Genomic DNA, 57,671 nt, shown 5'->3' on the forward strand with positions numbered 1-57,671 from the left:
TCTCAAGGAGTTTTCCGTTTCGACTGCGCCGGAAGTGGGGCGAATTATAGACTTCCAGAATCTGCCGTCAACCCCTAATTTGCGTTTTCTATTGAAAGACTCAAAAAGCTGCTTCTATCTAGACGTAAGCGCCGCCAGTGCGCAGTATATTGCCCAATATTAAAACAATGCCCGCTCTCACCCAGGACGACGCCACACAAATGAATGACCAACCCCGCTCCCTTGCCTCTATCCTTTTCCCGGTTGGCCTGCTCCTGATAGCCATGGCGTCCATTCAATCAGGGGCGTCTTTGGCCAAAAGCATGTTCCCGGTGGTAGGCGCACAAGGGACCACCACCTTGCGACTGATCTTTGCCAGCGTGATCATGCTGCTCTTGCTTCGGCCATGGCGGGTCAAGCTGACGGCCAAATCCTTGCGCACCGTGATCGTTTACGGAATGGCGCTGGGCGGCATGAACTTCCTCTTCTATATGTCGTTGCGCACGGTGCCCCTGGGCATCGCCGTCGCACTCGAATTTACCGGCCCACTGGCCGTTGCTATATATGCCTCTCGCCGAGCCATCGATTTTTTGTGGATAGGCCTGGCCGCGGTCGGCCTGTTCCTGCTGATACCGACAGGCGCCACGACCGCGAGCATTGATTTGATTGGCGCAGGCTATGCCCTCGGTGCCGGCGTCTGCTGGGCGTTGTACATACTCTTCGGGCAAAAAGCCGGTGCCGACAATGGCGTCACCACGGCGGCGCTAGGCGTCATGATCGCCGCGCTGTTTGTCGCACCGATCGGCATCGTTCATGCCGGCGCTGCGCTGCTGACGCCTTCGTTGATTCCGATCGCCATCGGCGTGGCGATTCTGTCCACTGCCCTGCCCTACACCCTGGAAATGGTTGCCTTGACCCGCATGCCTGCCCGCACGTTCGGCACACTGATGAGCATCGAACCCGCGTTCGGCGCGCTGTCAGGCCTGCTGTTTCTTCAGGAGTACCTCTCGTTGTCACAATGGATGGCCATTCTATGCATTATTCTGGCATCCGTTGGCGCGACCCTGACCATGGGCAGCGCCGCAAAGCCCGCAATCGCAGCCGATTGAAAGAGGATTAAACGCGGGCCTAGCAATTGGCGTTCATTTAGGCCATGTTTAGGCTCGTAACCTATCGCCAGACATGGATTTTTTCGCCAAGGGACATGACGCTGCAAATGCGAGCGAACACCGGCAGACCCGAGCACCAGACTCGAGGCCGCTATTAAGGACGGTAATGAAACGAATTTTGATACTGATCGCCATACTGGCGGTGGCGGGTTGCGCAGCAACCTCGCAAACCCAAGTCAAACGCGGCAAAAAGGGTTTGCATATCAACTGTTCAGGACTCTCGTCCTCGTGGGACAAGTGCTACGCCAGCGCCGCCAATTCGTGCGCACCGAAGGGCTATAAAGTGATCGCCAAGTCCGGCGATACCGTCGAAGAGCCTGGCGACTACCCATTCGGCCTGAACCCTGCCGGCTACACCAGCCGCAGCATGATCGTCATCTGCAAATAGCCTTCAGGTTATTCGGCTCGCGGCACAGCGAGCTGGCGGGCGATCTCTTCCTGGCTGGCGTTCAGCACCGTGCGCTGAACGTCCTCGGTAGCCAGCATCCTCGCCACCACCAGCGCACCGACACATTGCGACAGAATGGCCCAGGCCAGACTGTCGCTCTCCAGAATCTGCGCCCAGCTTTGCTGCAGACGGCAAATACACTTTTGCGCCTGTTCACGCACAAGCACATCCGAACGGGCGATCTCGGCCCCTAATGTCGGCAGCGCGCACCCCGCTTCAGGCTGCTCCACATGCGCCATGCTCAGGTATTGCTTGAGGCAGCGTTGCAGCCGCTCGCGATCCGCACCCTCCTGACCGCCGAGTCGCTCAAGGCTCTGGCTCAACTCGCGCTCGACAATTGCTGCGAACAGCGCGTCCTTGGAGGAAAAGTGGCTGTAAAACGCCGCACCACTCAAGCCGATAGCTTTCATCAAGCCGTCCACCCCGACCGTGGAGAATCCGGATTTTTTCGCCGACAGCGAGCTGCTGTGCAACAAACGCTCGCGGGTTTCCAGTTTGTGACCGGCAGAATAACGCACGTGTTTTTCCTCGTACTGCAGTGCCTTGACGTTAATCGAATCCTAGCATAACGTTCGTTAACTAAACGATCGTTAACCAAAGGCAATCCCAATGAATAACAAGAAGGTCGTACTGGTAGTCGGCGCCGGAGATGCCACCGGCGGCGCTATTGCCAAGCGCTTTGCCAAAGAGGGCTTCATTGCCTGTGTAACGCGCCGCAGCGCTGACAAGCTTCAGCCTTTGGTGGATGCGATAAACGATGAGGGGGGTGAAGCTCATGGTTTCGCCTGCGATGCGCGCAAAGAAGAGGACGTCATTGCGCTGATTGAGGATATCGAAACCCGCCTTGGCCCGATTGAGGCGTTTGTCTTCAACATCGGCGCTAACGTGCCCTGCAGCATCCTGGAAGAAACCGCGCGCAAGTACTTCAAGATTTGGGAGATGGCCTGTTTCTCAGGCTTCCTCAATGCGCGTGAAGTCGCCAAACGTATGGTGACCCGCCAGCGCGGCACGATCCTGTTCACCGGCGCCACGGCCGGGTTGCGCGGTGCTTCCGGGTTCGCGGCATTCGCCGGGGCCAAACATGGCATTCGTGCCTTGGCGCAAAGCATGGCGCGAGAACTGGGCCCGCTGAACATTCATGTCGCGCACGTGGTGGTCGACGGAGCAATCGATACCGACTTTATCCGTTCCCAATTTCCCGAGAAATATGCGACCAAGGAGGACGATGGCATTCTCGACCCCGAGCATATCGCTGAAAACTATTGGTACTTGCATAGCCAGCCACGGGACGCCTGGACATTCGAGCTGGATTTGCGGCCGTGGAACGAACGCTGGTAAAGCCCTCCCCTACAACAATAACGAGAGCACCGTAATAATGACTAAAACCGTGGAGTTCTATTTCGACCTCGGCAGTCCCGCGACCTACCTGGCCTACACCCAATTACCGAAGATCTGCGCCGCTACCGGAAGCGAACTGCGCTATATCCCGATGCTTCTGGGTGGTGTGTTCAAAGCCACCGGTAACGCATCGCCAGCGATGATCCCGGCCAAAGGTCGCTATATGTTTCAAGACCTGGACCGCTACGCGAAACGTTACGCGGTGCCGCTGCGATTCAATCCGCATTTTCCGATTAACACACTATTGTTGATGCGGGCCGTCACGGGCATCCAGTTGCATCAACCGCAACGCTTCGCGGCGTTTATCGATTGCCTGTTCAACGCACTGTGGGTTGACGGCCGAAGCCTGAATGAACCGGAAACCGTCGCCGCCGTACTCAGTGAGCACGGTTTCGATCCGCAAGAGGTTCTCGCGCTGAGCAATGACGAGTCGGTCAAAGCGGCGCTCAAGGACAATACCGAGACCGCGGTTAAACGAGGTGTGTTTGGAGCCCCGAGCATGTTTGTCGGGAATCAGCTGTTTTTCGGTCAGGATCGGCTGGACTTCGTCGAGGAGGCGTTGCGCCAGGCCTAGAACGAGGTCGGCACTCAGACGCTGGTCGCAGCGCCTGAGTGGTTACCGATCAGATGGCTTCTGTACGGGTTTTCAGCCATTGCAGTGCCGCACCGTCAAGCAACGGGCTCAAGCGCTCACGCACCTCGGCGTGATAGGCGTTTAACCACTGCTGTTCTTCCTGCGTCAGCAAGGAAGGAATCAGGCAGCGAGTATCGATCGGGCACAAGGTCAGCGTTTCGAACTTGAGGAACTCGCCGAACTCGCTGCGACCGGCCTCGCGATTCATCGCCAGGTTTTCGATTCGCACGCCCCAGCGACCCGGACGATAAGTGCCCGGTTCGATCGATGTGATCATTCCCGGCAGCATCGCCGTCTGCGGCGTCGCGGCGGCCTGATACGCGATGACCTGCGGCCCCTCGTGGACGTTGAGGAAGTAGCCGACGCCGTGACCGGTGCCATGCCCGTAATCCACGCTTTCGGCCCAGATCGGCGCACGGGCGATGGCATCGAGCAGCGGCGAGAGAATGCCTTTGGGAAATTGTGCCCGCGACAAGGCAATCACACCTTTGAGTACCCGGGTGCAGTCCTGTTTCTGCTCTTGCGTCGGCGTCCCGACCGGCACCATCCGCGTGATGTCGGTCGTACCGCCGAGGTATTGGCCCCCGGAGTCGATCAGCAACAAACCGTCGCCCTCGATCACGGCGTGCGCTTCTTCGGTGGCGTGGTAGTGCGGCATTGCGCCATTGGCGTTGAACGCAGCAATCGTGTTGAAACTCAGCGAGACGTAATCGGGCCGACGCTCACGGGCTGCGGTGAGCTTCTCGTCGATGGTCAACTCGGTAATACGCTCGCTCCCCCAAGCCGACTCCAGCCAGGCGAAGAATTCGCACAACGCCGCGCCGTCCTGCTCCATCGCCTGGCGGATGTGCTGGGCATCGGCTTCACTTTTTTGCGACTTGGCCAGTGTGGTCGGGTTCAGGCCCTCGACCAGTTTGACGCCACTGTCGAGGTGCTCCAGCAGACCCCAGGTCACGCGCGCCGGATCGACCAGCAGACTTGCGCCACTCGGCACCGCACGCAGCGCATCGGCGACTTCGCGGTAATCACGCAGGGTCACGCCATCCTGTTCCAGCACCGCGCGCAATGTGTCATCGACTTTGCTCAGCGCCACGAACAACGTGGCCTGCTGTTGATTGACTAACGCAAACGACACAAACACCGGGTTGAACGACACATCGCCGCCGCGCAGGTTGAACAGCCAGGCGATGTCGTCGAGGGTCGCGATGAAATGCCAATCGGCGTCCCGCTCCCGCAGGGTTTCGCGCAGGTTGGCGAGTTTCTCGCTGCGGCTGACGGTCGCTTGCGGTGGCAGATGTTGATAGATCGGCGCATCCGGCAGACCTGGACGGTCACTCCAGACGTGCTGCAACACATCAATGTCGGTGCGCAGACGAGCGCCTCGGGCTTCAAGTTTGCTGCCAAGCGTGCGCGCCGAAGCCACGGCCATCACCGCACCGTCGACCGCGACCACACCGCCTTCAGGCGTTTGCTCGGCCAGCCAGTCCAGCGGGCTCGGCTGTCCCGGTTGCAGCTTGACCAGTTCGATGCCGCTGCCCTCGAGTTCCTGGGTCGCCTGTTCCCAGTATCGGCTGTCGGCCCATACGCCGGCGAAATCAGCGGTGACAATCAAAGTGCCCACCGAGCCGTGAAAGCCTGACAGCCATTGCCGGCCTTGCCAGTAGCCCGGCAGGTATTCCGACAAATGCGGATCGGCAGACGGCACCAACAACGCATGGATGCCCTCACGGCGCATCAACTCTCGGGTGCGCGCCAGGCGCTGGGGCACCGATCCTTCGGTCGAGGTCTGGGTACTCATCATGTCTCCTGCTAATCACTTCATCGTTATTGTTCGTCGCCGTCAGGACGGCGGTTCAAATTCCTGTCGTCCAGAATGCCGGAGCACTGGCGCAGGCGGTCTTGATCAGTTCGGCAGCCTTGTCGACGTCCTCGACGCTGGTGAAGCGGCCGAGGCTCAGGCGAATCGTGCGGCTGGCAAGTCGAGCATCGTGCCCCAGCGCCAGCAATACGTGCGAAGGCGTGTTGCTCGCCGAATTACAGGCCGATGTCGCGGAAAATGCGATCGAATGACTCAACGCGGCGCTGTTGAACTCGCCTTCGCTGAACGTCAGGCTCAAGGTATGCGGGATGCGCTGCGCAGCGCTGCCATTAAGGCGTACGCCCGGCAGGCTCGACAACTGTTCGAGCAGACGCTCGCGCAAGGCCACGATGGTTTTTTTCTCTTCATCAAACGCCGCGGCCGCCAAAGCGAATGCCGCGCCCATCCCGGCAATCTGATGGGTCGCCAGGGTCCCGGAGCGCAAGCCGCCCTCGTGACCGCCGCCGTGGATCTGCGCCTGCAAACGCGGCTTCGCGCGCGGGCCGACGTATAAAGCGCCGATGCCCTTGGGGCCGTAGAGCTTGTGCGCCGAGAACGACATCATATCGACCGGCCATCGGGCCAGGTCGGTCGCGACCTTGCCGGCGCCTTGCGCGGCATCGACATGAAACAGCGCGTCGCGACTGCGCACGACTTCGCCGATGGCCTGAACGTCATTGACCGTGCCGAGCTCATTGTTGACCAGCATCAGCGACACCAGAAAGGTGTCCTCGCGCATGGCTTCGCTGACCGCTTGCGGCGTGATCAGGCCGTCGGCGTCCGGCACCAGATAGGTCACGGCGATGCCGCTGTCCTGCAACTGCCGGGCAGTATCGAGGATGGCTTTGTGTTCGATCTGACTGGTAATGAAGTGGCCGCCGCTGACGCCACGCGCCTGGGCGCTGCCCTTCAGGGCGAGGTTATTGGACTCCGTGGCGCCGGAGGTCCAGACGATCTGTTCGGCTTGCGCGCCGACCAGTTCGGCGACTTGCCGACGGGCCTGCTCGACCGTTTGCCGGGCCTGCTGGCCGAATGCGTGGGAGCTGGAGGCAGGGTTGCCGAAGTTACCGTGCAACCCCAGACATTCGATCATCACCTGGATGACCCGCTCGTCCACCGGGGTGGTGGCGGCGTAATCGAAATACAACGGACGTGTGTTCATAAAAGACTCGCAGAGCGTGTTCCGGGATCAGGAGGCTCGTTGTCTGCAAACGACAAACACAGCCTCGTGAGCTGTGCCTGGATTCGAGAGCGTCATCAATACCTGATCGGATGCCGTTAAAGAAGTAGGGCTTCATTTAAAAGTGCGTAGGAACGCTCCTGAAGCCGAGCTTAACAGTCATCGGGCCGGTGGTTGAAGCAATGCGTCAGCTAAAGCTTTCGAGAAGTAACGGGTACAGCGAGATGACCAGCAGTGCCGCCATGCCCCAGTTGAATACGCGTAACCAGCGCGGCTCCTTCAACACATTGCGCAACAATGTACCGCAGGCAGCCCAGACGCCGACGCTTGGCAGGTTGATGACGGCGAACACGGCAGCGATCACCACGACATTGGTGAAATAACCCTGCATCGGCGTGTACGTGCTGATCGCACCGATGGCCATGATCCACGCCTTCGGATTGACCCACTGAAACGCGGCCGCGCCCAGGTAGCTGATCGGCCTGGCTTCGCCTTGGGCGTTGTCACCGACAGGTCCCGAGTGGGCGATTTTCCACGCCAGGTACAACAGATACGCCGCGCCGGCATAGCGCAGAACCGTATAAAGCAGCGGATACGACTGAAATACCGCGCCCAGGCCGAAGCCTACCGCCACCACCAGGACAAAGAAGCCGCAGCTAATCCCCAGCATGTGCGGGATGGTGCGGTTAAAACCGAAATTCACCCCCGAAGCCAGCAGCATGGTGTTGTTCGGTCCCGGTGTGATCGAGGTAACAAGGGCAAACAGGGCAAAGCCCAACATCAGGTCAAGCGAGAGGGTCATGGTGCGGCTTTCCGTCAAGGTCATTCAGAGATTGACCCTATCCCAGCCGGCCCGACAAACCCACGCACAGTTGGCTAAAAGTTCAGGCAGTACAGTTTTCTGTCAGCTTGGACGTCCGTGCAGCTGTACCGCACGCTCAGCGCTCATTTCACCTTGTTTGTCGAAACCGAAGGTTTTCTGTGGCTGGCCGAGCAACTGCGCTTTTTTCGCGTGATATTCCTCAAAGGACAAGCCGCTACGGTTCAATGCCTCCATCGCCAGCTCACGGGATTCTTCGGCGGTGTAAGGGCGCAACTCGGGGGAAACATGGCTGGCGCAACCCGCCAGCACAGATACAGCGAAGATCAGCGAAACAGTCAGTAAACGATTCATGGGAGCGTCCTGGCGAGCAATGTGGGTCGATGGACAAAGGCTACGCCCGGGCACGCTCGCGCAGAAATCAACGCTCTCAATAGTGGCTATCAGAAATAGGCTACAGACGGATATGCCGCACCCGCCATGCCTAACCCACCAGATTGCAATGCAGCGCATCGTCGTGACTGCGGGCAATGCTGCTCAGCACCTGAAACGAATTGAACGTCACGGTTTTCGCTCGATGGCTGCGGATCAACTGCCAGAAATTCTCTTCGCCGCTTTCGAAACGGCGAAACGCCGCCTCCCCCGCCTCGCGCGTCTGCCATTGCAACAGGCTCAAGACGCGCCGGCCGTCGTCGCTGGCCTGCACGCTGGCGCTGAGAAAACCTGCGTAGCGCTGCGCCAGATGCTCGGTCTGCGTCGCTAACGCCGACACCAGCGCCGGTTGCTGGCGAGGCTCGATTTCGAATTCGATCAGTTGGGTAAAGCTGTGGTTTTTCATGAACGCCCCCAGTCATCTTGAAACGAGCCTTGCGACCCGAAGAGCAGCAGGGTAAAACCTCTAGTTAAGTCAAGGTCAAGGGCTATTTTCAGCATGATCAGCAAAGACAACGTGCACAAACCGCTCACCGTCGGCGAGGTCGCCGCGCGCAGTGGCGTGGCGGTCACGGCCCTGCATTTCTATGAGTCCAAGGGGCTGATCAAGAGTCAGCGCAACGCCGGCAATCAGCGGCGTTACCCGCGTGCCGTACTGCGCCGCGTGGCGTTGATCAAAGTGGCCCAGCGGCTGGGAATACCGCTGGCCGCGATCGGCGAGGCGATGAAAAATCTCCCGCAGGATCGCGCGCCGACAGCGGCAGACTGGAAAATTCTCTCCGAACAATGGCGACAGGAACTCGATGAGCGGATCCATCAACTGACGTTGTTGCGTGATCGGCTCAATGGCTGCATCGGCTGTGGCTGCCTGTCGATGGAGGCCTGTCCGTTGCGCAACCGGGGTGATGTGCTGGGCGAGCAAGGACCCGGGCCGCATTTCCCGGTTGAATAAGGGCGCTGCTCGTCGGGGCAAAATCGCCATGGCCGGGACAGTTCTATAGTGATCCTTCCGGGTCGATCCGGTGCAGCCACCTCCTATACAACAACATCAGGGAGAACGTCATGAGCGTAAAACCCATTCCCGAGGGGTATCACAGCATTACCCCGTACCTCGGCATCCAGAAGGCCGCCGAGGCCATCGACTTCTACAAGAAAGCCTTCGGTGCCACCGAGGTGATGCGTCTGGCCATGCCCGACGGCGGTATCGGCCACGCCGAACTGCGCATCGGCGACAGTGCCATCATGCTCGGCACGCCCTGTGATCAGGGACCGCTGAGCAATCCCGACCAGGCCGTCTCGGTCGGTTTGCATTTGTACGTCACCGATGTCGACAAATCCTTCCAGCAGGCGCTGGATGCCGGTGCGACAACGGTGTCCGAGGTCAAGGATCAGTTTTACGGCGATCGCAGCGGAACGCTGAAAGATCCGTATGGGCATCTGTGGTTCCTGGCCACGCACAAAGAAGATCTGAGCGAAGAGCAGATCCGCCAGCGGGCGATGGAAATGTTCAGCCAAGGCTGAAACCCGCCGTCCCGGTATCAGGGCTGTGCATACCCTGCTCCTTGTGGAGCGAGCCCGCTTCACAAGGACAGCTGAGAACGCGTATCGAACTGCGAAACATTTACTTTCATATGATTTAGCGGGATTTGCCTCGCTCATCCGTCTTATAGGAATGCAGGCCGTTCGCGTAGGCAAAAGCCACGATCGGCCTTCCGGGGATTCCCGTGCTGCGAAGCCCGTAGCCCGGCACCCTTCCAACGAAATCAAGACGCGTAATCATGTCGAAGAAATCCCGCTCGAAATTGTGGTTCCTGGTGCATAGCTGGCTGGCATTACCGATCTGGTTCTTTGTGTTGATCGTCTGTGTCACCGGCACGCTGGCGGTGGTCAGTCAGGAAATCGTCTGGCTGGCCAACCCGCAGATGCGTGCCAGTCAACCGTCGGACGATGCGCCGCGCCTCAGTTATGACCAGATCCTCGCGGCCATCAAAAAAGCCGAACCGCAGACTCTGGTCGAAAGCATCAGCCGCCCGGACGAGTCGCACTTTGCCCTCGATGTCGAAGTCAGCTACCCGGACGGCCGCTCGCTGACGGTGTACGTCAACCCTTACACCGGCGCAATTCAGGGCACCGCGCCCGACTTCAATTTCAAGGCGTTTACCCGCGCCCTGCATGGCTGGTGGCTGGTGCCGTTTACCAGCGGTTTCAGTTGGGGCTGGTATCTGGTGTCCTTTCTGGGGCTGCCTTTGCTGGCCTCGTTGATTACCGGACTGGTGGTCTATAAACGCTTCTGGAAAGGGTTCTTCACCCCGACCTTGCGCATTCGCCATGGCGCACGGATTTTCTGGGGCGACTTTCATCGCCTCAGTGGCATCTGGTCGATCTGGTTCATCGCGGTGATTTCAATCACCGGCACCTGGTTCCTGATTCAGGCGCTGCTGGCGGACAACCATATTTCGATTTCCAGCGAGCCGGTCATTCCCGCGATGTCCCGTGAAGCGGTACCGCGCTCGGCCGATGGCTCCCCGCCTGAACGCATCAGCCTGGACCGTGCCATTGACATTGCCCGGCAAACGATTCCGGGCCTGGAAGTCAGTTTCATCAGCCTGCCCGGCAACGCCTATAGCCATATGAGTGTGGGCGGCCGTGGCTGGTATCCGTTGATGTTCCAGTCTGCGACGCTCAACCCCTACAACGGTGATCTGGCCGCGTCGCGAATGCTGTCGGACCGCACGTCGCTGGAGTTCGTCACCGAGTCCATGCGTCCCTTGCACACCGGCGATTTTGGCGGGCTGTGGATCAAGCTGATCTGGTTCTTCTTCGGCTTGTTGCTGAGCATGATGGTGCTCAGCGGCTTGTTGATCTGGACCAAACGCACCGCCCTGGCCACGGCCAATGCCTTCAAGCGCGAATCGAAGAAAAACCGTCTGCAGGCCCAACCGGCCATGCAGCGTGAAACGTCGGAGGCCAACCTGTGAGCAAGTCCATTACCGCCCCGCCACCCTCGCGTCTGAACCTGCTCTGGCGTAAATGGCGCTTCCACATCAACGTGCTGTTGCTCCTGATTCCGCTGGGCTTCATGCCCAAGTATTTCGCCGATGTCGCCCTGTTTCGTGGTGACAGTGGTCTGGGCGAACGAGAAATCGGCGAAATTCAGGTCGGCCCCTGGAGCCTGCGACTCGCCGAGTTGCGCAATGAAGCGCCGCGCTCCGACGGCCCGGCCGGGTATCTGAAAGGCTTCAACGCAGCGCTCTGCCAGGCCTGTATCGAACCGGTGAAAGCGACCTACCTGCGCATCGGCAAACCCCGCAGCCTGCGCGCCGCCGGGGTGATTTTCTTCGGCACGCCCTATCGCATGGGCACGCAATTGCCGATTCCGGAAAAGACCAAACCCGACGCCGAACTGTGGATCACCATGGAAGGCTGGGACGGCAGCATGCACCAGGCCTCGATTCCCCTGAGCCAGGCCTCTCCCGCCACCGTGGCCTGGCTGAACACACAAGGAGCCAAACCATGACTCGCCCACAACACCCTTCGCGTTTGCTGCTGAGCGCCGCGCTGCTGATTCTGAGCGCCGGTTTCAGTGCAGGCGCCCTCGCACACAATCCGATGTGCGAATGCAAAGCCATCGATGCCGAACAAATCAAATGCACCGGCGGCTTCTCCGACGGCAGCGGCGCACCCGGTGTGACGCTGGACGTGATCGGCTATGACGAAACGATTCTGGTGCCAGGCAAGCTCGGCACCGATTCGACCCTGACGTTCAAGAAACCCGACTCCGAGTTCTATGTGCTGTTCGACGCCGGTCCCGGCCACGTCGTGGAAATCGACCAGGCGGATATCGAAACCCCATGAGCACACCGACCCGTCAAATCGTGCGCCCGGCGGGCGCCGGTCATGAAACCCTCAACGTTCTGCTGTTGTGCCTGCTGATCCTCGCTGTCGCCGGTTCTGTGGTGGCGTGGCGCGGGGTTTCCCATGAACCGGAACCTGTCGCCAGCCACCAGTACGATGCCCGTCGCGACCTCAGCGCCGCCGAGCAGGGCATTTATGCCGACCTGCGGGTGACCCTCGACGAAATCCGCTTGCTGCGTGAAGAACAGCAAACCCTGCCGACGCCGCAGCATTTGGCGCAGGAAGGTTTTGCGCCCTTTGCCCAGGACGCCAGCTCGGTCAGCCGGGGTGGTCACGCCTGGCAAATGCTCGGCGACAGCGCTTATTTCGGTCGCAGCGCAACGCCTGCGGTCGCCGGTTCATTCCTGATGCGCGTCAGCGCCGACCCGGACGCCGCGCCGGATATCTGGTTGAACCGTGGCGCAGAACTCACGCCCGCTCAGGATCTGTCCGACACGGCGCTGTCCGCCGCTGGCTGGAAACAGATCGTCGCGCAATACGACGCCGGGGTGACCCGCGAACATCGTCATTGACTCCTCGCCCTCATTCGAGAGAAGACCGCTTGCCCATGTCCATTTCAGCTCCTCGCCGTCCGTTGTTACGCCTGTTTCTGCTTGGCCTTTGCGCCTGCCTGCTAAGCCCGCTGGCCAGCGCCGATCAAGCCAAGCGCCTGCGCATCGGCATCACCCTGCATCCTTATTACAGCTACGTGGCGAACATCGTCGGCGACAAGGCCGAGGTGGTGCCGCTGATTCCCGCCGGCTTCAACCCGCATGCCTATGAGCCACGGGCCGAGGACATCAAACGCATCAGCGGGCTTGATGTGATTGTGCTCAACGGCGTCGGCCACGATGATTTTGCCGACCGCATGATCGCGGCCAGCGAAACACCCAACGTCAAGACCATCGAAGCCAATGAAAACGTTCCGTTGCTGGCAGCCACGGGCGTCGCGGCACGGGGTGCCGGCAAGGTGGTCAATCCGCATACGTTCCTGTCGATCAGTGCGTCCATCGCTCAGGTCAACAACATCGCCCGGGAGTTGGGCAAGCTTGATCCGGACAACGCCAAGACCTACACGCAGAACGCCCGCGCCTATGGCAAACGCCTGCGGCAGATGCGCGCCGATGCCCTGGCCAAGCTGACGCAGGCACCGAACGCCGAACTGCGCGTCGCCACGGTACACGCGGCCTACGATTACCTGCTGCGTGAATTCGGCCTGGAAGTCACCGCCGTGGTCGAGCCGGCCCACGGCATCGAACCGAGCCCCAGCCAGTTGAAAAAAACCATCGATCAATTGCGCGAACTCGACGTCAAGGTGATCTTCTCGGAGATGGATTTTCCCTCCAGCTACGTCGACACCATCCAGCGTGAATCGGGCGTGAAGCTGTACCCGCTGTCGCACATTTCCTACGGCGAATACACCGCCGACAAATACGAAAAGGAAATGACCGGCAACCTCAACACCGTGGTCCGGGCGATTCAGGAGTCGGGGGCATGACATCGAAAGAAACCCTCTCCCCGGAAAACACCGATTCCCCTGTAGGAGTGAGCCTGCTCGCGATGGCGCCGGGTCAGCCGACATCATTGCTGAATGACACACCGCTATCGCGAGCAGGCTCACTCCTACAGGTTACGGGACCGGCGCTGGATTTTGCGCAGGTGAGTCTGACGCTGGGGCGCACCACTATTCTCGACAACGTGACTTTTCAGGTACAGCCCGGCAGCATCCATGCGCTGGTCGGCCCCAATGGTGGCGGCAAGAGCTCGCTGATCAAGACCTTGCTCGGACAGATGCCGCATCAGGGCCAGCTCAGCCTGCACTGGCCCGGCGCGCCCGGCACCATTGGCTATGTGCCGCAAGCGCTGGAATTCGATCGCGGCCTGCCGATGACCGTCGACGATTTCATGGCCGCGATGTGCCAGCGTCGCCCGGCGTTCCTCGGCCTGAGCAAGCGTTATGCCGCGGCCATCGGTGAAGCGCTGGAGCGGGTCGGCATGCAGGACAAACGCAAACGCCGCATGGGCGCGCTGTCCGGCGGTGAACGCCAGCGCGTCCTGCTCGCCCAGGGGCTGATCCCGACACCGCAGTTGCTGGTGCTCGACGAGCCGATGTCAGCCCTCGACGAAGCCGGCATTCAGGTGTTCGAGCGCCTGCTCGGCGACTGGCGTGCAGCCGGGGTTACGGTGCTGTGGATCGAGCATGACCTGGAAGCAGTCGGGCGTCTGGCCGAGCGTGTCACCGGTCTCAACCGCCGCGTACTGTTCGATGCGACGCCGCAACAGGCACTGACCCCGGAGCGTCTGCTGAGCTTGTTTTCGACCCATCCACGGAGCGCTGCCTGATGAGTTACGAAGCCTTTCGATTGATGGTCCAGGGCTGGGCATCTTCCGGATATCTGCCGGAAGCATTGGCTTACGGCTTTGTGGTCAATGCCCTGCTCGCCGGCCTGTTGATCGGCCCGGTGCTGGGCGGTCTGGGCACGCTGGTGGTGGTCAAGCGCTTTGCGTTTTTCTCTGAAGCAGTGGGCCATGCGGCGCTGACCGGTGTGGCCGTCGGCATTCTGCTCGGCGAGCCCTACACCGGGCCGTACGGCAGCCTGTTCGGTTACTGCCTGCTGTTCGGCATCCTGCTCAACTATCTGCGCAACCGCACCGGCCTGGCGCCGGATACGCTGATCGGTGTGTTTCTTTCCGTGTCGCTGGCACTGGGCGCGAGCCTGCTGTTGATTCTCGCCGGCAAGATCAACGTGCACATTCTCGAAAACGTGTTGTTCGGCTCGGTACTGACGGTCAACGGCAATGACCTGGCGGTGCTGGCCATCGTCGGTTCGCTGGTCATGGCGCTGGCGTTGCCGTTGTATAACCGCATCATGCTGGCCAGTTTCAACCCGCAACTGGCAGCAGTACGCGGCGTGGCGGTGAAAACCCTGGATTACCTGTTCGTGATTCTGGTGACACTGATCACCGTGGCCGCCGTGAAAGTCATCGGCGCGATTCTGGTCGGCGCACTGCTGGTGATTCCGGCTGCCGCGGCACGCTTGCTCAGCCAGTCGCTGAAAGGCTTTTTCTGGTGTTCGGTGCTGATCGCCACCGTCAGCACGTTGTGCGGAATTCTCGCGCCGATCGTGTTCGACCTGCCGATTCCGTCCGGCGCCGCGATCATTCTGGTTGCCGGCATTGCCTTCGCCCTCGCCGCCGTCGCGCGCGGCGTGGTCCCCAGCCTGAAAGGGAATCTTGGATAAATGGCTTTTTCATTGAAAGAACTGACGCTGGCCATCGTGCTGTGCGGCGCAATCTGCACCCCGCTGATGGCCGCTGACAGTGCTAAACCACTGCGAGTACTGGCCTCGTTGCCGATCACCTACGGCTTGGGTGAAGCGCTGCTCAAGGGCACCGAGGTCCAGCTCGAACGCGCGGCGCCGGCCAATCTGCCGGGCAGCCGCCAGACCGCCTATTTCACCGGACGCGGCGCACCGGCGCTGAGCAAACTGGCGACCGACGCCGACGCCGTGATCGGTGTGCGCTCGCTGTGGACCGATGATCCGCTGTACCCGATTGCCCGGCGCAGCAATATTCGTATCGTCGAGGTCGATGCCGCCCGCCCGGTCGACGGCGCCCTGCCGGGGATTGCCGTGCAGCCGGGCCTTCAGGTTGATGGCCTGAACAGCCAGCCATGGCTGGCGAGCAACAACATGGGGCGCATGGCGGACGTTGTGGCCGCCGATCTGGTGCGTCTGGCGCCGACTGCCAAGCCGAAAATCGAAGCCAATCTGGCGGCGCTGAAACAGCGTTTGCTGAAACTCAGCGCCGCCACCGAAGCGCGTCTGGCCGAGGCCGATAATCTGAGCGTGATGAGCCTGAGCGATCATTTTGGCTATCTGATCGGCAGCCTCAATCTCGAACTGACCGCACAGGACGCGCGCCCTGATGCCGAGTGGACAGCGCAAGATCTGAAAAAACTGACGGCGACGCTCAAGGACAATGACGTGGCGGTGGTGCTGCACCATCGCCAGCCAGCGGAGCCGGTGAAAGCGGCGATTGCCGAGTCCGGTAGTCGACTGGTGGTATTGAGCACGGATGCGGCGGATCCGCTGGCGGAACTGGAGGGGAATGTGGACCTGCTGCTCAAGGGGCTGAGCGGGGCGTAGTTTCCGTCATAGACCGCGTTATCGTTTATCGCGAGCAGGCTCACTCCTACAGGGGGAACGCATTTCAACTGTAGGAGTGAGCCTGCTCGCGATGAGGCCCGACATACCAACGAAAAATTACAGACAAAAAGAAACCCGCTGACCATTACGGGTCCAGCGGGTTCTTTTTGCCCGGTCGCTTATTGTGCCGCGACTTGCGCTTCCATTTTCTGACGCAGGCTCAGCGGGCGCATATCGGTCCAGACTTCCTCGATGTAGGCCAGGCATTCCTTTTTCAGGCCACTCTTGCCCACGGTGCGCCAGCCCTCTGGTACCGCTTTGTAATCCGGCCAGATCGAGTATTGCTCTTCGTGGTTGACCACGACCTGAAAGAGGATGTCCTCACGGTCGAATACTGACGTCATGCTGGTTCTCCATCGTTGTATGGGGTGGCCGCACAACGGGTGCAGCCGGGTATGTAGAAAGAACGTTCGGCGCGGCGAAAAATTTACAGCGCCGCAGTGGCCGCCGCCAACGCACGCCCGAAGATCTGCGCGACGCGGTCGATTTCAGTGGCGGTGATGACCAACGGCGGCAGGAAACGCACCACCGCGCCATGGCGGCCGCCCAGTTCCAGAATCAGGCCGCGCTTGAGGCATTCGCGCTGAACCAATGGCGCCAGTCGGGCGAACGCCGGCGGATGGCCGAGCGCGTCCGGAGTGCCGGTCGGGTCCACCAGTTCGATGCCCAGCATCAGGCCGCGACCGCGGATATCGCCCAACTGCGGGAAGTCGCGTTGCAGGATGTGCAAATGCTCGCTCAATCGCTCGCCCATGGCCGCGGCGTGTTCGCAGACCTTGTGTTCGACCAGATAGCGCATCACCGCGGAGCCAGCGGCCATCGCCATCTGATTGCCACGGAAGGTGCCCGCGTGAGCACCCGGTTGCCAGGTGTCGAGCCAGTCGCGATAGACCACCACCGCCAAGGGCAGGCTGCCGCCAATGGCTTTGGACAACACCACCACATCCGGAATGATGCCGGCATGCTCAAAGGCAAACATCTTGCCGGTGCGGGCAAAACCACTCTGAATCTCGTCGACGATCAGCGCAACGCCGGCCTTCTCGGTGATGCGGCGCAGACCACGCAACCACTCGATGTCAGCGGGAATCACGCCGCCCTCGCCCTGCACCGCCTCGACGATCACGGCGGCCGGCAGTTGCACGCCCGCTTCGGGATCGTTGAGCAGATTGTCCAGATAGCTCAGATTGGCTTTCACGCCCGCCGCGCCGCCGAGGCCGAACGGACAACGGTAGTCATACGGAAACGGCATGAACTGCACGCCATTGCTGAGCAAGGCACCCAACGGCTTTTTCGGCCCGAGACTGCCCATCAGGCTCAATGCGCCTTGGCTCATGCCGTGATAACCGCCGGAAAACGACAGCACCGTACTGCGCCCGGTGGCGGTGCGTACCAGTTTCAAGGCCGCTTCCACAGCATCGGTGCCGGTCGGGCCACAAAACTGAATCTTTGCCTGCGCCGCCAGTTCCGCCGGAAGCAGCCCGAACAGGTCCTGGACAAACTGGTCCTTGACCGGCGTGGTCAGGTCGAGGGTGTGCAGCGGCAGCTCATCGGCCAACACTTGCTGGATGGCCGCGATGACTACCGGATGGTTGTGGCCCAGCGCGAGTGTGCCGGCTCCGGCGAGGCAGTCGATGAACGTGCGACCTTCGACATCCTCGACATACAAGCCCTTGGCCCGTTTGAGCGCCAGGGGAATGCGCCGCGGATAGCTGCGGGCGTTGGACTCCTGCCGACTCTGACGAGCCAGCAGCGGTGACTCATTGAACTGATACAGGGTTTCGGCCGGCGCCGGGACGAGCCGGGCCGACGATTGTTCGATAAGGCTGGTGGCGACTGACATCTCTCGACCCCTCAATTCGCTATGGATAGTGACCAAAACAGCACACCGGACAGGTGCGCGTTCCGGTCGCGGGGCGCACTTGCAGGTTTTCCTGTTCTGGAAACGCTTAAGCGCGATGCGGATTTACACCCTTGATCGAGTTGTCAGTCCGGTGGCGGCAAAGACTTGTGCAGCGGCACGGTCTGCGAGCCGGACGTAAAGGCTGGCGATGCCTGTTGATAGCCCAGATGCCGGTAGAACGGCTCGGCAGTTCGGGAGCTGTTGAGATGGAAATGCTGCACACCGCGAATCCGCAGCCAACCCTCGAGGCTCTGCATCAGCGCCCGGCCGACGCCTCGCCGGAAGGATTCCGGCTGCACGTAACACAGTGAAATTTCGCCACCGACCTCGGCCATGCCGACACCGACCGGTTTTTCTTCAAGCAAAGCGAGACAAAGATAAAAGTCTGGGTCGGCGAGCCGGCCACTGATGAAATCGACGGAGGACTGGCTGACCCAGTCGCTGACGAGCAGAGGGTCGTTTCGGTGATCGAACGCGCAACCAATGCGGATCGAACGCTCGATGATACGGTTGATGATGCCGGTGTCGGCCAGCGTGGCCGAACGTATGCAAACGAGTGCTTCCATGGCGCAGTTCCCTCAATCCATTGAGTCAAGGCTGGGTTGACCTTAGCCCCAACCCTGGCGGATAGCGAACGCCGAGAAGTTACATTTGATGTGCCAGAACACGAAACTTTTGTAGGAGTGAGCCTGCTCGCGATAGCGTTCCGTCATCAATCAACTTGTCAACTGACATGACGCTATCGCGAGCAGGCTCACTCCTACAGGGGAGTTGTGGTGGATTCAGCTGACTTGCAACGGCATCGTCAACTCGACCCGCAGGCCATCCGGGCGGCTGTCGAAATGCAAGGCACAGTCACAACGCTGAACGATCGCCTGCACGATCGCCAGCCCCAGGCCGCAGCCGGTGCTTTGGCCATTGCGCCAGAAGCGCTGGGTCAGATGTTGCAGATCGTCAGGCGCGATACCCGGGCCATGGTCGCGCACGACAAAACGCACGCGATTGCCGATGGTTTCCAGTGTGACCTCGACAGCACAGTCTTCAGGCGTATGGCGCAGTGCGTTGTCGAGCAGATTACGCAGCGCCGCGATCGCCAGCACGGCGGGCATCTCCAACGGCGCGGCGGACAGATCATCCGGCACCTGCAGTCTGATCCGCAGTCGCGCACCACCCGTCGCGTCCTGAATCGCCAGCCGGGCGACTTGTTCGGCGCTGTATTGCGAGCCGTCATCGAACGACAGGCTGCCCTCGACTCGCGCCAGCAGCAGCAATTGCTCCAGGGTTCGGTGCAGACGGTCAGCGCCCTCTTCGGCCCGCGCCAGCGATTGATCGCGGGCGCTGCCATCGGTCATGCGCGCCACTTGCAAGTGGGTTTTGATGGCCGTCAGCGGACTGCGCAGCTCATGCGCCGCGTCACCGGTCAGGCGGCGTTCACGCTCGATGGTCTTGCCAATACGCTGGAACAATTGGTTCTGGGTTTCGAGCAACGGTTTCAGTTCGCTGGGGAACGCCTGCAACTGCAACGGTTCAAGCGAATCGGCGTTGCGCCGCATCAACGCTTCACGCAGGCGATTGAGCGGCGCCAGCCCTTGTCCGATCCCCAGCCATAACAGGCACAGGCAGCCCAACAAGGCGACACCGACCGGTACCGAGGCGGCGAGCAGAATCGACATGTTCAGCGCCTCGCGCTCGATCTGCCGGTCCGCCGTGGTGATGCGCACATCGCCCCGGGCCAGGGTGAAACTGCGCCACGGCGCGCCGTCGATGATTTGATCGTGGAAGCCCATTTTCTCGGCTTCCAGCGCCTGCTCGGGGTTGTTGTGGCTGCGCGCGAGAATTTCCCCGCGCAGGGAACTGACCTGGCAGGCCATGCCACCGGGAACATTGAGTTGTTCGGCACTGAAGTGGGTGCCCTCGCCTTTGCTCGGCAGCGTCGGCAGTTGTTCGAGCAACCCGGCGACCATACGCGCCGAGGCCACCAGTCGCTGGTCGAGGGAAAACATCATCTGGTTGCGCAGATCGCTGAGCATCCACGCCGCCGCCAGCGCCCAGATCAGCGCAAACGCGGCGCCGAGGGTCAGGCTCAGGCGCAGGCGCAGACTCATCATTTGCCTTGATCCCCGCCGTCGGCCGGGCCGAGGCGATAACCCAGGCCGCGCACGGTTTCGACGATGCCTTTGCCAAGTTTGCTGCGCAGATGATGGATGTGCACGTTGAGGGCGTTGCTTTCCAGCTCATCGTTGAAGCCATAGACGCTGTCTTTCAACTGCTCGGTGGACAGTACTCGCCCACGATTGTGTAGCAGTGCCTGCAACAGTGACTGCTCGCGGCGCGACAGGTCCACGGGCTGCCCGGCCAGCGTGGTTTCACGGCTGCTCGGATCGTACGTCAGCGCGCCATGCTCGATCAGGTTGACGCTGCGCCCGGCAACCCGGCGCAACAGGGTTTGCAAGCGGGCGAACAGTTCGCGCAGGTCGAACGGCTTGAGCAGGTAGTCGTCGGCACCGGCCTGCAAGCCATCGACGCGGTCGGTGACCGAATCGCGTGCGGTCAGGATCAGCACCGGGATCTCCAGGCCCGCGTGACGCAACTGTTGCAGCAACTTGAGCCCGTCCTCGTCTGGCAGCCCCAGGTCGAGCACCATCACGTCGAATTCCGCGACTTTGAGCATCGCCCGCGCCTTGGACGCCGTGTTGACATGCTCGACAGTCAAGCCCTGGGCGGTGAGGCCGGCGACGATGCCACTGGCGATCAGCTCATCGTCTTCGCAAACCAGTACGTGCATGGGTGCTCCGTGAGAAAAATGGCGAGTGAAGCAGGCAAGGATTAAGGGGCAATTATGGCCATGCGCGACAGTCACGGGAAGCCGGTTAAACATTCACGCCACTTCCAGGCGACGGGAAACCCGGGGTAGCGATGGTCGAAACATTCGCCAACCTTAAGGCGTCTTCAGAAACAATTCATCGCTTTGTCTGTGAATGCGTCGTCACTTACTTTGATTCGGACAACTTCGCCAACCTTCTAAATGGACTTTACAAACATGACCGAATTAAAAAACTTTGTCGCCGTCGACTGGCGCTCCGGCCCCGACCGTATTTATTTCTTCTTCAAGGATACTGACACTTACTCCCGATTCAATATCGGCGACAACATTGTCCCTGGCAACTATCCCACCAAGACAGCAGGCCACTGGGACAGTTTCAGCCCTTTTACCCAACACCTGCGCTTTGGCCTGACCACCACTTCGTTCGGCTGGAACGTCGATAGCGATGAAGACATTGCCTGGTTCTTCTTCTACCAGGGAACAACCCCGATGGTCTGTAAATATGATCAGGACACTGACAAAGTTGCCGCTTTCCATAAGGTCGCCGATTCGGTCTGGAAGCCGATCCTGCCGTATTTCGATAAGATTATCGCCGGCACCTGGTTTCAACTGACCGGTCATCCGTTCCTGTTTCGCTTCATTCTCAATGACGGGCACTACTTGTCGTTCAATTACAAAGCTAAGACTCTGACGCGCAAGCCCTTCGGCGACTATCAACTGGGGGCATTAAAACCCTACAAGGACCGAATCATCACCGCCGCCCAGAATGACCGGACATTTGCCGACAGTTACTGGTATATCTTCCTGGCCGATAATCAATACCTGACCTACAACATCCAGACTGATCGACTGGTTTCCGGTCCGAAAACCGTTACTGAAGGTAATTGGCCCGGGCTGTTGCGCGGCTGATTGGCCGATCATGGAGGGGCTAGTAGGATACGGTTAATTATCGGTTAATCGCCGCCGCCCATTCTGCACCCACTTGCACAGGGACAAGGCTCCTCCATGCGTCGTTTTTTTCTGTTGTTTGCTCTGCTGATCTCCGGTCTGGCCCAGGCCGGAAACAATCCCTTTGAGACAAAACCGGACTTTTTGCCAGTCGACAAGGCATTTGTGCTCACCTCCGAACGGCTGGAGTCGGGTGAAACCCAGGTGTTCTGGCAAATCGCCGATGGCTATTACCTGTATCAGAAGCGTCTGAAATTCGATGGGCTGACGCCCGCACAACAGCCGACGTTGCCTGCGGGCGAATCCCACAGCGATGAGTTTTTTGGCGAGCAACCGGTCTATCGGCAAGGCCTGGAAGTGAAAATCCCGGCCGCCGCCACAGGGCAGATCAAGGTCAGCTATCAGGGCTGCGCGGATGCGGGGTTGTGTTACCCGCCGCAAACCCGGGTGATTGATCTGGGCGGCAAAGCGGCGGTAACCGCCAACGCACAAGCGCCGGATCAGGCCTTGGCCAGCAGCCTGCAACAACGCGCGCTGGGCTGGAGTTTGCTGGTGTTTTTCGGTCTTGGCCTGCTGCTCGCGTTCACCCCGTGTTCCTTGCCGATGCTGCCGATTCTGGCCGGCATGATTGTCGGCAGCGGTGCCACCCCCCGCCGCGGTTTCGCCCTGGCCAGCAGCTATGTGGTTTGTATGGCACTGGTGTATGCGGCAATGGGCGTGATCGCCGCACTGCTTGGGGCAAACCTGCAGGCCTGGCTACAGAATCCGTGGTTGCTTGGTGCCTTCGCCGCCGTATTCGTGATACTTGCCCTGCCGATGTTCGGCTTCTTCGAGCTGCAATTGCCCGTGGCCCTGCGTGACCGACTGGAACACGCCTCGCGCAGCCGCAGCGGCGGCAGTCTGATTGGCGCCGGTGTGCTCGGTGCGTTGTCCGGTCTGCTGGTCGGCCCGTGCATGACTGCACCGCTGGCCGGAGCATTGCTCTATATCGCGCAAAGCGGCAACGCCGTGCACGGCGGCTTGATTCTGTTTGCGCTGGGCATCGGTATCGGTGTGCCGCTGCTGTTGCTGGTGACGGTCGGCAATCGTTTCCTGCCCAAGCCCGGCGCCTGGATGAATCTGCTCAAAGGCGTGTTCGGCTTCCTGTTCCTCGCCACTGCGTTGCTGATGCTGCGCCCGGTACTGGACGCTTCGTTGTGGCTGGGTCTGTGCGGTGCACTGCTGTTGATCGCCGCTTTCTGCGCCTGGAAACAGTCCGAAGGTTTTGGCCGGGTTGCCCAGTTATTCGGCGCCAGTTCGCTATTGCTTGGGTTGTGGGGGAGTCTGCTGGTGATCGGCGCGGCGGGCGGCAGCGATGATCCCTATCAACCGCTGCAGGTTTACAGTGCCGGTCGCGCCAGCACGGCGGCACCATCAGGTCACGAGGCATTTACCACGATCAACGACCCGGTGGCGTTGCAACGCGAACTCGACGCTGCCAAGGCCCAGGGCCAGTGGGTCCTGCTCGACTACTACGCCGATTGGTGTGTGTCGTGCAAAGTCATGGAAAAACAGGTCTTCGGCCAGGCCAAGGTGATGCAGGCGTTGAACGATGTACGGCTGCTGCGCCTGGATGTCACCGCCGACAACGCCGCCAGCCGTGAACTGCTCGGTCGTTACAAAGTGCCGGGACCACCGACTTTCATCTGGATCGGCACGGATGGCGAAGAGCGGCGCAGCCAGCGCATCACCGGCGAAGTCGATGCCGAGGCGTTTCTGCAACGCTGGACCACTACCCGAGACGCCAATTAATGCTGACTTTCACCCTCGGCACCTTCGCCATCGCACTTAACCACCTGCTGCTGATCAGTGCCCTGGCGCTGGCGACGTTTGTCGGCTGGCGGGTGGCCAAACGTGGCGGCGAGAATCCCGAGTCGGCGCTATTCAGCCTGTTTCTGCTGGGCATGCTCGCGGCGCGCATTGCGTTTGTGCTGATGTACTGGCCGCACTACCGCAATGACCCCTGGCAGATCATCGACCTGCGCGACGGCGGTTTCCTCGCCTGGCCGGGGGTGATCGTGCTGCTGCTCGCAGCGCTCTATCGCGGCTGGCGGCGTCCGGGCTTGCGGCGACCGCTGGGCTTTGGCGTGGTCAGCGGCTTGGCCTTCTGGTTGCTGGCAACCCTGTCGCTGAACATTTACGAACAGGGCACGCGCCTGCCGGAAATCTCACTGCGCAACGCCGCCGGAGAAACGGTAAAACTCAGCGATTATCAGGGCGGCCCGCTGGTCATCAACCTGTGGGCCACCTGGTGTCCACCGTGCCGGCGCGAAATGCCGGTGCTGGAAAACGCCCAGCAGCAGCGCCCGGACCTGACCTTCCTGTTCGTCAATCAGGCCGAAAGCATGCAAAGCGTCGCGACGTTTCTCGAAACCCAGGGCCTGAGCCTGAACAACGTGTTGTTCGACCGTGGCGGCCGACTCGGCCAGGCCGTCGGCTCCATGGCGCTGCCGACTACGCTGTTCTACAGTCCCGACGGCCGCCTGCTGTCCAGCCACTTGGGTGAATTGTCCAACGCCAGTCTGGCACGCGCCCTGGAAAATTTCGGCGAACCGAATCTGAATTCAAACCCGGCCGCTGCACCGGCCACCTCTGCAAGGAAACTCCCATGCCCCGCCTCCGCCACCTGCTGACGCTGACTCTGGGCAGCGCCCTGCTGCACTTGCCGTCGGTGCAGGCTGCTGAAGAATTGCCCGCCGCGATCAAGCAGATCGAAGCCAAGGGCGCGAAAATCGTCGGCCAGTTCGACGCGCCCGACGGCCTGCGCGGTTATGCCGCGCAATATCAGAACCGCGGGATGGCGCTGTACCTGACGCCGGATGGCAAGCACGTAATGGTGGGCAATCTGTACGACGCCGATGGCAAGGACTTGAGCAGCGAACCGCTGCAAAAACTGGTCTACGCGCCGATGGCCAAGGAAGTCTGGGCCAAGTTCGAAGCCAGCAACTGGATTCAGGACGGCAACAAGGACGCGCCACGCACCGTGTATCTGTTCAGCGACCCGAACTGTCCGTACTGCAACGTGTTCTGGGAACAGGCGCGGCCCTGGGTCAAGGCCGGCAAGGTGCAGTTGCGCCACATCATGGTCGGGATCATCCGCGAAGACAGCCCGGGCAAATCGGCGGCGCTGCTGGCAGCGAAAGATCCGGCCAAGGCGCTGGAGGATCACGAAAAGGCTGGCAAGGGCAGCTCGCTCAAAGCCTTGAAGGATATTCCAGTGGCGGTGCAGACCAAGCTCGCGGCGAACATGCAACTGATGGAAGATCTGGAGTTACAGGCCACGCCGGCAATTTTCTACATGGACAGCAAGGGCGAGCTGCAACAGCAGCAAGGGGCGCCGACGCCGGAGAAGCTGGTGAAGATTCTGGGGCCTAAATAGTTTTCCGTTGCCTGAACCGGTCCCATCGCGAGCAGGCTCACTCCTACAGGTGATCGCATTCTCTCAGCAAGAATGCGGTCCTTGTAGGAGTGAGCCTGCTCGCGATTGAAGATTACTCGGTGTGTCAGTTGAGCTCGGTCAAGAAGGCCAGCAGCGCCTCAGTGACAAACTCTGGATTCTCCAGATTGGAAATATGCCCCGCCTCCGGCACCAGCACACACGGACAGCCGATCAGTTCAGCCATTTCCCGGGCTTCCGACGGCGGGCGTGGCTTGTCCTGATCGCCGCACAGCACCAGCGTGGTCGCGGCATTCAACTCGCCCAGACGCGGCAACAGATCATCACGGCCAAAGGTGATGCGCCCCATCGGCACGATGCTTTCGCGCAGGCGATCGGATGAATAAGCCGCGAGTTTCGCGCGAAAATCCTGATACAGCGCCGACTGCGGATCGATGCCCGGGCGGAAAAAGATCGGCACGACAATGTCGAGCAGTTGCTCGGAGATTTCGCCGCTGTCTTCGATTTGCTTGAACAGCGAGAAGTAGTACTGACGGGTGGGTTCCGGCTCGACACCGACGTAAGTGTCCATCAGCACCAGACCGGTTAGACGCTGCGGCGCCGACAGTGCCAGCTGAACGCCCCACATGCCGCCGACCGACAGCCCGACCAGCGTGACGCGGTCGATGCCCAAGTGATCGAGCAAGGCCTGCGCCTGACGGGCGATGTCATCCAGCGATACGGTGCCGTCAGGCAACCGTCCCGACTCACCGTGTCCCCACAGATCCAGGGCAATCACGCGATAGTGCGGAGTGAGTGCGGCGATCTGCGGCGCCCACATGGCCTGATCCCACAAATAACTGCCGGCCAGCAACACGGCCGGGCCGGTACCTTGATCAATGTAGTGCAGCGCTTGTCCGTCAACCGTGAAAAAAGGCATCGACCACCTCCTGTGAGAAAAAACAGAACCGGCAGACTGAGCTGCCGGATCTTTATCGTCAACCTAGAAAATGTACGGGAATGTACAGTCGCCATTCGCGAGCAGGCTCGCTCCCACAGGGGATTTTGTGAGCGACACAAATCCAGTGTGGGAGCGAGCCTGCTCGCGATGAGGTCGATGAAAACACCAGAGAACTACAGCCCTTCCAGCTCCGCCATCAAATCATTCAACCGGTCGACTTTCTCCTCAGTCATGTCACTGGCCGCCAGCCCATCGATGTACTCGGCCAGTTCCTCCACCGTGCCGCACTCGAACATCGCCCGCAGCGGCACATCGCGTTGCAGGGCTTTCTGCACCCGTGAGGCGATCTGCGTCGCCAGCAGCGAGTGCCCGCCCAGCTCGAAGAAGTTATCGCGAACGCCGACCTTCTCGACTTTCAGCACTTCGGCCCAGATATCAGCCAGGGTCTGTTCGAGGTCGCTGCGCGGGGCCAGGTAATCCTGGCTTTGCAACTGCCCGATCTCCAGCGTTGGCAAGGCCTTGCGGTCCAGTTTGCCGTTAGCGTTGAGCGGCAGCTGCGGCAACCACAGCCAGTGCAACGGCACCATGTATTCAGGCAGTTCGGCGCGCAGACGCTGTTTGATGCTTTCCAGGCTTTGGCCCGGATCGAGTGCAGAATCCGCTGCGACCAGATAGCCGACCAGATGCTTGCCATTGACGCCCTCCTGCACGCCGACTGCAGCATCACGCACTGGCGGTTGTTCATGCAGGCGCGCTTCAATTTCACCCAGCTCGATCCGGTAACCGCGGATCTTCACTTGGTGGTCGACTCGGCCGACGTATTCCAGCACGCCATCGCTGCGCCGCCGCGCCAGGTCGCCGGTACGATACAGGCGCTCGCCCGGCGCGCCGAACGGGTTCGGTACAAACACCGGCGCGGTACGCAACGGGTCGCTGACATAACCGCGACCAACGCCTGTGCCCGCCACGCACAACTCACCCACCGCCCCCAACGGCACCAGCTCCAGCGCGCCATCGAGCAGATACAAAACGTTGTTGTCAGTCGGCGTACCGATCGGCAAATAACTGCCGCGCGTCGAAGCCCTGTCGACCCGGAAGAAAGCGACGTCGTCCGAACATTCCGCCGGGCCGTAAGCGTTGACCAGACCGATGTCCGGGTAACGCAGCAGCCATTGATGCGCCAGCTCCGGCGGCATCGCTTCGCCGGTCGGCAGCATCCAGCGCAGGCCGTCGAGGCTCAGGCGTTCGGAGGCAAGCATGCCCTGAATCAGCGACGGCACACTCTCCAACACGGTGATGCCCTGTTCTTGCACATGCGTCAGCAAACCTTGCGGATCGTGGGCGATGGCGTTCGGCACGATGTCCACACGCGCGCCGAACAGCGGCGCGGCGAGGAACTGCCAGACCGAAATATCGAAGCTTTGCGAGGCGGTCTGGGCAATGACATCCGCATCGCTCAGATTCAGATAAGGCACCTTGCTCAGCTGGTTGTTGAGCATGCCGCGCTGCTCGACCATCACGCCTTTTGGCAGGCCGGTCGAACCCGAGGTGTAGATCACATAGGCGAGATTGTCCGGGCCGCTGTGAATACCTGGATTGTGCGTCGCGGCGACCGAGGCTTGTATCTCTTCCCATATCAGCAGGCGCGGACGGTTGGAACAGCCAAACGCTTCCAGCAAAGTCTGCGCCTGGTCACGGCAGGCTGCGCTGCACACGAGCAACGGCGTGCGGCTCAGCTCGATGATGCGGCTCAGGCGCTGGCTCGGCAGGCCGGGATCCAGCGGCAGATAACCGGCACCGGCCTTGAAGCTGCCGATAATCATGCCGAGCAAATCGAGGTTGCGCTCGGCGAGCAAGGCTACCGGTTGATCCATCCGCACCCCGGCCGCGACCAATGCATGGCCGAGACGGTTGGCATTGTGGTTCAGCTCGGTATAGCTCAATTGCTGGTCAAGGCAACTGGCGGCAATGCGCTGCGGGTGCTGCTCCACCTGCGCTTCAAACAGCGCAGCGTAGCTCTGCTCCAGCGGATAGTCGTGGCTGCTCTGGTTGCAGCCGTTCAGCAGGAAACTTTTCTCCTCATCGCCCAGCAGCGGCAGATCGTCCATGTCGCCATGGAAGCCGTCGACCAGTGCCAGCAACAGTCGCTTGAATTCGCCAAGCATGCGCTCGACGGTCGACTCGTCGAAGTAACGCTGGTCATACGATAAATGCAGGCCCAGGTCATCGCCCGGATAGCACACCGCCGTCAACGGGAAGTTGGTGTGGGTGCGACCCGAATCCGACGTCGCGTCAAGGCTCTGCGCACGATCCAGTACCGAGACTTCGACCGGCGCGTTTTCGAAGACGAACAGGCTGTCGAACAGCGGCTGGCCCTTCGGCAGTTCGCTTTGTTCCTGAATGTTCACCAGTGGCAGGTATTCGTATTCGCGCAGCTGCATGTTGCTGTCGAGCAGAGCGTTGAGCCACTGACGCACGCTGCTGCGTTGATCGTCCTCAGGCATCTTCACCCGCAGCGCAATGCTGTTGATGAACAGGCCGACGGTGCGCTGCATTTCTGGCATGTCTACCGGACGTCCGGCCACTGTCACACCGAATAGCACGTCGCGATCACCGCTCATGCGCCGCAGCACCAGCGCCCACGCCGCCTGGGCGAAGGTGTTGACCGTCAGTTGATGGGCCTGCGCCAGTTCACGCAGGCGCACACCGTCTTCGACATCAAGGCGGGTGTAGCAGTCGCCGACGATCATGCCGCCGCTTTCACCGGCGTGTTCACGCAGGAACGGACGATCACTCGGGATCGGCGTGGTGCGTTCGAAGCCTTGCAGGTTCTGTCGCCACCACTGCCGCGCCTCGGTCAGGCTCTGGCGTTGCAGCCAGCCAATGTAGTCACGGTAACGCGGCGGCACGCTCAAGTGGGCTTCGCGACCTTCGCCGAGGGCGGTGTAGATCTCGAAGAAATCGTTCATCAGCAGCGAGCGACACCAGGCATCGATGAGGATGTGGTGGTTACTCATCATGAACCAGTAGCGCGCCGCGCCGACCTTGATCAGGCGCAGGTGGAACGGCGCTTGATTGAGCAGATCGAAACCGGCCTCGCGCTCGCTTTTCAGCAGCGCTTGCAGCTTCGGTTCCTGCTCGTTTTCGTCGATGGCACTCCAGTCCAGAGACTCGATCGGCGTGCGCCCCGGCGTGTGAATCACTTGCAGCATGTCTTCGCCGACGTTCCAGCAGAACGACGCACGCAATGCTTCATGACGGGCGACCACCGCTTGCCAGGCCTGGGCGAAACGCTCGGCATCGAGTTCGCTGTTGATGCGATAGCGATCCTGCATGTAGTACAGACCGGTGCCCGGTTCGAGCAAGGTGTGCAACAACATGCCCTCCTGCATTGGCGTCAGCGGATAGACATCTTCGATGTGCGCGGCGGGCACCGGCAGGGCATCGAGTTGCGCCTGGGTCAGCTTCGCCAGAGGGAAGTCCGACGGTGTCAGGCCACCGGCTTCGTCTTGCAGGCAATGTTCGATCAGGCTTTGCAGTTCGCCGAGGTAAGCATCGGCAAGATCGTTGATCGTCTGCTCAGCGTAGCGCTCGGCGCTGAAGGTCCAGCGCAGCAGCAATTCGCCGCCGTAGACCTGACTGTCGATACTCAGCTCGTTCGGCAGAGGCGCTTGCGGATCATGGGGAGCGCCGCTTGGCTCATCTACGGGGCGGAACAATGCGTCGTCGCCGAAGCTCTGGTCGAACTGGCCCAGGTAGTTGAAGGTGACTGGCGCGTTCGCCAGCGCTGCCATTTGCTGGCGACTGGCGTCATCGGCCAGATACCGCAGCACGCCATACCCCAGGCCTTTGTGCGGCACCGCGCGCAGTTGCTCCTTGATCGCCTTGATCGAAGCGCCCTGCCCGGCGGCTTCTTCGATGGCGTGCGGGGTCAGGCGTAGCGGGTAAGCGCTGGTGAACCAGCCAACGGTGCGGGTCAGGTCGATCTCATCGAACAGGGTTTCGCGGCCGTGGCCTTCCAGTTGAATCAGGGCCGATGGCTGGCCGCTCCAGCGGCACAGCACGCGGGCCAGTGCGGTCAGCAGCAAGTCGTTGACCTGCGTGCGGTAAGCGCTCGGCGCCTGTTGCAGCAACTGCCGGGTGCGCTCGGCATCGAGACGCACGCTGACGGTTTGCGCGTGCAGATTGTGTCGCCCGCCTTGCGGGTTTTCGCACGGCAGATCGGCGCTCGGACCGGCCAGTTGCGCTTGCCACCAGTTCAGCTCTTCACGCAGTGATTCGCTGCCGGCGTAGGCTTGCAAACGCGCGGCCCAGTCCTTGAAGGCACTGGTTTTGGCCGGCAGTTTTACCGCCTGCCCGGCGTCGAGCTGGCGATAGCCAGTTTGCAGATCGTCCAGCAGCACACGCCACGACACGCCATCGACAACCAAGTGGTGAATGGCGATGAACAGGCGTTGCTGATCCTTCGCAACATCGACCAGCACCGCACGCAGCAGCGGACCGTTTTGCAGGTGCAGACTGCGTTGCGCGTCGGCGAACAAGGCTTCGCACTGGTCCATCGAATCGACGCTGAATTGCCAAAGAACGTCTGCATCGGTCAGCGTTTGATGCGTCGCTTGCCAAGCGTCATTGACTTCGCTGAAGCGCAAACGCAACGCGTCGTGTTGTTCGATCACGGCCCGCAAGGCCTGTTGCAAACGCTGCGGCTCAAGAATCACGGTCGGTTTTAGCAACAACGCCTGATTCCAGTGCTGACGCTGGGGAATCTCGGTATCGAAGAACCAGTGTTGAATCGGCGTCAGGCGCGAGTCGCCGCCCACCAGACCTTGTTCGGCGCTCACCTGCTGCGTGCGGCTGGCGACAGCGGCGAGGGTCTGCACGGTCTGATGCTGGAACAGATCGCGCGGGCTGAAGTGGATGCCCTGCTGGCGTGCGCGGCTGACCACCTGAATCGACAGAATCGAATCGCCGCCCAGTTCAAAGAAATTGTCGTTCAGCCCTACCTGTTCGACGTTGAGCACCTCGCACCAGATCTGCGCCAGCGCCTGCTCCAGCTCGTTACTCGGCGCTACGTAATCCTGACGATTGAGTTCCGGGTCCGGTGCCGGCAACGCGCGGCGGTCGAGTTTGCCGTTGGCGGTGAGCGGCATGCTCGCCAGCAGAATCAGGTGCGTCGGCACCATGTAGTCCGGCAGTTGTGCCTTGAGGTGCGACTTGAGGGTTTCGCGCAGTTCAGCCTGTTGCGCTTCGCTGTGTCCGGCGACTTCGGTCGCCAGATAGCCAACCAGTTGCTTGCCGCTCGGCGCCTCAAGCGCCAGTACCACCGCTTCGCGGATCGACGGGTGATCGAGCAGACGCGTTTCGATTTCGCCCAGTTCGATGCGAAAACCACGGATTTTCACCTGATGGTCAATCCGCCCCAGGTACTCGACCAGACCGTCGGCACGCTGGCGCACGAGATCGCCGGTGCGGTACATGCGCCCGCCGTCAGCAGCAAACGGATCAGCGACAAAACGCTCGGCAGTGATGCCGGGACGGTCGTGATAACCCTGCGCCAGACCGGCGCCACCGACGAACAATTCACCGGTCGCGCCTTGCGGCACCAGGGCCAGATCGGCATCGAGAATATAGGCGACGCGCGCGCCGATCACACTGCCGATCGGCACGCTGCCAGCGCCCTCTTCCAGCACGTCCGGGGCCAGACTGGCCAGCGGCATGACCACGGTTTCCGTCGGCCCGTAGGCATTGAAAAACATCGTCGGTTTGAACGCCGCACGAATCCGTTGCAGATGTTCGCCGGTCAGCGCTTCGCCGCCGGTGATGATCATCCGCACCGGCAGGACTTGGTTCTGCGAGGCGAGGAATTGCGCGAGCTGGCTGCCGTAGCTCGGCGTGAAACCGAGGACGTTGATTTGATGGGTACGGATCAAGCCGCAAATTTCTTCGGCATCCCACTGACCCTGCGCACGCAGCACCACCTGCGCACCACTAAGCAGCGGCACCAGCAGACGCTCGGTCGCGGCGTCGAAGTTGATCGAATAGAAGTGCAGTTCGCAGTCGTCCGGGCGCATGGCGAAACGCTCGATCACCGCTTGGCAATGCATGGCGATCTCGCCGTGGGATACCACTACACCTTTCGGTTTGCCGGTCGAGCCCGAGGTGTAAATCAGGTAAGCCTGATGCTGCGGCAGGCTGATGAATGGCAGCTCGCCGGCCGGGTAATCGGCCAGTGCCGCGCGGTCGTCTTCCAGGCACCAGCGCGCCACGCCTGGCGGCAACTCACCGAGGGTCTGGAACATCGCTCGGTCACTGAGCAGTAAACCGATGCGGCTGTCTTCGATCATGTAATGCAGACGGTCGAGCGGGTATTCCGGATCCAGCGGCACATAGGCGCCGCCAGCCTTGAGAATCGCCAACAGGCCGATGACCATTTCCAGCGAACGCTCCAGCGCCAGACCGACGCGCACCTGCGGGCCGACGCCGCGCTCGCGCAGCGCCCAGGCCAGACGATTGGCGCGGGCGTCGAGTTCGGCGTAGCTCAGGGTCTGCCCGGCGAAGGTCAGGGCCGGTGCGTCTTTGCGCGACAGCGCCTGCTCGGCAAACAGATGATGGACGCACTGATCGAGACGATGCACGCCCGGCTCGACGCCAAGGCTGTCGAGCAGTTGCTGTTGTTCCGGCGCATCCAGCAGCGGCAGTTCGCTGAGGCGTTGCTGCGGATCGGCGATCAGCGCTTGCAGCAGGTTGCACCAGTGTCTGGCCATGCGCGCAATGGTCGGTTCGTCGAATAGGTCGGTGCTGTAGGTCAGGCAGCAACCGAGGCGATGATCCAGGTCGGTGACTTCCAGATTGAGGTCGAACTTGGTCGCCCGCGCATCGTTGGCCAGGTACTCGACCGTCATGCCGGCCAACGTCCGGCTCTGCTGGAATTCCCAGCGCTGCACATTGCACATCACTTGGAACAGCGGGTTGTAAGCGGCGCTGCGCGGTGGCTGCAAGGCTTCAACCAAATGATCAAACGGTAGATCTTGATGCGACTGGCCTTCGATAACCGTATGGCGCACCTGTTCGAACAGTTCACCCACCGACATCTGCCCATCGAGCTGGCAACGCAGCACCTGGGTATTGAGGAACGCACCGATCAGCCCTTCGCTTTCCGGGCGAATGCGGTTGGCCACCGGCGCGCCGATGCGCAGATCGGTCTGGCCGCTGTAGCGGTAAAGCAGCGAGGCGAGCGCGGCGGTCATGGTCATGAACAGGGTCAGACCGTGTTGCGCGTTGAAGGCACGAACCCGGGCGGCGAGTTCATCGCTCAGATCAAACCGGAACAGCTCGCCCCGATGACTTTGCACCGGTGGACGCGGTCGGTCGCCCGGCAGCTCCAGCAGAGGATGTTCACGGCCCAGTTGCGCGGTCCAGTAATCGAGTTGCCGTTGACGCTCGCCGGATTCCAGCCACTGGCGCTGCCAGACGCTGTAATCGAGGTACTGCACCGGCAACGGTTGCAGCGGCGAATCGCGCTCATCGACGAACGCTTCGTACAGCGCGCTGAGTTCGCGGGCGAAAATATCCATCGCCCAGCCTTCGGTGACGATGTGGTGCAACGTCAGAACGAAGTAATGCTCCTGCTCGGCGGTCTTCACCAGACATGCACGCAGCAGCGGACCGGCTTCCAGGTCGAAAGGCTGGTGCGCTTCTTCGTCGGCCAGGTGCTGGACGCTCTGCTCGCGCACTTCGGTCGGCAATCGGGAGAAATCTTTCCAGCCCATGCGCACGCCCGTCTCGGCATGCACGTGCTGACAAGCAACGCCATCGATGCTGGGGAACGTCGTGCGCAGGGTTTCGTGACGCAGGATCAGCGCCTGCAACGCCGCCTCGAAATGCTCGACATGCAGCACGCCACGCAAGCGCGCCATACCGCCGACGTTGTAGGCCGGGCTGTCCGGTTCCATTTGCCAGAGGAACCACATGCGCTGTTGCGAATAGGACAACGGCACCGCTTGGCGGCGGTCGACTTTGCCGATCGGCAGTTGCTGGTTGGTGCGGCCGCTGGCCTGGATCAGGCGGATCTGCTCGGCGAAATCACCCAGTTCGCTGTGCTCGAACAACGTGCGCAACGGCAGTTCAACGTCACAGGCCTGACGGCTGCGCGAAATGATTTGCGTGGCCAGCAGCGAGTGACCGCCGAGGGCGAAGAAGTCGTCGCGCAGACCGACCTGCTTCAGGCCAAGCACCTCGCGCCAGATCGCGGCGATCTGTTGTTCCAGTTCACTGACCGGTTCGACGTGTTCGCGTATTTGCCACTGCGGCTCGGGCAACGCGCGGCGGTCGAGTTTACCGCTGGGGCTCAGGGGCATCGCGTCAAGGCGCAGCAGTTGCGCCGGGACCATATACTCCGGCAATTCGGCAGCCAAAGCGGTTTTCAGGCGAGTGATTTGCTGGTCGGCGTTTTCATCGGCATCAGTCGCCGTGAAGTAGCCAATCAGTTGCGCACCGGCAGCGGTTTCCCGCACCAGCACCACGGCTTGGGCGACGCCGTCCTGAGCGAGCAGACGCGCTTCGATTTCCTGCGGTTCGACGCGAAAACCACGCAGCTTCACTTGCTGATCGAGACGGCCGAGGTATTCGATCACGCCATCAGCTGTCCAGCGCGCCCGGTCGCCGGTGCGGTACAAACGCGCGCCCTGCTCGCCCAGCGGATCGACAACAAAGCGTTCTGCCGTTAACGCCGCGCGGCCGAGGTACCCCCGGGCCAGACCGATGCCGCTGATGCACAGCTCCCCCGGCACACCGGCAGGCACAGGGTTGAGATCGACATCGAGGATGCGGCAGACCACATTGCCCAACGGGCGGCCAATCGGCGAGTGCTCACCATCGGCGCTGGTGCAATGCCAATGGGTAACGTTGATCGCGGTTTCGGTGGGGCCGTAGCGGTTGTGCAATTGCACCGCCGGCAGTTGCGCCAGCACACGGTTGCGCAGCTCGGCTGGCAGTGCTTCACCGCCCGAAAATATCCGGCGCAGGCTAGTGCATTCAGCCGTCAGTGGCTCATCGATAAACAGCGCCAGCAACGGCGGGACGAAGTGCAGCGTGGTCACGCCATATTTCTGAACCAGCTGCGCGATGCGATGCGGGTCGCGGTGTTCGCCCGGGGCAGTAATCAGCAGGCGCGCGCCGGTGATCAGCGGCCAGAAGCATTCCCACACCGACACGTCGAAACTGATCGGCGCTTTTTGCATCAGCACGTCAGTTTCATCGAGACCGTAGGTGTTCTGCATCCATTGCAACCGTTCGGCCAGCGCAGCATGAGTGTTGCCGACGCCTTTCGGTTGCCCGGTAGAACCCGAGGTGTAAATCACGTAAGCAAGGTTGTCGCCGTGCAGGTGCAGACCCGGTGCCTGGCTCGGCCAGTTTTCCAGGTGCAACGCGTCCATGGCGATCACACTGACGCCGGCGCTGGCCGGCAAGCGCTCAAGCAGTTCGGTCTGAGTCAGCAGCAATTCGACGCCACTGTCGCTGAGCATGTAGGCCAGGCGCTCCGCCGGGTAATCCGGGTCCAGCGGCACGTAGGCGCCACCGGCCTTGATGATCGCCAGCAGACCGATCAACAGTTGCGGCGAACGCTCGGCGGCGATGGCCACGCACACGTCCGGGCCGACGCCTTTATCGCGCAGGTAATGGGCCAGACGGTTGGACTGCGCGTGCAACTCGGCAAAATCGAGGCTGCCGCCGGCCCACATCAGCGCGGTGCGTTGTGGGCTGTTGCGCAGTTGATCGTCGAGCAGTTCCGGCAGCCACTGCTGCGCGGGAGTGCACGGTGCCACGCTCCAGTCGTCCTGCAGATGTTGCTCGCTGACGGTCAGCAAGCGCAGATCGCCAATCGCCTGCTGCGGCCGTTCGCAGACTTCGCTCACGAGGTTATGGAAATGTTCGGCCAGTCGCTCAATGGTCGCGCCATCGAACAGTTCGCTGGCGTAGTCGAACGACAAGGTCAGCCGACCATTGCGGTCTTCTTCGCTGTGCAGTTGCAGGTCGAACTTGGCTTCGCGGCTGTGCCACGACAGCTCTTCGGCGAGCAGGCCCGGCAAGCGTTTAAGCGCGCTGAGGTCGCGCTGCTGATGGTTGAACATGACCTGAAACAGCCCCTGCTCACGGGCTTGCGGGAAGGCCTCGAGCAGTTGCTCGAACGGCAAATCCTGATTCGCCTGGGCGCCGAGTGTGGCCTGGCGGGTCTGGGCCAGCAGTTCGACAAACGGCAGGCGCGAATCGATCTGCGCACGCAGCACCTGGGTGTTGATGAAAAAGCCGATCAGGCCTTGGGTTTCCAGACGCGGGCGGTTGGCGTTGGGTACGCCAATGCGAATATCGCGCTGGCCGCTGTAGCGGTGCAACAAGCTCTGGAATGCCGCGAGCAGCAGCATGAACGGCGTGGCTTCATGCGCCTGGGCGGTCTGCCGGATCGCCTCGCTGAGCTTCGCGCTCAAGCGCACACTGTGGCGCGCGGCGCTATGGCTGTGTTGCGCCGAACGCGGGTAGTCGGTGGCCAGTTCCAGCGGCGAATGCTCCTCGCCCAACTGCGCTTTCCAATACGCCAGTTGTCGCTCGCCCTCGCCTTGCGCCAGCCATTGGCGCTGCCAGGCGCCGTAGTCGGCGTACTGGGTAGGCAGCGGCGCGAGTTCGGCGCGCTGGCCTTGCGCAGCGGCGGCGTAGAGGCGCGAGAATTCGTCGATCAGCACATTCAGCGACCAACCGTCGGCGATGATGTGGTGCATCGTCACCAGCAGTTGGTGGTCTTCGTCAGCAAGGCGCACCAGAGTCACCGTGAACAGTGGGCCGTGTTGCAGATCGAATCGGGTGCGTGCCGCGTCTTCGCGGATCTGTTGCGCGCGCACCTCGCGCTGGTCGGCTGGCAAGTCGCTGAGGTCGATGCGTTGCAGGTTGAGCTCGGCGGCGGTAACGACTTGCTGCAAAGCCACGCCGTCACGTTCGAAGAAGCGCGTGCGCAGGGATTCATGGCGCTCGATCAGTTGCTGAAAACTCACGCGCAGCGCATTTTCGTCCAGTTCGCCACGCAGGCGCAGGCCGCCGGGAATGTTGTAGGCGCTGCTGTGCGGATCGAGTTGCCAGGTGATCCAGAGACGGTTTTGCGCCAGCGACTGCGGCAGCGGTTCGCTGCGCGACAACACGGTGATTGCAGTTTGGGCGCTGGCACCGTCCTGTTGCTGTTGCGCCACGGCCGCCGTGAACGCGGACAACGTTGGCGCTTCGAACAACAAACGCAAGTTCAACTCCAGCGCCAGTGCTTCGCGGACCCGGGCAATCACTTGAGTGGCGGCGATCGAATTACCGCCGAGCAGAAAGAAGTGGTCGTCGGCGGCGACCTGTTCGACGTTCAGCTGTTCGGCCCAGATTTGACCGATCATCGCTTCGAGGCCTGAGCTGCTGGCAGCCAGCGTTTGGGGTTCGGCGCTCGTCGACGGGAACACTGCGTAACTGTCGAGGCTGCCGTCGGCCAGACGGCTGCGGCACGCCGAACGCTGGAGTTTGCCGCTGGAGGTTTTCGGCAATGCGCCCGGATTGAGCAGCACCACCACGCTTGGCGCTTCCTGACAGGCTTCGGCGACGGCTAGGCGAATGGCTTTGATCAGCACGTCGGGTGGCAGAATTTTCTGCACGCTGCGGCTGATTTCCGCGGCGATGCCGATGCCCTCGGCGCCATTCTGATTGACCGCGAATGCCGCCACCCGGCCCTTGCGCACCACTTCCACTTCGCGCTCGACGGTCTGTTCGATGTCCTGCGGATAAAGGTTGTGACCGCGCACGATGAGCATGTCTTTCAAGCGCCCGGTGACGAACAGCTCGCTGGCGCGGATGAAGCCCAAATCCCCCGTGCGCAGCCAGGTGCGACCGGCGTGCTGAACGAAAGTCTTCGCGCTGGCTTCGGGGTTGCGCCAGTAACCATGGGCAATGCTCGGGCCCGTGGCCCAGACTTCACCGACGGTGTTGTCGGTCAACTCCTCAAGCGTATTCGGTTCGACAATCAGCACCGCATGTTGCGGCTGGCTGATGCCGCAGCTCATGACCGGGCTGCCGTCGCCCGGCTCGGCGCGGTTTTGCGCCAGCGCCTGATCGTCCACGCGTAACGCTGGAATGCCGGTGCCGCGCGGCGTGCCGGCGACAAACAGTGTGGCCTCGGCCAAACCGTAAGACGCCATAAAACTGTTTTTGCTGAAAGCACACGCGGCGAATTTTTCGGCGAAGCGCTCAAGGGTGTCGAGGCGAATCGGTTCGGAGCCGGAATACGCCACGCGCCAGCGGCTCAGATCGAGTCGCGCAAGTGCCGATTCGCTGACCCGCTCGCTGCACAAGCGGTAGGCGAAATCCGGGCCGCCACTGATGGTCCCGCCGTATTGGCTGATCGCTTCCAGCCAGCGCAAGGGCCGTCCCAGAAAATACGCAGGCGACATCAGAATGCACGGCACGCCGCTGAAAACCGGTTGCAGCAGACCGCCGATCAGGCCCATGTCGTGGTACAGCGGCAACCAGCTGACGATAACGTCGTCCGGGTTGACGTCGATACCGAAGCCGTGGCGGATCAGCAGTTCGTTGGCGACCAGGTTGCCATGGCTGACTTGCACGCCTTTGGGCAGCGCGGTGGAGCCTGAGGTGTATTGCAGAAAAGCGATGTGCTCGGGTGGCAGGGGCGGCTCCACCCAGCGCTCGGCCAGCGCGCTGTCGAGGGTGTCGACACACAACAGCGGCGGCGCGCCTTCAATGTGTTGCAAGGCCTCGCGCAGATCGGCACTGGTCAGCAGCAGGCGCGGCTCGGCGTCGGCAATGATCGACAGCAGACGCTCCTGATGATGACGGCGCGCGGATTCCGGCGGATAAGCGGGCACTGCAATCACACCGGCGTACAGGCAACCGAAAAACGCCGCGACGTAGTCCGGACCACTGGGAAACAGCAGCACCGCGCGATCGCCCGGCTCAGCTTCGGCCTGCAACGCGGCGGCGATGGTGCGCGCCCGCTGATCCAGTTCGCGATAACTGAGTACCACAGCCTGCTCTTCGTTTTCGGCAAGAAAACGCAAGGCCAGTCGGTCCGGTGTCAGCGCGGCGCGGCGCTGCAGGGCTTGGACCAGGGTGCTGGGGAGTTCGAACGCGTCGGTCATGAGGTTTCCTGCCTGAAATCGGCTTGCCAGTGGAATCGGGTTGCTGCAACACGCCCATCGAAAGGCGCGCGGGGCGCGGTCTGGGCCGACCGCGCAGGGCTTCGCAAAGCTGTCTGGCCGGGCGTTGTAGCCCAGACCATTCACCAATGAGAACGGATGACCTCTGGAAATAATTAGTCGGCAGGCTCGACGCCCAACGGGGCCGGGGTGCGGCAGCGTGCCGCAGTTCGCAAAACACATCGACTTACAGCACTACTTCTCTTTCTCATTTGACAATCATTATCATTCAACATAATTTGTCGCTCGATGTGTAGGACGGCCCCGTCCCCCAGGCCCTCCACTAACCTATTGGCAGCAAGGTGATTTCCATGACGGAACAGGTATCCACAAGCAGGTGCGATTCACCGCTACTTCAGGCATTTGTCGACAACCGACTGATTCTGGTAAAGATTGCAGCGCGCATTACCGGCTGTCGGTCACGCGCAGAAGATGTGGTGCAGGATGCGTTTTTCCGCCTGCAATCGGCGCCACCGATCACATCGTCCATCAAGGCCCAACTGAGCTATCTGTTCCAGATCGTGCGCAACCTTGCCATCGATCACTACCGCAAACAGGCGCTGGAACAGAAGTACTCCGGCCCTGAAGAGGAAGGGCTGAACGTGGTCATTCAAGGTGCTTCGCCGGAAACCTCGCACATCAACTTCTCGACCCTGGAACACATCGCCGATGCGCTGACCGAGCTGCCCAGCCGCACCCGCTACGCGTTCGAGATGTACCGTTTGCACGGCGTGCCGCAGAAGGACATTGCCAAGGAGCTCGGCGTATCGCCAACCTTGGTCAACTTCATGATTCGTGATGCGCTGGTGCACTGCCGCAAGGTTTCGGGCAGCCGTCGGGATGCGGTGATCGCGGGTCGTCGTTAAGGTCCAGGTTTGCGTCAAGCCATTCGCGAGCAGGCTCGCTCCCACAGGGTTTGTGAACGACACAAGTCCAGGGTGGGAGCGAGCCTGCTCGCGAAAGCGGCCTCAGATTCAACGCAGTCCCGAGGCCGAACACATCACACCAACGCGCACCGATCAAAAAACCGCTCACGCCCCAAAATCATCAGCGCCGCACGCTTATGCGGGAAGTCGAATTCCTTTTCGCAATGAAAACACTGGTTGTGCATATGCCCGATCATCTTCGCGTTATCGGCCCGCGGCTCGGCCACCACGCGCTGGGTACGCGGATCATCAAGAAACAGGTAATGCACCAGCGCCGATAACCAGCTCGCGACTTTGTGCGGACCGCGGTGATTTTCCTCGCCGACCAACATGTGAATGCCACGGTCGTAATCCCCGGCCTCGTAGAACGGCGCGATGCGATCTTCCTTGGCCCAGTAGGCTTCGAAATAGGCAAACGGCTGATCATCGAAACAGCCGATCAAGGTCAGCGTGTGCGGGTCGGCGTCGAGCTTGCGCAGATACTCGCGGTGTTGCTCAAGACCGCCCTCCTCTTGCCAGAAACTGGCCACGCGGGGGCTGTTCTGCCAGCGATTGAAGCGCGGCAAATCTTCTTCAATCTCAAGTGTGCGCAAAGAAATCCAGGCGCCAAGACGGGCATCGAAGCGCCGATAGACTTCACCCCGCGGTTTCACCGGTCGCCGCGGATGACGCTTGCCCTGACTGATCACCATTTGCTGCGGATAGCTACCGCTGACGGACGTGCCAAGCCAGGGCTGCGGCAATTGCCAGAACAACGTGCGCTCGCAGCGATATTCACCGGCGACCTCGGTGTTCACCAGCAAACCGCTGAGCAAGGCTTCGGTCGGCGGCTGATCCAGTTGCCAGGTCAGTTGCTGGCAATCGGGATCACGAGCGAAAAGCCAATAACAGGCCGCCCACAACGCTTGGCCCGCCGGCAGCGCGTAACGTTCATCAAGCTGGATCGGGCCTTTCGCTTCGCGGTCAAGGCGCAGACGAATCAACGGCTGGCCGTCGAGGCTCAGGCTCAGCCGGCTTTCGCTGGCATCGGCCTGGAGTTGACTGCCCGAAGGCAAGGCCAGCGCAGTCAGGTCATTCAGATGGGACATGGGTCGGGCTCACGGTAATCGTCGACAGTTCAACGATGTGACGTGAGCCGCATGGGGAAATTTAGGCTCAAGGCAAAAACAGCCTTCAGCGCTGAGGCACCGGCACCACCGCAATCTTGTACGGATCGAAGATCTTCAGCATCTCGCCATTGTCGCGTAAGCCCTTGAGCAGTCTGGCAAACGCTTCGCCGGAAATCGGCGCGGCGCTGCGCAAAATGGCGTAGTGGTGATAGACCTGATCGATGCGCTGCGAGACCAGCAGCTCGTCGCGCACCTTTTCGTTGCGCATCAAATAGTCACTCAGATACGAACGGGTCACCAGTGCGATATCGGCGCGTCCGCGCAGCACCATCAACAGGTTGCTGTCGTGGGAATAGGTCAGCGTCGCGTTGTAGTTGCGGGCGAGGAATTTCGGGTCGGCGTTGAAGCTGGCGAATTCGTAGTGGTACCCACTGAACAGGGCCAGACGCTTGCCTGCAAGGTCGGCGAAGTAGCTCTGCTGGCGGTTGTCCTGGCGTTGCGCGACGAAAATCTCGGCGTCTTCCAGGCCCATGTCGACATCCGTGTGGGGAATTTCCTTCCAGCCCCATTGCGGGTTTTCGAAGATGGCCATGTCGATCCGGCCCTGTTTGAAGTCACCAAAGCGCCGCGGAATCGACGTCGGTACGAGAACGAACTGATAGTCGCTTTGCAAACGGTTCAAGGCCTCGACCAGTTGCGGAAGCAAACCGGTGTCGGCGCCGTTTTCAGGACGAATGGTGTAAGGCGGAAAATGCGCCGCGCCGACCCGAACCAATTGCGCTGCCTGAGCGGGCAATACCCAAAGCGCAGCCAGCCCTGCGAGCATCAGCCCGGCGGCCGTCCGAATTGGCAAAGACTTCAAAACACCCCACTCCCCGAAAAAAGATCGATCAATGCATTCAAGCTAGGCGGTTTCGCCCAGTTAGCCAGTTTCCCGGCCGGATAGAAACTCGCTCAACGCTCTTCAAGGACCAGAATCAGCGCCTCATCAGCCAGTTGATCGAGGCTCAAACTGCCGCCGGCACGGAACCAGGTGGTGGTCCAGGACAGTGCGCCGGTGAGGAAACGTCGAGTAATAAAAACATCGCCGCGAATAAAACCGGCGTCCTTGGCTTCGCCCAGCACTTGCAGCCAGAGGTCTTCGTAAATATCGCGCAGCGCGAGGACTTTGGCCTGACCTTCCTCGGACAACGACCGCCACTCATAGACCAGCACTGCCATGGCTTCGCCGCTGCCGCCCATGATCGACTGCAATTCGCAGCGGATCAGCGCCAGCACGCGCTCGCGCACATCGCTGGCTTCGGCCAGCGCTGCGCGCATCAATGCGGTGTTGTAACGGATGGTTTCTTCCATCACCGCGCGCAGGATTTCGTCCTTGCTCTTGAAGTGATGAAAAATGCTTCCCGACTGAATGCCCACCGCACCGGCCAGGTCGCGCACTGTTGTACGTTCGTAGCCTTTGTTGCGGAACAGGTGAGCCGCCACTTGCAGCAATTTGCCGCGGGCGCTGTCAGGGTCGGTCAACTGGCCCGCGTCGACCAATTGGCGCATGACCCCCAGGGCTTTTTGCTCGTCCACCCGTTCTCTCCTACAGTCGATCAGTGCGTTGCCCCCCGAACCTTGAGGGTTGCGCGCAATTTAAGCCGCGCACCGTGACCAAGCAAGCGCTTGGGCAGAAGATAGTTTCAACTGTTTACAAACCAAGCGCTTGCTTGGTAGCCTCCAGACACTTCTGTCGCAGGCTTCTGAGTCGGAGATAAACATGCCAACCACCGTCCGCATCGGATGCGCCAGTGCCTTCTGGGGCGATACATCGACCGCCGCCGCGCAGCTCGTAAGCGCTGGACGCCTGGATTATCTGGTGTTCGATTACCTCGCCGAGATCACCATGTCGATCATGGCAGGGGCACGCATGAAAGACCCGCAGGCAGGCTACGCCAGCGACTTCATCGAAGTGCTTGCACCGCTGTTGCCACAACTGGCCGAGCAGAACATTCGCGTCATCAGCAATGCCGGCGGCGTCAATCCGCACGCCTGCGCCGCCGCGCTGCAAGCGGCCTGCGACAACGCCGGCATTGACCTGAAAATCGCCGTGCTGCTGGGCGATGACCTGCAACCCCGGTTCAAACAACTCACCGGCGTCACCGAGATGTTCAGCGGCGCCCCGCTCCCGCCGCTGTGCGTATCGACCAACGCCTACCTCGGCGCGCCGGGTATCGTCGAAGCGCTGCGCCTGGGCGCGGACATCGTCATCACCGGACGGGTGGTCGACAGTGCGGTGGTCAGCGCCGCGCTGGTCCACGAATTCGGCTGGTCGTGGCACGACTACGACAAACTCGCCCAGGCCGCACTGGCCGGGCATATCATCGAGTGCGGCGCACAATGCACCGGCGGCAACTTCACTGACTGGCGCGACGTGGCGGATTACGAGCACATCGGCTTTCCGATCGTCGAAGTCAGCGCCGACAGCCAATTCATCGTCAGCAAACCCGAAGGCTCCGGCGGGCTGGTCACGCCGCTGACTGTCGGCGAACAGATGCTTTATGAGATCGGCGATCCGCAGGCCTATCTGTTGCCTGATGTGGTCTGCGATTTTTCCCAGGTCAAACTTCAGCAGCAAGGTAAAAACGTTGTCCACGTACACGGCGCCAAAGGCCTGCCGCCGACCGACAAGTACAAGGTCAGCGCGACGTACCCGGATGGTTTTCGCTGCACCGCCAGTTGCCTGATGGCCGGCATCGACGCAGTGGAAAAAGCACGGCGCGTCAGTCAGGCGATCATCGACAAGACCGCTGAAATGTTCAGCCTGCGAGGCTGGGCGCCCTACAGCGAAACCCACATCGAATTGCTCGGCAGCGAAGCCACCTATGGCCCCCACGGTCAACGCCGCGACAGCCGTGAAGTGGTAATCAAGATCGCCGTGCGCCATCCCGAGAAAAAAGCCCTGGTGCTGTTCTCCAGAGAGATTGCCCAGGCCGCGACCGGCATGGCTCCGGGCCTGACCGGTATCGTCGGTGGACGCCCGACGGTTTATCCATTGATCCGCCTGTTCTCGTTCCTGATCGACAAAACCGCCTGCAGCCTGCACGTCGAAATGGCCGGTGAACGCTATCCCTGCGCCCTGCCCTCGCAGGTTGCGCTCGCCAGCGAGGATTTACCGCTCGCCCATCAACCACCCAAACCTCAAGGGCGCGCCGATGCCAGTGTGCCGCTGGTGAAACTGGCAGTGGCGCGCTCTGGCGACAAGGGCAACCACAGCAACATCGGCGTACTGCCGCGCCACCCCGACTACCTGCCGTGGATCGCTGAAGCGCTGACCACTTCGGTGGTAGTCGACTGGATGCGTCATGTCCTCGATCCGGTCCTGGGCCGCGTCGAACGCTGGTATTTGCCCGGCACTCACAGCCTCAACTTTCTTTTGGAAAACGCCCTCGGCGGTGGCGGCGTAGCCAGTCTGCGCATCGACCCGCAGGGCAAAGCCTTTGCCCAGCAATTGTTGGAAATCCAGATTCCGGTGCCAACAAGCATCGCCGAACAGCTCGATTAAAGGAGGGGTGCGCATGGCTTACGCGTCGATTTTCAAAGCCGATCTGTTCAGCGGCCAGAACGTCATTGTCACCGGCGGCGGCAGTGGTATCGGCCGTTGCACCGCCCACGAACTGGCAGCGCTCGGCGCTAATGTGCTGCTGGTTGGGCGCAAGCCGGAAAAGCTTGAAAAAGTCGCCGCCGAAATTGCCGAGGACGGCGGTCGTGCACATTGGAACGCTTGCGACATTCGCGATGAAGAAGCAGTCAGGCAGTTGATCAAGGATCTGATCGCCGAGCATGGGCCGGTCCACGGGCTGGTGAACAACGCCGGCGGTCAGTATCCGTCACCCCTGGCCTCGATCAATCAGAAAGGCTTCGAAACCGTGTTGCGCACCAATCTGGTCGGCGGCTTCCTGATGGCGCGCGAAGCGTTCAATCAATCGATGAGTAAACACGGCGGCAGCATCGTCAACATGCTCGCCGACATGTGGGGCGGCATGCCTGGAATGGGCCACTCCGGCGCGGCGCGCTCGGGCATGGACAACTTCACCAAGACCGCTGCGTTCGAGTGGGGTTACGCCGGGGTGCGAGTCAACGCCGTGGCGCCCGGCTGGATCGCCTCCAGCGGCATGGACACCTATGAAGGCGCGTTCAAAGCGGTGATCCCGACCCTGCGCGAGCATGTGCCGCTAAAACGCATCGGCACCGAGTCGGAAGTCAGTGCAGCGATCGTGTTTCTGCTCAGTCCGGCAGCCGCGTTCATCAGCGGCACCACGGTGAAAATCGACGGTGCCGCCAGCCTCGGCAGTCGCGCCTGGCCGCTGCACAAGGCCAGCCACAGCGAGTCGTTCAACGGCTTTCACCGCGCCTATCTTCCAGAAGTGCTCAAGGACAAGGAATAAGCCATGGCGCACCTACAGTCGCAACTCGACCCGCACAGTGACGCGTTCGCGCGCAACCGCGCGGCCATGCTGGCGGCCATCGAGCAAGTGCAACAGCTGGAACGGAACCTGCTGGGCAAGGCCGCCGAAGCCAAAGCCAAATTCGATAAGCGCGGACAATTGTTGCCCCGCGAACGCCTGAACCTGTTGCTCGACCCCGGCGCGCCGTTCCTCGAACTGGCCAGCCTCGCCGGCTACAAGTTGCACGACGACAAAGACGGCAGCGCGGCCGGCGGCGGCCTGATCGCCGGCATCGGCTATGTGTCCGGCGTGCGCGTGATGGTGGTGGCGAATAACAGCGCGATCAAGGGCGGCACCATCTCGCCAAGCGGGTTGAAAAAATCCCTGCGCCTGCAACAGATCGCCCAGGAAAACAAACTGCCAGTTATCACCCTCGCCGAAAGCGGCGGTGCCAACCTTAATTACGCGGCGGAAATTTTCGTCGAAGGCGCGCGCAGCTTTGCCAATCAGGCGCGGATGTCGGCCCAGGGCCTGCCGCAGATTACCGTGGTGCACGGCTCGGCCACGGCGGGCGGCGCCTACCAACCGGGGCTGTCGGATTACGTGGTGGTGGTGCGCGGCAAGGCCAAGCTGTTCCTCGCCGGCCCGCCACTGCTCAAAGCGGCGACCGGCGAAATCGCCACCGACGAAGAACTCGGGGGCGCCGAGATGCACGCGCAGGTCGCCGGCACTGCTGAATATCTGGCTGAAAACGACGCTGACGGCATACGTCAGGTACGCGACATCATGCGCATGCTGCCATGGAACGAGCAGTTGCCATGGCGCGCGCGGCCGCCGTACAAAGAGCCGCTCTACCCTATCGACGAGCTGCTCGGCCTGATTCCCGATGACCCGAAAAAACCGTATGACGTGCGCGAAATCATCGCACGCATCGCCGACGAATCGTGCTTCCTCGAATTCAAAGGCGAGTTCGATCAGCAGACGATTTGCGGCCACTTGAAAATTCAGGGCCGCGCCTGCGGCTTCATTGGCAACAACGGGCCGATCACCCCCAACGGTGCGAGCAAGGCGGCGCAGTTCATTCAACTGTGCGACCAGAGCCAGACGCCGCTGCTGTTTTTTCACAACACCACAGGCTTCATGGTCGGCACCGAATCGGAACAGCAAGGCGTGATCAAACACGGCTCGAAGCTGATTCAGGCCGTGGCCAACGCACGAGTGGCGAAACTGACCATCGTCGTCGGCGGTTCCTACGGGGCTGGCAATTACGCGATGTGCGGACGCGGTCTCGATCCACGCTTCATCTTCGCCTGGCCGAACAGCCGCACAGCGGTGATGGGTGGCGCTCAGGCCGGCAAGGTGCTGCGCATCGTTACCGAAGCCAAACAGCTCAAGGACGGCCAGGTGCCGGACCCGAAAATGCTCGACATGCTGGAGCAAATGACCGCGCAGAAACTCGACAGCCAATCCACCGCGCTCTACGGCAGCGCCAACCTGTGGGACGACGGCCTGATCGATCCGCGCGACACCCGCACCCTGCTCGGCTATTTGCTGGATATCTGCCACGAAGCCGACCTTCGTAAGCTGCAACCCAACAGCTTCGGCGTCAGCCGCTTCTGACCGCCACGGATCCTACGGAGAACAACAATAATGATCTTCACCCCGGAACACGAAGCCTTGCGCCGCACCGTCCGCCAGTTCGTCGAACATGAGATCAACCCGCACGTCGATGAGTGGGAGAAAGCCGGGCGCTTTCCCATCCACGAGATTTTCCGCAAGGCTGGCGATCTGGGCCTGCTGGGTATTTCCAAACCGGAAAAATTCGGCGGCATGGGCCTCGATTACAGCTATTCGATCGTGGCTGCCGAAGAGTTCGGCACCATCCATTGCGGCGGCATTCCGATGTCGATCGGCGTGCAGACCGACATGTGCACACCCGCGCTGGCCCGTTTCGGCTCCGATGAACTGCGCGAAGAATTCCTGCGCCCGGCAATCAGCGGCGAGCAGGTGGGTTGCATCGGCGTTTCCGAAGTCGGCGCCGGCTCCGATGTCGCCGGGCTGAAAACCACCGCGCGCAAGGACGGTGACGACTACGTGATCAACGGCAGCAAAATGTGGATCACCAATTCGCCGAGCGCCGACTTCATCTGCCTGCTGGCCAACACCTCGGACGACAAACCGCACATCAACAAGTCGCTGATCATGGTGCCGATGAACACGCCGGGGATCAGCCTCGGCTCGCACCTGGACAAACTCGGCATGCGCAGCTCGGAAACCGCGCAGGTGTTCTTCGATGACGTGCGCGTGCCTCAACGCAATCGCATCGGCCACGAAGGCGCAGGCTTCATGATGCAAATGCTGCAGTTTCAGGAAGAACGCCTGTTCGGCGCGGCAAACATGATCAAGGGCCTGGAATATTGCATCGACAGCACCATCGAGTACTGCAAGGAGCGCAAGACCTTCGGTAACGCGCTGATCGACAATCAGGTCATCCACTTTCGCCTCGCCGAACTGCAGACTGAAATCGAATGCCTGCGCGCGCTGGTCTACCAGGCCACCGAGCAGTACATCAAAGGCCAGGACGTGACGCGGCTGGCGTCGATGGCCAAGCTCAAGGCCGGACGCCTGGGCCGTGAAGTCAGTGACAGCTGCCTGCAATATTGGGGCGGCATGGGCTTCATGTGGGACAACCCGGTGGCCCGCGCCTATCGCGACGTGCGGCTGGTGTCGATTGGCGGCGGCGCTGACGAAATCATGCTGGGGATCATCTGCAAACTGATGGGCATCCTGCCGGGGAAAAAGAAATGAGCCACCTGCCCGAGTGCCAGACGCTGCTGCTGGAACTGCACGGCGGCGTCTTGCACATCACCCTCAATCGCCCGGACAGCCGCAACGCGATGAGCCTGCAAATGGTCGGCGAATTGCGTGCGCTGCTGGCCGCGGTACGCGATGACCGTGCGGTGCGGGCCTTGGTGCTCAGCGGTGCCGGTGGGCATTTCTGCGCTGGCGGCGACCTCAAGGACATGGCCAACGCTCGGGCCCAGGGCGCGGAGGCTTACCGCGAGTTGAACCGCGCCTTCGGGGCCTTGCTCGAAGAAGCCCAGCACGCCCCACAAGTGCTGATCTGCCTGTTGCAAGGCGCCGTGCTGGGCGGCGGTTTGGGTCTGGCCTGCGTCAGCGATATCGCTCTCGCCGATCACCAGGCGCAGTTCGGTTTGCCGGAAACCAGCCTGGGGCTGATCCCGGCGCAAATCGCACCGTTTGTGGTGCAACGCATCGGGCTGACCGAAACCCGGCGACTGGCGCTGACCGCTGCGCGTTTCGATGGCGCTGAGGCGCTGCGTTTGGGGCTGGTGCATTTCGTTGAACAGGATGCCCAGGCACTGGCAGAACGACTGGATGAGGTGCTGCAACAGGTGCTGCGCTGCGCACCTGAAGCGAATGCCGCGACCAAGAAATTGTTGTTGGCGAGCGCCGGGCAGCCGTCGAGTGAGTTGCTTGATGAGGCGGCTCAGTGGTTCAGCGCGGCGGTGACTGGCGCCGAAGGTGTGGAGGGAACCATGGCTTTTGTGCAAAAGCGTAAACCGCGGTGGGCCACCTGAAAGCTTCGCGAGCAAGCCCGCTCCCACATTTGGAATGCATTCCCCTGTAGGAGTGAGCCTGCTCGCGAAGAGGTCATCACATTCACCGCCAACACCCAAGGGAAACCACCATGCCCACCCTCAAGCAAATCCCGGGTTGAAATGCATTCCAAATGTGGGAGCGGGCTTGCTCGCGAAGAGGCCATCACATTCACCGCCAACACCCAAGGTACACCCACCATGCCCACCCTTAAGCAAATCCCGGGTTGGAATGCGCTCCAAATGTGGGAGCGAGCCTGCTCGCGAAGAGGCCATCACATTCACCGCCAACCATTCAGGAAACCCACCATGCCCGCCATTCACAAAATCCTGATCGCCAACCGCGGTGAAATCGCCTGCCGCATCCAGCGTACCGCCCAGGCCCTCGGCTATCGCACCGTCGCCGTGTTCAGCGACGCCGACGCCGATGCGCTGCATGTGCAAATGGCCGATCAGGCCGTGCACATCGGCCCGGCGCCGGTGCAGCAGTCCTATCTCAATATCGCAGCTATCCTCGACGCGGCCCTTCGCAGCGGGGCCGATGCCGTCCATCCTGGCTACGGTTTTCTCTCGGAAAACGCCGAGTTCGCCCGCGCCTGCGACGACGCTGGCCTGACATTCATCGGCCCCAGCGTCGAAGCAATCGAACTGATGGGCAGCAAACGCCTGTCGAAAATCGCCATGCTTGCGGCGGGCGTGCCGTGCATCGCCGGTTATCAGGGCGCCGCGCAGGACGACGCCACTCTGCTGCGCGAGGCCGCACGCATCGGCTACCCGCTGATGATCAAGGCCAGCGCCGGCGGCGGCGGACGCGGCATGCGTCTGGTGCACGATGCCAGCGATCTGCCGGCGCAATTGCGCACCGCCCGATCGGAAGCCCTGAACGGATTCGGCAGCGACGAACTGATCCTTGAACAGGCGTTGATCGAACCGCGTCACGTCGAAGTGCAACTGTTCGGCGACCAGCACGGCAATCTGGTCTACCTCGGCGAACGCGACTGCTCGATCCAGCGCCGCCACCAGAAAGTCATCGAAGAAGCACCCTGCCCGGTAATGACCGCCGAGTTGCGTCAGGCCATGGGTGAGGCGGCGCTCAAGGCCGGTCGTGCCGTGGATTACGTCGGTGCCGGCACCGTGGAGTTTCTGCTCGACGCGCGCGGCCAGTTCTACTTTCTGGAAATGAACACGCGCTTGCAGGTCGAGCATCCAGTGACGGAAATGATCACAGGAATTGATCTGGTCGCCTGGCAATTGCGGGTTGCCGAAGGGCAGCCGCTGCCGCTGACTCAGGAGCAGGTCCGGCTCATGGGGTACGCGATGGAGGTGCGCCTGTACGCAGAAGATCCTGCGCAGGACTTTCTGCCACAAACCGGCCGCATCACGGCGTGGACGCCGGCCGAGCAACACGGGGCGCGCATCGACCACGGTCTGCTTGAAGGCCAGTCGATCAGCCCGTTCTACGACCCGATGCTCGGCAAACTGATCGCCCACGGCGCCACCCGCGAAGAAGCGCGGCGCAAGCTGTTGCGCGCGGTGCAGGACACGGTACTGCTCGGCGTGCAAAGCAATCAACGATTGCTCGAAAGCCTGCTGCAACATCCGCAGTTCATCAACGGCGACTTCAGCACCGCTTTCATCCAGCAACATTTTTCCAGCCATGCCTGCCTGAACACCTATGTGCCAACGGCGGAGCAACTGGCGATTGCAGTGGTGTTGTTCTATCAGGCGAGCGCCCTGCCCCATCGCCCGCCGCTGAATGGCTGGCGCAACAACGCCAGCGTGCCTTTGCACTATCGACTGGGCGGTGAAGAACAGGACTGGGCGCTGTCCGTCCTGGCGCGCCAATCCGGCGAATTCTCGGTGCAGGTCAGCGAACGCACGCTGATCGCAAAAGTCATCGAGCTCACCGCACAATCGATAACGCTGGACATCGACGGTTTGCGCCAACGCCACGCCTATCGTCTGGACGCCGAACAGCTTTGGCTGTTCACCCATCCGGGCAGCCTGCGCCTGGAGGATCGAACTCAGGCCGTGATCGACAGTCAGAGCAGCGTCAGCTCCGGCACACTGAAAGCGCCGATGGACGGCGCCATCGTCGACGTACTGGTCAGCGAAGGCAGTACGGTCAGCAAAGGTCAGTTGCTGGTGGTGCTGGAGGCAATGAAAATGGAGCACCCGCTCAAGGCCGGGATCGATGGCGTGCTCAAGCGGGTGCAAGTCAAGGTCGGCGATCAGGTAAAAAATCGTCAGGTTCTGTTGCAGGTCGAGTAGTCGCCCGGACACCGGCGCGGGGTTTGACTACGCTCTGAACAATCAGAACGCGAAATCAGGAACCCTGCGATGCCACACTGGCTGGTCATAGATCTGGAAGCCACCACCGATGAAGGCGGCTGGCCGGTCACGGAAATGGAAATTATCGAGATCGGCGCCACGCTGGTCGATCGTGCCGGGCGCGAGCAGGATCACTTTCAGCGCTTCGTCAAACCGACACGGCGGCCTTTGCTTACCCCGTTCTGTCGTGAGCTGACGCACATCAGCCAAGCCAATATCGACGCCGCCCAGCCGCTGACCGAGGTCTGGCCGGCGTTCGAACGCTGGCTCGCGCAGCATCAGCCGCGCCTCGAGGGTTGGGCCAGTTGGGGCGATTACGACCGCAAGCAGTTGCTCCAGGAATGGCAGCGCCTGCAACTCGACAGCGGCTTGAGCAAAGTGCCGCATATGAACCTCAAACAGCGCTTCGCCAAGGCCCGCCGCCTCGACCGGCCACTGGGGCTCAACGGCGCCCTGCAACTGGCCGGCATGCAGTTCAGCGGTCAGCAGCATCGCGCTCTGGAAGATGCGCGCAACACGGCTCGGTTATTGCCGCTGGTGCTGCCGCTATAGGCACGTGACGGCGCTAAACGCCTTGTGCATACTGGCCGCCCCCTTTTAAGCCCTTTTCGAGGAATCGCCCATGTTTAAAGTCAACGAGTACTTCGACGGCACCGTCAAGTCGATCGCCTTTGGCACCGCCGAGGGTCCAGCGACCATTGGCGTCATGGCCCCGGGCGAATACGAATTCGGCACCAGCCAGCGTGAAATCATGCACGTGGTGTCCGGCGCGCTGACGGTCAAACTGCCAGACAGCAGCGACTGGGAAACCTTCGCCGCCGGCAGCCAATTCAACGTACCGGCCAACAGCAAGTTTCAGTTGAAAGTGGCGGTCGACACCGCTTATCTGTGCGAATACCGCGGCTGATCCAGCCGTTTTGACCGCCAAAAAAAATGCCCGTGTTCAGCAACACGGGCATTTTTGTTTCAGTGACAGTTATTCGAGAATTTCCACCGGCATGCCGACTTCCAGGCGACCATTGCCGTCATTGACCAGGTTCTGTCCGAACATCGCGCCATCGGCGGTTGTCCGGTACTTTTGCAATGTCGCGAAAGGCTCACGGTCGGCGCTACGCTCACCGGTTTGTGGGTCGACGGTGGTCATGATGCAACGCGAGCACGGCTTGACCACGCGAAACTCGATATCGCCGATGCGAATACGCTTCCAGCCGTCCTCTGCGTAAGCCGCGCTGCCTTCGATAACCAGATTCGGGCGAAAACGCAGCATCTCCAGCGGTCGCCCGACTTTTTCCGACAAGTCCTGCCGGGATGCTTCGCCGATCAATAACAATGGATAACCGTCAGCAAACGCCACTTGGTCGTCGTCCTTGCCGAAACCCGATTGCGTGGTTCGCGCCCGCTCCAACGGCATTTGTACCAGCCGCGTCGGCTTGCCAAGAAAATCGCTGACGAAGCGCGCGGCTTCATCCCCGGCGTCCGGCACGCGCAGGGTGTCACGCCAGATCGTCACGCCACGCAGTTCGGCGTTGTCGTCAGGTAACGCAATCTCGATCGAACCTTGCTCAGGAGTGTTGAGGGTCAAGCCGCCACGGGCATTCCACAGGGCCGACAGCTGGCTCATCTTCGCTTCGGCACGCTGGGTCAAAAAGCGGCCGCTGGCCTCGTCCACCAGCATCCAGCGTCGATCCCCCGCCAACCCCAACTTGTCCAGTTCGATGCTTTGCAGCACTTCGCCCTTGCCGGATTTCAACGGGTAACGATAAAGCGCGCTGAGACGCAGCATGGCCAGCTTCCTTGATGGAAAAACGCCACCCTATACGAGCTTGATCAGGAATCAAAGAGCAATAACTGTAGGAGTGAGCCTGCTCGCGATAGCGCTGTGTCAGGTAATGATCTGGGGCTGACACAGCGCTATCGCGAGCAGGCTCGCTCCTACAATGGGTGTGTGATCAGGCCGGCACGACATCGAGCATCAGACGCTGGCGCACCACGTCGACCAGCTTGTCCGGCTGGAACTTGGAGAGGAAGTTGTCGCAACCGACCTTTTTCACCATCGAGTCGTTAAAGCTGCCCGACAGCGAGGTATGCAGCACCACATACAGACCACGCAGACGCGGGTCGTTACGGATTTCGGTGGTCAGGCGGTAGCCGTCCATTTCCGGCATTTCCGCGTCAGTGAAGATCATCAGCAGCTTGTCGGTCATGTGCACACCGGTATCGGCCCAGGCCTTGAGCATGTTCAGCGCTTTCAAGCCGTCGCTGGCGATGTGCATTTTCACCCCGAGCTGGCCGAGTGTGTCGCGCAGCTGCGAGAGCGCCACGTTGGAATCGTCCACCAGCAGCACTTCGCGACCACGGGCGCGCTCCAGCACCGGGTCGTCGAGTTTCTCGCGCGAGACCTTGGCGTTGTACGGGACGATTTCGGCGAGGACTTTCTCGACGTCGATAATTTCCACCAACTGATCGTCGACCTTGCTGATCGCTGTCAGGTAGTGCTGACGGCCGGCACTGGCCGGTGGTGGCAGGATGGCTTCCCAGTTCATGTTGACGATGCGATCGACGCCGCCGACAAGAAATGCCTGAACCGAGCGGTTGTACTCGGTGACAATAATCGTGCTGTTGGGGCCCGGCACCAGCGGGCGCATGCCGATCGCCTGGGACAGGTCGATCACTGGCAGCGTCTGCCCGCGCAGGTTGACCACACCGCACACGAACGGGTGACGCTGAGGCATCAGCGTCAGTTTCGGCAGTTGCAGCACTTCCTGCACCTTGAACACGTTGATCGCGAACAATTGGCGTCCGGCGAGTCGAAACATGAGAATTTCCAGGCGATTCTCACCCACCAGTTGCGTGCGTTGGTCTACCGTGTCGAGAATGCCGGCCATCAATGACTCCTGGGCTTGTTCGGGTGAATTCATTAAGAAGGTTTATCGGCTGCCGGGCGCGAATCTTGATCGCACAAAAAACATCCGCAAAATGCCACAGGCGGGCATTGATGTCACATTAACATCATGCTTTACTGGCTTTCGTTATTTCATCTGCTACATTCAATGCGGCGCGACCTCAATTCGCACGTTAGGTTCCCGCGCCTAAGGGATTCCCCTACCCACAATCAGGCCCAACCTGATATTCGCAATATCCAATAGCCATTAATGTGACGCCATTCTCATTGCATGAACGGAGTCAGGCTATTGTGTGCGATCGCAGTTCAGTGGCAACACACCCCCTGGAACCTCTCAGTCTGTGCACTTGCACGTCTGGGCGCGATCTGCCGACGATTCACGATCGTCGCCACACACGGCATTCCCCCATCAGACATGACGTTGTGGAGATAAGCATGCCAATCGACCGCAAAGACTGGGCGCAACGCTTCCCCGAGTTTCTGGTCGAGGCCGAAGCGCTCCTTGCCAAAACCGAGGAATGCTTGAGCCACCTGCAACTGATCAGCAATGACAAGGATGCCATTGACTGCCTGCTCGCTACCCTGCTCAAACTGGCAAACCGGGCCGAAACGCTGGCGCTGGTGGCGATCTCCGAGTTCTGCCAGCACCTGCACAGCGTGATCGACAGCGCGCGGGTCCGGATCGACCTGCACGAGCAGGCACTCGATGCCTTGAAGGATTGCCTCACACTGATGGCATGGCAGCTTGAGCTGGTCGACCAGCAGACCGGCCAACTGGATCTGGAAGAAAGCGAACAGGCCGCATTGCTTGAAGCGTTCGCCTTCCAGATCGGTCAAGGCACTGTACAGCCGGCCCTGACGAGCAAACGTTTGCCGCAACTGGCATTTTCCGAGCGTCAGGCCTGATCGGACCTCGCGCGGCAAATCGCGCACAGCCAATAGCTGAATGTCGTAATTGAATAGTTCATGCCCACCCGCGACACATCGATTCAAATAATCTCACTTGGATACTGCGATTTTTTTCGCACCGCCATCAGGGTTTGCCTGTCTATCAAGCGTGCGAATTCAGGCGTTATCGATAACTGCCCAACAGCCGTGTTCCGGCTTTTCCCGATTATGGAACTGACGTCCTCGGTGGCGTGTTTTATGCCCCATCGGACCTCTATCGCGTACGCGACCAACGGTATCTTAAGTGGTATTATGCCGCGCAGTCAGTGACCGCCCAGTTAGTGGCAAAGTGACGTCTATCATCGGCCTCAGCCGCAGTGGACAATCAACTACCGCTTACTGAGCCTTGTTGAATCAAGTAGCAGAATCGACAGTATTTCAGACAGAGATCGCCCGCCACCGGCCGGTCTGCCCGCAGCGAACATCCAGTGGCTCCATTCGTTATGTACGCCAGCCTCAAGTCATTCATCACATGGCCACCCTCCCGGGAAAATGCCCGCCGGATCACACTCATACTGTGCGTCGCGGCAGCGCTCGGCAGCCTGCTGACCTACGGTTTTTCTGCGCCAGTGAGCCTCGCCCTGCTGTTGCTCAATATCGCGGCCACAGCGTGCGTCTGGGTGCAATATCGCTTGTCGCGCAAGTCGATCAAGTTTCAGCCACAGGAACTGGCCGATCGTCTGCTTCAGGTCCAGGAGAACGAACGCCATCGGCTCAGCCGCGAATTGCATGACGATATCGGCCAGTTGCTGACCGCCGCTAAATTGCAAGGCGAATGGCTTAAACGGCGCCTGCCGCAAGACCTGCAGGAACAATGTACGGTGCTCTGCGACACGCTTGAAGAAACATTGAACAAGGTGCGCGACGTTTCGGCGATTCTCAATCCGCGTCAATTGACCAGCCTGGGTCTGGAAGCCAGCCTGCGTGCGCACCTGCTCAAGACACTGGCTAATACTTCGGTACACTGGAGCCTCGATTGCCAGCAGCGTCTGAACGGTATCCCGGAGGAAATGGCGGTCGCCGCTTTCCGTATCACCCAGGAAGCGGTGACCAATATCTTGCGTCATGCACAAGCGCAAAACCTGCTGGTGCGTGTTCAGCGACTGCCGCAAGGTCTGACGTTGCTGATCAGCGACGACGGGCTCGGGTTTGCCCCCGCAGCCAATCCGGGACGGGAAGGACAACGGGGCATGGCCGGGATGGCCGAGCGGATCGAACAGCTGGGCGGCACACTGAGCGTCACCAGCGAGCCGGGCAAAGGCACACAAATCGAAGCACTTTTCCCCTGGGCGCCCCGAGCACTCGAGCGGGCCAGTACGAATAAGGTTATGCGTTGACTTGTAACTTACTTCTGGTGGATGACCACTCGCTGATCAGGGCCGGCGTGCGCGCTCTGGTGCTGGATATTCCCGGTTACGCGGTAATCGGCGAAGCCAATGACGGCTCGCAACTGCTCGAAATGGTCGAGCAACTGAGTCCCGACATCGTGTTGCTCGATATCTCGATGAGGGAAACCGGCGGTCTGGAAGCCCTGCAACGCCTCAAGCGGGTCCGCCCGCAGAGCAAGGTCCTGATCCTTTCCATGCACACCGACCCGGCCCTGATCATGCAGGCGCTGGAGTCCGGCGCCCATGGCTACCTGCTCAAGGACACCACTGCCACCGAGCTTGAACACGCGCTGGAAGCCCTGCGTAACAACGAGCGCTACCTGAGCCCGGCCATCGCTCACACCGTGATCAACCAGGCACTGACCCGCAATCAGAAAAACCAGCCGGAAGTTGCCGAGTCGCACAACCTGACAGCGCGCCAGCTGGAAATCCTCAGGCTGATCGTCCGGGGCAAATCCACCCGCGAAATCGCCAATGGTCTGGGGCTGAGCATCAAGACCGTCGAGACCCACCGCTCGCAGATCATGAAGCGCCTGCAAATCTACGACGTGGCCGGCCTGGTGTTATTCGCCGTGCGCGAGCAGATCATCAGCCTTGACGACTGATTGACGCCGAGCGCGCCAAAAGCGGCGAATGCTTGGGCAAATGCACCTGCAAGGCTGCCGGCCGCGCGGCAAACCTCAGGCTGTTGCCCTCCAGCGGCTCACCGTCGAGATTGAT

General features: G+C 61.1%; 50 protein-coding genes (1 of these 50 running past the window's edge). 31 read left to right on the plus strand and 19 right to left on the minus strand.

What is annotated here, in order from left to right; genetic code table 11:
• The first annotated feature begins 200 nt into the window (after positions 1-200).
• Together rhtA and HU755_RS24300 are read left to right on the plus strand one after the other, a co-directional pair.
• Entirely contained in the window at positions 201-1,088 is an 888-nt protein-coding gene (rhtA, locus tag HU755_RS24295) for a threonine/homoserine exporter RhtA (protein WP_186547168.1), read from the plus strand.
• A 166-nt stretch (positions 1,089-1,254) separates the two neighbouring features.
• Positions 1,255-1,536, plus strand: a complete 282-nt coding sequence (locus HU755_RS24300) for a hypothetical protein (protein ID WP_186547167.1) — start codon at positions 1,255-1,257, stop codon at positions 1,534-1,536.
• Positions 1,537-1,544: 8 nt separating this feature from the next.
• Here the strand turns inward: HU755_RS24300 and HU755_RS24305 are convergent, their stop codons facing one another.
• Positions 1,545-2,114 carry a TetR family transcriptional regulator gene (locus tag HU755_RS24305; protein ID WP_186619212.1) on the minus strand — a complete coding sequence of 190 codons (570 nt, stop codon included), beginning with the start codon at positions 2,112-2,114 and terminating at the stop codon, positions 1,545-1,547.
• Between the two features lie 91 nt (positions 2,115-2,205).
• Here HU755_RS24305 and HU755_RS24310 point away from each other — a divergent pair, with 91 nt between their 5' ends.
• Together HU755_RS24310 and HU755_RS24315 are read left to right on the plus strand one after the other, a co-directional pair.
• Positions 2,206-2,934: an SDR family oxidoreductase gene (locus HU755_RS24310; protein WP_186637371.1), complete on the plus strand. Its 729-nt coding sequence runs from the start codon at positions 2,206-2,208 to the stop codon at positions 2,932-2,934.
• Between the two features lie 37 nt (positions 2,935-2,971).
• Positions 2,972-3,568, plus strand: coding sequence for a 2-hydroxychromene-2-carboxylate isomerase (locus HU755_RS24315; protein WP_186637374.1), 597 nt, complete (start codon positions 2,972-2,974; stop codon positions 3,566-3,568).
• A 49-nt stretch (positions 3,569-3,617) separates the two neighbouring features.
• Here HU755_RS24315 and HU755_RS24320 read toward each other — a convergent pair whose 3' ends face one another.
• From HU755_RS24320 to HU755_RS24340, 5 genes are all read right to left on the minus strand, one after another.
• Positions 3,618-5,426 carry an aminopeptidase P family protein gene (locus HU755_RS24320; RefSeq protein WP_186637377.1) on the minus strand — a complete coding sequence of 603 codons (1,809 nt, stop codon included), beginning with the start codon at positions 5,424-5,426 and terminating at the stop codon, positions 3,618-3,620.
• A gap of 55 nt (positions 5,427-5,481) precedes the next feature.
• Positions 5,482-6,648, minus strand: coding sequence for a cysteine desulfurase family protein (locus HU755_RS24325; protein ID WP_186637380.1), 1,167 nt, complete (start codon positions 6,646-6,648; stop codon positions 5,482-5,484).
• Positions 6,649-6,853: 205 nt separating this feature from the next.
• On the minus strand, positions 6,854-7,468 hold the full coding sequence (locus tag HU755_RS24330) for a LysE family translocator (protein WP_186637383.1): 615 nt from the start codon (positions 7,466-7,468) through the stop codon (positions 6,854-6,856).
• 102 nt (positions 7,469-7,570) lie between these two features.
• Positions 7,571-7,840, minus strand: a complete 270-nt coding sequence (locus tag HU755_RS24335; protein ID WP_186547161.1) for a hypothetical protein — start codon at positions 7,838-7,840, stop codon at positions 7,571-7,573.
• 130 nt (positions 7,841-7,970) lie between these two features.
• Positions 7,971-8,336 carry an antibiotic biosynthesis monooxygenase gene (locus HU755_RS24340; RefSeq protein WP_186637456.1) on the minus strand — a complete coding sequence of 122 codons (366 nt, stop codon included), beginning with the start codon at positions 8,334-8,336 and terminating at the stop codon, positions 7,971-7,973.
• Between the two features lie 81 nt (positions 8,337-8,417).
• Between HU755_RS24340 and soxR the strand changes: the two genes are divergently transcribed.
• The 10 genes from soxR (at position 8,418) to HU755_RS24390 (ending at position 15,960) form a co-directional block, all read left to right on the plus strand.
• Positions 8,418-8,870 carry a redox-sensitive transcriptional activator SoxR gene (gene soxR / locus HU755_RS24345; RefSeq protein WP_186547160.1) on the plus strand — a complete coding sequence of 151 codons (453 nt, stop codon included), beginning with the start codon at positions 8,418-8,420 and terminating at the stop codon, positions 8,868-8,870.
• A gap of 110 nt (positions 8,871-8,980) precedes the next feature.
• Positions 8,981-9,439 carry a VOC family protein gene (locus HU755_RS24350; protein ID WP_186637386.1) on the plus strand — a complete coding sequence of 153 codons (459 nt, stop codon included), beginning with the start codon at positions 8,981-8,983 and terminating at the stop codon, positions 9,437-9,439.
• Positions 9,440-9,696: 257 nt separating this feature from the next.
• Positions 9,697-10,896 (plus strand): PepSY domain-containing protein, encoded by a 1,200-nt coding sequence (locus HU755_RS24355; protein WP_186637389.1) that lies wholly within the window; start codon positions 9,697-9,699, stop codon positions 10,894-10,896.
• Complete coding sequence (locus HU755_RS24360) at positions 10,893-11,435, plus strand: thiamine pyrophosphate-binding protein (RefSeq protein WP_186619205.1); 543 nt, start codon at positions 10,893-10,895, stop codon at positions 11,433-11,435. The genes HU755_RS24355 and HU755_RS24360 overlap by 4 nt, the downstream gene beginning before the upstream one ends.
• Entirely contained in the window at positions 11,432-11,773 is a 342-nt protein-coding gene (locus tag HU755_RS24365; RefSeq protein ID WP_186637391.1) for a hypothetical protein, read from the plus strand. The genes HU755_RS24360 and HU755_RS24365 overlap by 4 nt, the downstream gene beginning before the upstream one ends.
• Positions 11,770-12,345, plus strand: coding sequence for a DUF6162 family protein (locus HU755_RS24370; protein WP_186547155.1), 576 nt, complete (start codon positions 11,770-11,772; stop codon positions 12,343-12,345). The genes HU755_RS24365 and HU755_RS24370 overlap by 4 nt, the downstream gene beginning before the upstream one ends.
• A gap of 35 nt (positions 12,346-12,380) precedes the next feature.
• Positions 12,381-13,310: a metal ABC transporter substrate-binding protein gene (locus tag HU755_RS24375; protein ID WP_186547154.1), complete on the plus strand. Its 930-nt coding sequence runs from the start codon at positions 12,381-12,383 to the stop codon at positions 13,308-13,310.
• Positions 13,307-14,155, plus strand: a complete 849-nt coding sequence (locus HU755_RS24380; protein ID WP_238350041.1) for a metal ABC transporter ATP-binding protein — start codon at positions 13,307-13,309, stop codon at positions 14,153-14,155. Before HU755_RS24375 ends, HU755_RS24380 begins: the two co-directional genes overlap by 4 nt.
• Entirely contained in the window at positions 14,155-15,054 is a 900-nt protein-coding gene (locus tag HU755_RS24385) for a metal ABC transporter permease (protein WP_186547153.1), read from the plus strand. The genes HU755_RS24380 and HU755_RS24385 overlap by 1 nt, the downstream gene beginning before the upstream one ends.
• Positions 15,055-15,960, plus strand: coding sequence for a metal ABC transporter solute-binding protein, Zn/Mn family (locus HU755_RS24390; RefSeq protein ID WP_186637396.1), 906 nt, complete (start codon positions 15,055-15,057; stop codon positions 15,958-15,960). It begins immediately after the preceding gene.
• A gap of 179 nt (positions 15,961-16,139) precedes the next feature.
• On the opposite strand, the gene HU755_RS24395 is transcribed toward HU755_RS24390, so the two are convergent.
• The 5 genes from HU755_RS24395 to HU755_RS24415 all read right to left on the minus strand — a co-directional run bounded on the left by HU755_RS24395 (position 16,140) and on the right by HU755_RS24415 (position 20,705).
• Positions 16,140-16,364 (minus strand): MbtH family protein, encoded by a 225-nt coding sequence (locus tag HU755_RS24395; protein ID WP_053122206.1) that lies wholly within the window; start codon positions 16,362-16,364, stop codon positions 16,140-16,142.
• 83 nt (positions 16,365-16,447) lie between these two features.
• On the minus strand, positions 16,448-17,860 hold the full coding sequence (locus tag HU755_RS24400) for an aspartate aminotransferase family protein (protein WP_186637398.1): 1,413 nt from the start codon (positions 17,858-17,860) through the stop codon (positions 16,448-16,450).
• Positions 17,861-18,003: 143 nt separating this feature from the next.
• Positions 18,004-18,486, minus strand: a complete 483-nt coding sequence (locus tag HU755_RS24405) for a GNAT family N-acetyltransferase (RefSeq protein WP_186637401.1) — start codon at positions 18,484-18,486, stop codon at positions 18,004-18,006.
• Positions 18,487-18,702: 216 nt separating this feature from the next.
• The gene (locus tag HU755_RS24410) at positions 18,703-20,028 is read right to left on the minus strand and encodes an ATP-binding protein (protein WP_186637403.1); all 1,326 of its coding nucleotides are present in this window, start codon (positions 20,026-20,028) and stop codon (positions 18,703-18,705) included.
• Complete coding sequence (locus HU755_RS24415) at positions 20,025-20,705, minus strand: response regulator (RefSeq protein WP_186637406.1); 681 nt, start codon at positions 20,703-20,705, stop codon at positions 20,025-20,027. Before HU755_RS24415 ends, HU755_RS24410 begins: the two co-directional genes overlap by 4 nt.
• Positions 20,706-20,960: 255 nt before the next feature.
• Here HU755_RS24415 and HU755_RS24420 point away from each other — a divergent pair, with 255 nt between their 5' ends.
• The 4 genes from HU755_RS24420 (at position 20,961) to dsbG (ending at position 25,110) form a co-directional block, all read left to right on the plus strand.
• Complete coding sequence (locus tag HU755_RS24420) at positions 20,961-21,653, plus strand: hypothetical protein (RefSeq protein WP_186637409.1); 693 nt, start codon at positions 20,961-20,963, stop codon at positions 21,651-21,653.
• 96 nt (positions 21,654-21,749) lie between these two features.
• On the plus strand, positions 21,750-23,483 hold the full coding sequence (gene dsbD, locus HU755_RS24425) for a protein-disulfide reductase DsbD (RefSeq protein ID WP_186637412.1): 1,734 nt from the start codon (positions 21,750-21,752) through the stop codon (positions 23,481-23,483).
• Positions 23,483-24,364 carry a TlpA family protein disulfide reductase gene (locus HU755_RS24430; RefSeq protein WP_186637415.1) on the plus strand — a complete coding sequence of 294 codons (882 nt, stop codon included), beginning with the start codon at positions 23,483-23,485 and terminating at the stop codon, positions 24,362-24,364. Before dsbD ends, HU755_RS24430 begins: the two co-directional genes overlap by 1 nt.
• A complete protein-coding gene (gene dsbG / locus HU755_RS24435) occupies positions 24,340-25,110 on the plus strand; it encodes a thiol:disulfide interchange protein DsbG (protein WP_186637418.1) in 771 nt (256 codons plus the stop codon). The genes HU755_RS24430 and dsbG overlap by 25 nt, the downstream gene beginning before the upstream one ends.
• A gap of 124 nt (positions 25,111-25,234) precedes the next feature.
• On the opposite strand, the gene HU755_RS24440 is transcribed toward dsbG, so the two are convergent.
• Both HU755_RS24440 and HU755_RS24445 read right to left on the minus strand, forming a co-directional pair.
• Entirely contained in the window at positions 25,235-26,047 is an 813-nt protein-coding gene (locus HU755_RS24440) for an alpha/beta fold hydrolase (protein WP_186637421.1), read from the minus strand.
• A 194-nt stretch (positions 26,048-26,241) separates the two neighbouring features.
• Positions 26,242-39,240 (minus strand): non-ribosomal peptide synthetase, encoded by a 12,999-nt coding sequence (locus HU755_RS24445; RefSeq protein WP_186637423.1) that lies wholly within the window; start codon positions 39,238-39,240, stop codon positions 26,242-26,244.
• Positions 39,241-39,608: 368 nt separating this feature from the next.
• On the opposite strand from HU755_RS24445, the gene HU755_RS24450 reads away from it, so the two are divergent.
• Positions 39,609-40,163 carry an RNA polymerase factor sigma-70 gene (locus HU755_RS24450; protein WP_008088195.1) on the plus strand — a complete coding sequence of 185 codons (555 nt, stop codon included), beginning with the start codon at positions 39,609-39,611 and terminating at the stop codon, positions 40,161-40,163.
• Positions 40,164-40,297: 134 nt separating this feature from the next.
• Here HU755_RS24450 and HU755_RS24455 read toward each other — a convergent pair whose 3' ends face one another.
• From HU755_RS24455 to HU755_RS24465, 3 genes are all read right to left on the minus strand, one after another.
• A complete protein-coding gene (locus tag HU755_RS24455) occupies positions 40,298-41,311 on the minus strand; it encodes a GNAT family N-acetyltransferase (RefSeq protein WP_186637424.1) in 1,014 nt (337 codons plus the stop codon).
• An 85-nt stretch (positions 41,312-41,396) separates the two neighbouring features.
• Positions 41,397-42,194 (minus strand): ABC transporter substrate-binding protein, encoded by a 798-nt coding sequence (locus tag HU755_RS24460; protein ID WP_186547139.1) that lies wholly within the window; start codon positions 42,192-42,194, stop codon positions 41,397-41,399.
• A 92-nt stretch (positions 42,195-42,286) separates the two neighbouring features.
• Positions 42,287-42,910, minus strand: a complete 624-nt coding sequence (locus HU755_RS24465; RefSeq protein ID WP_186637426.1) for a TetR family transcriptional regulator — start codon at positions 42,908-42,910, stop codon at positions 42,287-42,289.
• A gap of 184 nt (positions 42,911-43,094) precedes the next feature.
• Between HU755_RS24465 and HU755_RS24470 the strand changes: the two genes are divergently transcribed.
• The 8 genes from HU755_RS24470 (at position 43,095) to HU755_RS24505 (ending at position 52,620) form a co-directional block, all read left to right on the plus strand.
• On the plus strand, positions 43,095-44,879 hold the full coding sequence (locus tag HU755_RS24470) for an acyclic terpene utilization AtuA family protein (RefSeq protein ID WP_186637428.1): 1,785 nt from the start codon (positions 43,095-43,097) through the stop codon (positions 44,877-44,879).
• A gap of 13 nt (positions 44,880-44,892) precedes the next feature.
• On the plus strand, positions 44,893-45,762 hold the full coding sequence (locus tag HU755_RS24475; protein WP_186637430.1) for an SDR family oxidoreductase: 870 nt from the start codon (positions 44,893-44,895) through the stop codon (positions 45,760-45,762).
• Between the two features lie 3 nt (positions 45,763-45,765).
• Positions 45,766-47,382, plus strand: coding sequence for an acyl-CoA carboxylase subunit beta (locus HU755_RS24480; RefSeq protein WP_186637432.1), 1,617 nt, complete (start codon positions 45,766-45,768; stop codon positions 47,380-47,382).
• A gap of 30 nt (positions 47,383-47,412) precedes the next feature.
• Positions 47,413-48,570 (plus strand): citronellyl-CoA dehydrogenase, encoded by a 1,158-nt coding sequence (gene atuD / locus HU755_RS24485; protein WP_186619185.1) that lies wholly within the window; start codon positions 47,413-47,415, stop codon positions 48,568-48,570.
• Positions 48,567-49,364: an enoyl-CoA hydratase/isomerase family protein gene (locus HU755_RS24490; RefSeq protein ID WP_186637434.1), complete on the plus strand. Its 798-nt coding sequence runs from the start codon at positions 48,567-48,569 to the stop codon at positions 49,362-49,364. Before atuD ends, HU755_RS24490 begins: the two co-directional genes overlap by 4 nt.
• Positions 49,365-49,691: 327 nt before the next feature.
• Positions 49,692-51,653 carry an acetyl/propionyl/methylcrotonyl-CoA carboxylase subunit alpha gene (locus HU755_RS24495; RefSeq protein ID WP_186637435.1) on the plus strand — a complete coding sequence of 654 codons (1,962 nt, stop codon included), beginning with the start codon at positions 49,692-49,694 and terminating at the stop codon, positions 51,651-51,653.
• A gap of 69 nt (positions 51,654-51,722) precedes the next feature.
• Positions 51,723-52,265, plus strand: a complete 543-nt coding sequence (locus tag HU755_RS24500; RefSeq protein WP_186547131.1) for an exonuclease domain-containing protein — start codon at positions 51,723-51,725, stop codon at positions 52,263-52,265.
• 70 nt (positions 52,266-52,335) lie between these two features.
• On the plus strand, positions 52,336-52,620 hold the full coding sequence (locus HU755_RS24505; RefSeq protein ID WP_007940055.1) for a pyrimidine/purine nucleoside phosphorylase: 285 nt from the start codon (positions 52,336-52,338) through the stop codon (positions 52,618-52,620).
• 69 nt (positions 52,621-52,689) lie between these two features.
• Here the strand turns inward: HU755_RS24505 and HU755_RS24510 are convergent, their stop codons facing one another.
• Together HU755_RS24510 and HU755_RS24515 are read right to left on the minus strand one after the other, a co-directional pair.
• Positions 52,690-53,496, minus strand: a complete 807-nt coding sequence (locus HU755_RS24510; protein WP_186637438.1) for an MOSC domain-containing protein — start codon at positions 53,494-53,496, stop codon at positions 52,690-52,692.
• Between the two features lie 166 nt (positions 53,497-53,662).
• Positions 53,663-54,598, minus strand: coding sequence for a chemotaxis protein CheV (locus tag HU755_RS24515; RefSeq protein ID WP_186637442.1), 936 nt, complete (start codon positions 54,596-54,598; stop codon positions 53,663-53,665).
• Here HU755_RS24515 and HU755_RS24520 point away from each other — a divergent pair.
• The 4 genes from HU755_RS24520 to HU755_RS24535 all read left to right on the plus strand — a co-directional run bounded on the left by HU755_RS24520 (position 54,588) and on the right by HU755_RS24535 (position 57,556).
• Entirely contained in the window at positions 54,588-54,806 is a 219-nt protein-coding gene (locus HU755_RS24520) for a hypothetical protein (RefSeq protein WP_186637445.1), read from the plus strand. The two genes, HU755_RS24515 and HU755_RS24520, sit on opposite strands and share 11 nt — an antisense overlap.
• Before the next feature lie 244 nt (positions 54,807-55,050).
• Entirely contained in the window at positions 55,051-55,521 is a 471-nt protein-coding gene (locus HU755_RS24525; RefSeq protein ID WP_186637448.1) for a hypothetical protein, read from the plus strand.
• Between the two features lie 485 nt (positions 55,522-56,006).
• Positions 56,007-56,900 (plus strand): sensor histidine kinase, encoded by an 894-nt coding sequence (locus HU755_RS24530; RefSeq protein ID WP_186637458.1) that lies wholly within the window; start codon positions 56,007-56,009, stop codon positions 56,898-56,900.
• Positions 56,897-57,556, plus strand: a complete 660-nt coding sequence (locus tag HU755_RS24535; protein ID WP_186619180.1) for a response regulator transcription factor — start codon at positions 56,897-56,899, stop codon at positions 57,554-57,556. The genes HU755_RS24530 and HU755_RS24535 overlap by 4 nt, the downstream gene beginning before the upstream one ends.
• Here the strand turns inward: HU755_RS24535 and yegS are convergent.
• Positions 57,540-57,671: the 3' portion of a lipid kinase YegS gene (gene yegS, locus HU755_RS24540; protein WP_186637451.1), read on the minus strand. Its footprint extends 786 nt past the window's final position; 132 of the gene's 918 nt are visible here — the last part of the coding sequence; its start codon lies beyond the right edge, outside the window; the stop codon is at positions 57,540-57,542. The two genes, HU755_RS24535 and yegS, sit on opposite strands and share 17 nt — an antisense overlap.

It is taken from the genome of Pseudomonas sp. SWRI111 (genome assembly GCF_014268555.1).
In the GTDB taxonomy this organism is placed as follows: Bacteria; Pseudomonadota; Gammaproteobacteria; order Pseudomonadales; family Pseudomonadaceae; genus Aquipseudomonas; species Aquipseudomonas hamedanensis.

Bases quoted from the DNA above. Each gene is read 5' to 3' on its own strand.
- rhtA (WP_186547168.1), top strand. From the start codon at position 201: ATGAATGACCAACCCCGCTCCCTTGCCTCTATCCTTTTCCCGGTTGGC.
- HU755_RS24300 (WP_186547167.1), top strand. From the start codon at position 1,255: ATGAAACGAATTTTGATACTGATCGCCATACTGGCGGTGGCGGGTTGC.
- HU755_RS24310 (WP_186637371.1), top strand. From the start codon at position 2,206: ATGAATAACAAGAAGGTCGTACTGGTAGTCGGCGCCGGAGATGCCACC.
- HU755_RS24315 (WP_186637374.1), top strand. From the start codon at position 2,972: ATGACTAAAACCGTGGAGTTCTATTTCGACCTCGGCAGTCCCGCGACC.
- HU755_RS24320 (WP_186637377.1), bottom strand. From the start codon at position 5,426: ATGAGTACCCAGACCTCGACCGAAGGATCGGTGCCCCAGCGCCTGGCG.
- HU755_RS24325 (WP_186637380.1), bottom strand. From the start codon at position 6,648: ATGAACACACGTCCGTTGTATTTCGATTACGCCGCCACCACCCCGGTG.
- HU755_RS24330 (WP_186637383.1), bottom strand. From the start codon at position 7,468: ATGACCCTCTCGCTTGACCTGATGTTGGGCTTTGCCCTGTTTGCCCTT.
- HU755_RS24335 (WP_186547161.1), bottom strand. From the start codon at position 7,840: ATGAATCGTTTACTGACTGTTTCGCTGATCTTCGCTGTATCTGTGCTG.
- soxR (WP_186547160.1), top strand. From the start codon at position 8,418: ATGATCAGCAAAGACAACGTGCACAAACCGCTCACCGTCGGCGAGGTC.
- HU755_RS24350 (WP_186637386.1), top strand. From the start codon at position 8,981: ATGAGCGTAAAACCCATTCCCGAGGGGTATCACAGCATTACCCCGTAC.
- HU755_RS24355 (WP_186637389.1), top strand. From the start codon at position 9,697: ATGTCGAAGAAATCCCGCTCGAAATTGTGGTTCCTGGTGCATAGCTGG.
- HU755_RS24365 (WP_186637391.1), top strand. From the start codon at position 11,432: ATGACTCGCCCACAACACCCTTCGCGTTTGCTGCTGAGCGCCGCGCTG.
- HU755_RS24370 (WP_186547155.1), top strand. From the start codon at position 11,770: ATGAGCACACCGACCCGTCAAATCGTGCGCCCGGCGGGCGCCGGTCAT.
- HU755_RS24375 (WP_186547154.1), top strand. From the start codon at position 12,381: ATGTCCATTTCAGCTCCTCGCCGTCCGTTGTTACGCCTGTTTCTGCTT.
- HU755_RS24380 (WP_238350041.1), top strand. From the start codon at position 13,307: ATGACATCGAAAGAAACCCTCTCCCCGGAAAACACCGATTCCCCTGTA.
- HU755_RS24385 (WP_186547153.1), top strand. From the start codon at position 14,155: ATGAGTTACGAAGCCTTTCGATTGATGGTCCAGGGCTGGGCATCTTCC.
- HU755_RS24390 (WP_186637396.1), top strand. From the start codon at position 15,055: ATGGCTTTTTCATTGAAAGAACTGACGCTGGCCATCGTGCTGTGCGGC.
- HU755_RS24395 (WP_053122206.1), bottom strand. From the start codon at position 16,364: ATGACGTCAGTATTCGACCGTGAGGACATCCTCTTTCAGGTCGTGGTC.
- HU755_RS24400 (WP_186637398.1), bottom strand. From the start codon at position 17,860: ATGTCAGTCGCCACCAGCCTTATCGAACAATCGTCGGCCCGGCTCGTC.
- HU755_RS24405 (WP_186637401.1), bottom strand. From the start codon at position 18,486: ATGGAAGCACTCGTTTGCATACGTTCGGCCACGCTGGCCGACACCGGC.
- HU755_RS24410 (WP_186637403.1), bottom strand. From the start codon at position 20,028: ATGATGAGTCTGCGCCTGCGCCTGAGCCTGACCCTCGGCGCCGCGTTT.
- HU755_RS24415 (WP_186637406.1), bottom strand. From the start codon at position 20,705: ATGCACGTACTGGTTTGCGAAGACGATGAGCTGATCGCCAGTGGCATC.
- HU755_RS24420 (WP_186637409.1), top strand. From the start codon at position 20,961: ATGACCGAATTAAAAAACTTTGTCGCCGTCGACTGGCGCTCCGGCCCC.
- dsbD (WP_186637412.1), top strand. From the start codon at position 21,750: ATGCGTCGTTTTTTTCTGTTGTTTGCTCTGCTGATCTCCGGTCTGGCC.
- HU755_RS24430 (WP_186637415.1), top strand. From the start codon at position 23,483: ATGCTGACTTTCACCCTCGGCACCTTCGCCATCGCACTTAACCACCTG.
- dsbG (WP_186637418.1), top strand. From the start codon at position 24,340: ATGCCCCGCCTCCGCCACCTGCTGACGCTGACTCTGGGCAGCGCCCTG.
- HU755_RS24440 (WP_186637421.1), bottom strand. From the start codon at position 26,047: ATGCCTTTTTTCACGGTTGACGGACAAGCGCTGCACTACATTGATCAA.
- HU755_RS24445 (WP_186637423.1), bottom strand. From the start codon at position 39,240: ATGACCGACGCGTTCGAACTCCCCAGCACCCTGGTCCAAGCCCTGCAG.
- HU755_RS24450 (WP_008088195.1), top strand. From the start codon at position 39,609: ATGACGGAACAGGTATCCACAAGCAGGTGCGATTCACCGCTACTTCAG.
- HU755_RS24455 (WP_186637424.1), bottom strand. From the start codon at position 41,311: ATGTCCCATCTGAATGACCTGACTGCGCTGGCCTTGCCTTCGGGCAGT.
- HU755_RS24470 (WP_186637428.1), top strand. From the start codon at position 43,095: ATGCCAACCACCGTCCGCATCGGATGCGCCAGTGCCTTCTGGGGCGAT.
- HU755_RS24475 (WP_186637430.1), top strand. From the start codon at position 44,893: ATGGCTTACGCGTCGATTTTCAAAGCCGATCTGTTCAGCGGCCAGAAC.
- HU755_RS24480 (WP_186637432.1), top strand. From the start codon at position 45,766: ATGGCGCACCTACAGTCGCAACTCGACCCGCACAGTGACGCGTTCGCG.
- atuD (WP_186619185.1), top strand. From the start codon at position 47,413: ATGATCTTCACCCCGGAACACGAAGCCTTGCGCCGCACCGTCCGCCAG.
- HU755_RS24490 (WP_186637434.1), top strand. From the start codon at position 48,567: ATGAGCCACCTGCCCGAGTGCCAGACGCTGCTGCTGGAACTGCACGGC.
- HU755_RS24495 (WP_186637435.1), top strand. From the start codon at position 49,692: ATGCCCGCCATTCACAAAATCCTGATCGCCAACCGCGGTGAAATCGCC.
- HU755_RS24500 (WP_186547131.1), top strand. From the start codon at position 51,723: ATGCCACACTGGCTGGTCATAGATCTGGAAGCCACCACCGATGAAGGC.
- HU755_RS24505 (WP_007940055.1), top strand. From the start codon at position 52,336: ATGTTTAAAGTCAACGAGTACTTCGACGGCACCGTCAAGTCGATCGCC.
- HU755_RS24510 (WP_186637438.1), bottom strand. From the start codon at position 53,496: ATGCTGCGTCTCAGCGCGCTTTATCGTTACCCGTTGAAATCCGGCAAG.
- HU755_RS24520 (WP_186637445.1), top strand. From the start codon at position 54,588: ATGCCGGCCATCAATGACTCCTGGGCTTGTTCGGGTGAATTCATTAAG.
- HU755_RS24515 (WP_186637442.1), bottom strand. From the start codon at position 54,598: ATGGCCGGCATTCTCGACACGGTAGACCAACGCACGCAACTGGTGGGT.
- HU755_RS24525 (WP_186637448.1), top strand. From the start codon at position 55,051: ATGCCAATCGACCGCAAAGACTGGGCGCAACGCTTCCCCGAGTTTCTG.
- HU755_RS24530 (WP_186637458.1), top strand. From the start codon at position 56,007: ATGTACGCCAGCCTCAAGTCATTCATCACATGGCCACCCTCCCGGGAA.